Consider the following 54,144-nt stretch of genomic DNA (forward strand, 5'->3'; position numbering starts at 1 on the left):
TGGCTCCCGCGGCAGCAAATAGCGGCGGGTGGCGGGCATCGGCGGCATGGTGCGTCTCTTGGTTTTTGTCATTATTGCGAAGTAGCCTGATATAATGAAACTGGGCAATTTATGATATTTGCTATGGATTTTTATTATGTCTATCGCGTTGGAGGATCTGGAGCTGCTGCTGGAGGCGGCGTCGCTGGGCAGTTTCAGCCAGGCCGCCGCCCGGCGCGGCTGGTCGCAGCCGCAGGTCAGCCAGCGCATCGGGGCGCTGGAGAGGCTGCTGGGAGTGACGCTGTTTCAGCGCCATCGCCGCGGCGCTGAGCCGACTGCCGCTTGCCTGTCTTATTTGCCGGCGGCCAGAGCGGCGTTGGAGATGCTCGCGCATGGACGCGAGTGCCTACAGGGGATGGAAGCACTGCCAACCGTCAGGCTGGCTTGCCTGGCATCGCTGGCGGGCGTGCTGTTCGGACCCTTGCTGCAAGGATTGGCGGATGCTCCGCTGGAAATCCATTGCGATACCGATCATTCGCCGCAGATCATGCAGCGGCTGCTGACCGGCGAGCGGGATATCGGCTTTGTGCTGGAGCGGCCGGCGGTGGCGGGCCTGCGGATGGAGTGGCTGTGCGATTCGCCGATTGCGGCGGTCTGCGCGGCGGGACATCCGCTGGCGGATAAGGCCCAAGTGACGCTGGGCGAGGTCGCGCGCCATCCGCTGGCGCCGCAGTATTGGGGCGCGGAGTGTGACGAATTGCTGCGCCTTCTGCGCCCGCTGCGCGCCGAGGCCAGGCCCATCCACAGGGTGCAGCCTGCTGCAGCGGCGAGGGACCTGGCGCTGCATCACGGTTTTGTCTCCTTCATGCCGGAGCTGGCGGTGCGCGATGAGTTGGAGCTTGGGATGCTCAAGCGGCTGTCGCTGGCCGGCATCGAACTGGGCGGCTGGCGGCTGATGATGGCCTGGCGCGAGGGCAAGCGGCGGGAGCCGGCCAAGCAGCGGGTGCTGGACGCCGCCAGGAAGCTGGCCCAAAGCTGGAGCTGAAACGGGAAAGGCCCGCGCCAGGCGGGCCTGCCGGTTGTGGGACCGGGCGATTACATGCGTTCTATCATCGCAGCGCCGAAGGCGGAGCAGGAGACTTCGGTGGCGCCGTCCATCTGGCGGGCGAAGTCGTAGGTGACCACCTTGTCGGCGATGGCCGCTTCCATCGCCTTGATCACCAGATCGGCGGCTTCCTTCCAGCCCAGATGGCGCAGCATCATTTCGGCCGACAGGATCAGTGAACCCGGGTTCACCTTGTCCTGGCCGGCGTATTTGGGCGCGGTGCCGTGGGTGGCTTCGAAGCAGGCGTACTGGTCGGAGATATTGGCGCCCGGCGCGATGCCGATGCCGCCCACTTGCGCCGCCAGCGCGTCGGAGATGTAGTCGCCGTTCAGATTAGTGGTGGCGATCACGTCGTATTCGGCCGGACGCAGCAGGATCTGCTGCAGGAAGGCGTCGGCGATGGCGTCCTTGATCACGATGCCGTTCGGCAGCTTCAGCCACGGGCCGCCGTCGATCTCCACGCCGCCGAATTCGCGTTTGGCCAGCGCGTAGGCGGCGTCGCGGAAGTTGCCTTCGGTGAACTTCATGATATTGCCCTTGTGGACAATGGTCACCGATTGGCGCCGGTTGTCGATGGCGTAGTTGATGGCGGCGCGCACCAGCCGTTCGCTGCCTTCCACCGAGATCGGCTTGATGCCGATGCCGGAGCTGTCGGGGAAGCGGATCTTCTTCACGCCCATCTCGTCCTGCAGGAACTGGATGACTCTTTTGACCTTGTCCGAGCCTGCCTGCCATTCGATGCCGGCGTAGATGTCCTCGGTGTTCTCGCGGAAGATCACCATGTCGCACAGCTCGGGCTGCTTCAGCGGCGAGGGCACGCCCTTGAAGTAGCGCACCGGGCGCACGCACTGGTACAGGTCCAGCTCCTGGCGCAGCGCCACGTTCAGCGAGCGGATGCCGCCGCCCACCGGCGTGGTCATCGGGCCCTTGATCGATATCGAGAATTCTTTCAGCGCGTCGAAGGTTTCCTTCGGCAGCCATTCGTCCGGACCATACAACCGGGTGGATTTCTCGCCGGCGTAGACCTCCATCCAGTGGATTTTCTTTGCGCCGCCGTAGGCTTTGGCCACCGCCGCGTCCACCACCTTGACCATCACCGGGGTGATGTCCACGCCTATGCCGTCGCCCTCGATGAAGGGGATGATGGGATGGTCGGGAATGGCTTGCCCGGGAATGATCTTCTTGCCGTCTGCCGGAACCTTGATATGAGATGTGCCCATATTTGCTCTCCTGGTTAGCGTGTGCGATGTCATTGGCCGCCGCTTGCCGTCCGATTATCCATCAAACCACCATGAAAATCCCGGGTGCAAAAAAAGCGCCAGGGCCGTGCCCTGGCGCTTTGGCTTGACGGAAGAAGCCTGCTTCCGACTACCGCTCGGCTTAAACGAGCGCGGCGTTGAAGGTGGCGCTTGGGCGCATCACGGTTTCGCACTTCTTGGCGTCGGGCAGGTAGTAGCCGCCGATGTCCACCGGCTTGCCTTGCACCGCCTTCAGCTCGGCCAGGATCTGCTGTTCGTTGCTGGCCAGGTTCTTGGCGATGGCGGCGAAGCGGGCCTGCAGCTCCTTGTCCTCGGACTGTTCGGCCAGCGCCTGCGCCCAATACATCGACAGGTAGAACTGGCTACCGCGGTTATCCAGCTCACCGGTGCGGCGCGAAGGCGACTGGTTGTTGTCCAGAAGCTTGCCGGTGGCGGCGTCCAGCGTCTTGGCCAGGATCTTGGCCTTGCTGTTGCCGGTCTTGATGCCCAGGTCCTCCAGCGACACCGCCAGCGCCAGGAATTCGCCCAGGGAGTCCCAGCGCAGATGGTTTTCCTCCAGCAACTGCTGCACGTGCTTGGGCGCCGAGCCGCCGGCGCCGGTTTCGTACATGCCGCCGCCGGCCATCAGGGGAACGATGGACAGCATCTTGGCGGAGGTGCCCAGTTCCATGATGGGGAACAGGTCGGTCAGGTAGTCGCGCAGGATGTTGCCGGTGACCGAGATGGTGTCCAGGCCGCGGGCCACGCGCTCCAGCGTGAAGCGCATCGCGCGCACCTGCGACATGATGTGGATGTCCAGGCCGCTGGTGTCGTGCTCCTTCAGGTAGGTTTGCACCTTCTTGATCAGCTCGTTCTCGTGCGGGCGGTACGGGTCCAGCCAGAACACCGCCGGCATGCCGGAGTTGCGGGCGCGGGTGACGGCCAGCTTGACCCAGTCGCGGATCGGCGCGTCCTTCACCTGGCACATGCGCCAGATGTCGCCCTGTTCGACGTTCTGGCTCAGCAGCACTTCGCCGGTGGCGAGGTCGACGATGTTGGCGACGCCGTCTTCCTGGATTTCAAAGGTCTTGTCGTGCGAGCCGTATTCCTCGGCTTTCTGCGCCATCAGGCCGACGTTGGGCACGGTGCCCATGGTTTTCGGATCGAAGTTGCCATGCCATTTGCAGAAGTTGATCATCTCCTGGTAAATGCGGGCGAAGGTCGATTCCGGCATCACCGCCTTGGCGTCGTACGGCTTGCCGTCGGCGCCCCACATCTTGCCGCCGGCGCGGATCATCGCCGGCATCGAGGCGTCGACGATGATGTCGTTGGGCGAGTGGAAGTTGGTGATGCCCTTGGCCGAATCCACCATCGCCAGGCGCGGACGGTGCTCCTGGCAGGCGTGCAGGTCGCGGATGATTTCTTCGCGCTTGGACGCCGGCAGGGTTTCGATTTTTTCGTACAGCGTGGCGATGCCGTTGTTGACGTTGATGCCCAGCTCGTCAAACAGCTTGCCGTGCTTCTCGAACGCGTCCTTGTAGTAGATCTTGACGCAATGGCCGAACACGATGGGGTGGGACACCTTCATCATGGTGGCCTTCACGTGCAGGGAGAACAGGATGCCGGCTTCGCGGCAGTCTTCCATCTCGCGCTCGTAGAAGTCGCACAGCGCCTTCTTGCTCATGAACATCGAGTCGATGATTTCGCCGGCCTGCAGCGCGACTTTCGGTTTAAGCACGATGGTCTGGCCGCTCTTGGTCACCAGCTCCATCTTCACGTCGCGCGCCTTGTCCAGCGTGATGGACTTCTCGCCGTGGTAGAAGTCGCCATGGTGCATATGGGAGACGTGGGTCTGCGACCACTGCTTCCATTCGCCCATCGAGTGCGGGTGCTTCTTGGCGTAGTTTTTCACCGCCAGCGGCGCGCGGCGGTCGGAGTTGCCTTCGCGCAGCACCGGGTTGACCGCCGAGCCCAGGCATTTGGAGTAGCGGTCCTTGATGGACTTGTCGGCGTCGTTGGTCGGGTTTTCCGGGAAGTCGGGAATCGCATAGCCCTTGGCTTGCAGTTCCTTGATGCAGGCGATCAACTGTGCCACGGAGGCGCTGATATTGGGCAGCTTGATGATGTTGGTGTCCGGATTCTGCGTCAGCTTGCCCAGCTCGGCCAGCGTGTTCGGCACTTTCTGCGCGTCGGTCAGATACTCGGGAAACTCGGCCAGGACGCGCGAAGCCACCGAGATGTCCGCCGTGGCGATATGGATGCCGGCGGCGCCCGCAAAGGTCCGGACCACAGGCAGGAAGGCGCTGGTCGCCAGTGCCGGGGCTTCGTCGGTAAGGGTGTAAATGATGCTTGGCTGTTCCGAAGGCATTACTCTATCTCCATGTTATCTTGTGACGACAGAACGGTTGCGCGGGGCGGCTGCGGTCGATGGCGGCATCCGCTGCAGGCGCATTGAAAGACCTTGGAAAGACGGGCTCAGGTTCCGGCGGGCGCGGCTTCGCCTCCGCTGGAATGATGCCGGGCGACTCCCGGGCTGCTTTTCAAATGCGAATTATACCTCTCCTCATCCGCTTGGTTCGCAGCGCAACTGAACTTTATATGCTTTATAAGTGGCCGGCGTCGGTTCGGAAGCGAATTATACGGCATATCGGCCACCGCGTTCGACGCGAGGTAAAGGCGGGGCGGAGGCTTTGCGGCGGCGATTTCCGCATCGCCCCCGGGCGAGAAGCGCGGATGGCGCGCAGGCCGGCAGCCAAACCGCGCTTGATCCGCATGCGGCATGCATGTCCGGCGATATCGCCACGACGAGCTCGGCCTGTCCTTGCTATCATCCGCTTAATTGTCCATTGCCTTTGCCCACCACATGTCCCAGCTTATCTTGCTCAACAAGCCGTACGGCGTGATCTGCCAGTTTTCCGAACACCCGCTGCATCCTACGCTGAAGTCCTGCGTCCCGCTGTCCGGCGTGTATCCGGCCGGCCGCTTGGATACCGACAGCGAGGGCTTGCTGCTGCTGACCGGCGAAGGCCCGCTGCAGCACCGCATCAGCGATCCGCGCTGGAAGCTGCCCAAGACCTATTGGGTACAGGTGGAGGGGCAGGCCAGCGACGAGCAGCTGGCGCAATTGCGCGCAGGGGTGGATCTGGGCGATTTCACCACCCAGCCGGCCCAAGCGCGGCGCATCGACGCGCCCGAGCTATGGGAGCGCAAGCCGCCGGTGCGTTTTCGCAAGACCGTGCCGGACTGCTGGCTGGAAATCGTCATCAGCGAAGGCAAAAACCGCCAGGTGCGGCGCATGACAGCCAAAGTGGGCTTGCCCACGTTGCGCCTGGTGCGGGTGGCGATCGGGCCATGGCGGCTGGATGGACTGCTACCGGGAGAGATGCGCAGCCTGGAGGTGAATCTGGAGGATTTGCCGCGGGTGCAGCATGCCGGCCGGGGCGGCAAGCCTGGCGACAGGCCGCAGCAACGCCAGGCGCCGCAGTCGGCCAAGGGCGTGAAAACGCCGGCATTCCGCTTCGCGCGAGGCAAGAAACCTTAAATCCGCTGATGATCTTTATGCGATTTGCATCCGCTGCGCGGATGATGGTTTGGGTGCCGGTTCCGCCCGGTAAACGGGAAGGGAGATTTGTCTGGCCAAATCGCCCTTCACCCTCAAGGCCGTCCTGCAAACCTGGCCTGCGGCTACCCGCCAGGTCCCGTCAGACTCGAGGCGCGGCTGAACTCGCGATTTGCTAACGTCAAATCGCTCAAACAGGCAGCCGCTTAAAACCTCGAGTCTGCCACCCGGTGGCAGGTTTGAAGGGAGGTGGGCGCGTCGAATACGTGGTTTTTCTTGTGCTCGCAGTCTCAGTCGCAGTCGAAGCCTCAAAGGCCATACAGAAGGGTGTTAAACAGGCTTTGAGTCCGTAGATGCGTTTTGTGGTTTCCGAAAGGCAAGCGCATGCAGATACCCGAGTACTACAACCCGGTGGCGCGCGACATCGCCCAGGCGCTGGTGGACGGCTTCGACAAGCACTACCGGTTGTTCCGCGAATGCAACCGCGGCGCCAAGGCATTGTTCGAGGCGGCCGACTGGCAGGGCGTGCAGAGGGCGGTGCAAGGCCGCATCCAGTTCTACGACGAGCGGGTGGCGGAAACGGTGGCGCGGCTGCACGGCGAATTCCACGCCGAACTGCTGGACGACGAGCTGTGGCAGCAGGCCAAGCTGTACTTCGTCGGCCTGCTGGCCAACCACAAGCAGCCGGAGCTGGCCGAAACCTTCTTCAACTCGGTGTTTACCCGCATCCTGCACCGTGACTACTTCAACAACGACTTCATCTTCATCCGCCCGGCCATCTCCACCGAGTACATCGAGTCCGACCCGCCGTCCTACCGCAGCTATTATCCCAGCCGCCATGGCCTGGCAGGCTCCTTGCTGCGCATCTTCAGGGATTTCGGCTGGCGGCGGCCATTCGCCAACCTCAGGCGCGACATCGCGCTGGCGCTGCGCTGCGCCGCCGAGTTTTTGCAGGGGCAGTGGCCGAAGAGAGAGGCCAATTTCCAGATCCAGGTGTTGTCCTCGCCGTTCTACCGCAACAAGGGCGCCTATGTGTTCGGCAAGGTGATCAACGGCGGCGCCGTCTATCCGTTCGCGCTGCCTGTGCTGCACGACGCCGACGGCGGCCTGAGGCTGGACACCGTGCTGCTGGAGCCGTGGCGGATAGGCGTGCTGTTTTCCTTCAGCCGCGCCTACTTCCTGGTGGACATGGAGGTGCCGTCCGGCTACGTGCAGTTTCTGCGCAGCATGCTGCCGACCAAGACCAAGGCCGAGCTCTATACCATGCTGGGCCTGCAGAAGCAGGGCAAGAACACCTTCTACCGCGACTTCATCCAGCACCTGCAGCACTCCAACGACCAGTTCGTCGCCGCGCCCGGCATCCGCGGCCTGGTGATGCTGGTGTTCACGCTGCCGTCCTATCCCTATGTGTTCAAGCTGATCAAGGACGTGTTTGGCAGTCCCAAGGAGGTGGATCATGCCACGGTGATGCGCAAGTACCAGTTGGTGAAGCGCCACGACCGGGTTGGGCGGCTGGCAGATACGCTGGAGTTTTCCAACGTGGCCTTTCCCAGCGCGCGCTTCGCCGACGAACTGCTGCAGGAGCTGCGCCAGCACGCGCCGTCGCAGATCGAGGAGAACAATGGCCGCATCGTGATCCGCCACCTATATATCGAGCGGCGGATGAAGCCGCTCAATCTCTATCTGATGAGCTGCGACGCGGATGAAAAGGCGCGGGTGGTACGCGACTATGGCTTGGCGATCAAGGAGCTGGCGGCAGCCAACATCTTTCCCGGCGACATGCTGTTCAAGAATTTCGGCGTGACGCGCTACGGCCGGGTGATCTTCTACGACTACGACGAGATCGAATACATGACCGACTGCAACTTCCGCGTGATGCCGCCGGCGCCCAATCCGGAGGCGGAGATGTCGGGCGAGCCGTGGTATCCGGTCGCCAGGAATGACGTGTTTCCGGAGGAGTTCGGCACCTTCCTGCTGGGCGACCCGGAGGTGCGGCGGGTGTTCCTGCAACACCACGGCGACCTGTTGCGCGCCGAGTTTTGGCAGCGGCGCCAGCAGCGCATCCGCGATGGCCATCTGGAGGATTTCTATCCCTATCCGGAGGAGATGCGCTTCATCAACCGCTACCCGCAGCGCTTTGGCGCGCGGCCATGAAAAACGGGGAAGACTGGCTTCCCCGTTTGGTGTTGCGCGCTCGGAGGCACGCTATAGTCTGACTCACGGAAGATACCGCTAATGGGAGTGATGGTCCTCGAAATAGGCGATGGGACCGGCGCTGGTCAGGCCGATGTGGAAGTTCGAGTTTTCCGAGAACAACTCGCCGGCGCTTTCCGTGGCGCGGACCAGCTCGAACAGCACTTCGATTTCCTTGAACTTGCGGGCCAGGATCAGGTTGCCGTCCAGCCAGTTATGGATTTCGGCTTGATGCGGATGCTGATTCTCCAATTCCAGCCGACATTGATCATTGCTGACCAGACTGATCGCCGGCGGCATGCTGATGTCGAACTGGTGCAACTCCTGCTGCGCCAGATTGGCGAAGTAGGAGAGTTCCTGGTTGGCCTTTTCCCGAATATCGGAGAGGGCGATGGTTCCGTCGTCCTCGATCTGGCCCAATAGCTGGCTCAGACTGGATACGGCGGAGGCGGTTTCAAACGACATCATATTGCTCCTTTATCAATACTACTATTTAGTAATAATAGATAACGCCCAGCCTGTTAGCTGTTCAATCGGTCAGTTTCTTCAATTCGTACAATATTTCCATTGCTTGGCGTGGACTGAGATTGTCCGGGTTTAGTTCCATCAGTCTGTCCAGCGCCGGATGCGGCTCGGGTTCGGAAGCCGGCGCCGGCGCGGCGAACAGATCCGGCTGCACCCGCGCCGCCGACTGGTTTTCCAGGTCGGCCAGGTGGCGGCGCGCGTCGCGTATCACCTTGCCCGGCACCCCGGCTAGCTGCGCCACGGCCAGGCCGTAGCTCTGGCTGGCCGGGCCGTCTTCCACATGGTGCAGGAATACGATGCGGTCCTTGTGCTCCACCGCCGACAGGTGGACGTTGGCCACCGCCGGATATTCGCCCTCCAGCGTGGTCAGCTCGAAATAGTGAGTGGCGAATAAAGTATAGGCGCGGTTCTTTTCAATCAATGCGCGGGCGATGGCCCAGGCCAACGCCAAGCCATCGAAAGTCGAAGTCCCGCGGCCCACCTCGTCCATCAGCACCAGCGAATGCTCGCTGGCGTTGTTGAGGATGTTGGCGGTTTCGGTCATTTCCACCATGAAGGTGGAACGGCCGCCGGCCAGGTCGTCCGACGCGCCGATGCGGGTGAAGATGCGGTCTATCGGGCCGATGATGGCGGAGTCGGCCGGCACGAAGCTGCCGACATGCGCCAACAGCGTGATCAGCGCGTTCTGCCGCATATAGGTGGATTTACCGCCCATGTTCGGGCCGGTGATCAGTAGCAGCTTGCGCTCGTCTGACAGCCGGGTGTCGTTGGCGATGAAGCGCTCCACCTCGGCCTCCACCACCGGGTGGCGGCCGGCGACGATTTCCAGCCTGGGTTCGGCGACGAACTCGGGCTCGACATAATTGCCGATGCCGGCGCGCTGGGCGAAGGCCGACAGCACGTCCAGCGCCGCCACCGCCTGGGCGATCAGCTTCAGCTCGGCGATGTGCGGCGCCAACTGGTCCAGCAGCGCCTCGTACAGCTGCTTCTCCAGCGCCAGCGAGCGGTCCTGCGCGGTCAGCGCCTTGTCCTCGAATTCCTTCAACTCCGGCGTGATGTAGCGTTCGGCGTTCTTCAGCGTCTGGCGGCGGCGGTAGTCGTCAGGCACCTTGTCCGACTGCGCCTTGGACACTTCGATGTAGAAGCCGTGCACGCGGTTGAATTCCACCTTCAGCGTGCTGATGCCGGTGCGCTCTTTTTCGCGCGCCTCCAGCTTCAGCAGGAAATCTCCGCAGTCGGTCTGGATGGCGCGCAGCTCGTCCAGTTCGGCGTGAAAGCCGTGATTGATCACACCGCCGTCGCGCAGGAAGGTGGACGGCTCGGGCAGGATGGCGGTTTGCAACAGCTCCACCACCGGCGACCGCTCCGGCAATACCGAGGCCAGCTCCTGCAATAGCTTGGCGTCCAGGCCGGCGGCCAGCGCCTTGACGCCGGACAGCGCCGTGAGCGAGTCGCGCAGCGCCGACAGGTCGCGCGGGCGGGCGGAGCGCAGCGCCACGCGGGCGGTGATGCGCTCGATGTCGGACACTTCGGAGAGTTCGGCGTGGATGTCCTGATGGCGCGCCAGCAGCGCGCGCACCGCGCCGTGGCGGCGGGCCAGCTTGGCATGGTTGCGCATCGGGTGGTGCAGCCAGTGGCCCAACAGGCGGCTGCCCATGCTGGTGGCGCAGTGGTCGAGCAGGGAGGCCAGGGTGGGCGAAGCCTCGCCGCGTATGGTTTCGGTCAGCTCCAGATTGCGGCGGGTGGCGGCGTCCATGCGGATCAACTCGCCGGCGTCTTCCACCGACAGCGCCGAGATGTGGGCCGGATTGACTCCCTGGGTGGACTTCACGTATTCCAGCAAGGCGCCTGCCGCGCCCACCGCCACCGGCAGGGTGTCGGCGCCGAAACCGGCCAGGTCGCGGGTGCCGAAGTGGCGGGTCAGCGCCAGCTTGGACGATTCGATATCGAATTGCCACGGCGGCAGCTTCTTCCGGGGGATGGAAATCTGTTCGAACGCCGCCAGGCCGGTGTCGTCCGGTATCACCAGCTCGGCCGGCTTCAGTCGTTCCAGCTCGCTGGCCAGCTCTTCGGCGTCGGCCTGCATGACCTTGAACTCGCCGCTGGCCAGCGACAGCCAGGCCAGGCCCAGCACGCCCTTGACCATGTTCACCGCCAGCACCAGGTTGTCGCGCTTGTCGTCCAGCAGCGCGGCGTCGGTCAGCGTGCCAGGGGTGACGATGCGCACCACCTTGCGCTCCACCGGGCCCTTGGCCAGCGCCGGGTCGCCGATCTGTTCGGCGATGGCCACCGATTCGCCCATCTTCACCAGCCGCGCCAGATAGCCCTCGGCGGCGTGGTAGGGGATGCCGGCCATCTTGATCGGCGTGCCGGCGCTGGCGCCGCGCGCGGTGAGGGTGATGTCCAACAGCCGCGACGCCTTTTCCGCATCCTCGTAGAACAGCTCGTAAAAGTCGCCCATGCGGTAGAACAGCAGCTTGTCGGCGTGGTCGCGTTTCAGGGCTAGATACTGCTGCATCATCGGGGTGTGCTGGGGCGTGCTCATGGGCGGTCGGGCTCTGCTTGGAATGGTGAGTCAATAAACGGCTAACGCCCCGCAGAACCGGGGCGTTGGAATCGCCGCCATTTTAACGCGTGAGAGCAGGGGTGTCAGCCGCGGCGCTCTGCGGCAGAATGGGAACATTGTCGCCGCGGGAGCCGCCATGACTGTCTTGTCCCAGCCGGAGGCGCTGTTGCGCCAATTGTTCGATGCCGCCGTCGCCAGCGCCAGGTCGGAATGCCTGATCGCGCATCTGCCTTCGCCGCCTCGCGGGCGCACCGTGGCGGTGGGGGCGGGCAAGGCCGCCGCGGCGATGGCGCAGGCGCTGGAGCGCGCCTGGCCGGGAGAGCTGTCCGGCGTGGTGGCGACGCGTTACGGCCATGCGCTGCCGACAGAGCGGATCCGGGTGCTGGAGGGCTCCCATCCGGTGCCGGACGAGGCCGGCTGCGACGCCGCGCGGCAAATTCTGGCGGCGGTGCGGGGGCTGAGCGCGGACGATCTGGTGATCTGCTTGCTGTCCGGCGGCGGCTCGGCGCTGCTCACGCTGCCGGCAGAGGGTCTGACGCTGGCCGACAAGCAGGAGATTAGCCGCCAGCTGTTGGCCTGCGGCGCGAGCATCGACGAAATCAACACGGTGCGCAAGCACCTGTCGCGGATCAAGGGCGGGCGGCTGGCGTTGGCCTGCGCGCCGGCGCGGCTGGTGACACTGGCGATATCGGATGTGGTGGGCGACGACGCGGCGGTGATCGCGTCGGGGCCGACGGCGGCCGATCCGAGCACTTACGCCGACGCCCGCGGCGTGGCCGCCAGGTATGGCCTGGCGCTGCCGCCGGCGGCGCGGGCGCTGTTGGAGGCGGAGCCGGACGAAACGCCGAAACCCGGCGACGCGCGGCTGGCGCGCGCCGAATACCGGCTGATCGCCACGCCGCAGCAGGCGCTGGAGGCAGCCGCCGCCCGGGCGCGCCAGGCCGGCCTCAATGTGCTGCTGCTGGGCGACAGCATAGAGGGCGAGGCGCGCGAGGCGGCGAAAGTCCACGCCGGCATCGTCCGCCAGATGGTCCGCCACGGCGGGCTGGCGGCGCGGCCGGCGCTGATCCTGTCCGGCGGCGAAACCACGGTGACGCTGAAAGGCCAGGGCAGGGGCGGGCGCAACAGCGAGTTTCTGCTGGCGCTCGCGCTGGCGCTGGACGGCCTGCCCGGCGTCTACGCCTTGGCGGCCGACACCGACGGCATAGACGGCAGCGAGGACAATGCCGGCGCGCTGCTTGCTCCGGACACGCTGGCGCGCGCCGCCGCGCTGGGCGTGGATGCCCGCGCGCGCTTGGCCGACAACGACGGCTACGGCTTTTTCGCCGCCTTGGACGATTTGCTGGTCACCGGTCCTACCCATACCAACGTCAACGATTTCCGCGCCATCCTGGTGTTGTAGCGTTTCCTCTCCTCATTGCCGGCGGCCATGCGCAGAGATGGCCACTTGCCTTGGCAAGGCAATGTCAAATGGGTATCCGTCAAGCGCACAGATCAGACTTTGTTCGTATTGACCCGGACAATCTTCAGCTATTATGATTCATATCAAAGTTTCAGAAATTACTGAAAATTGAGAAAATCATGAATACACCACCTCTGGTGCAGGCCTTCGTGCTGCACTTCGGCGAGATGGGCAGCCGCTGGGGCATCAACCGCACCGTCGGCCAGATCTACGCCTTGCTGTACGTATCGGAAAAACCGCTGAACGCCGACGAGATCGGCGAGGCGATAGGCTGTTCCCGCTCCAACGTCAGCATGGGGCTGAAGGAGTTGCAGTCGTGGCGCCTGGTCAGGCTGCAGCACTTCCCCGGCGACCGGCGCGAATACTTCTCCACCCCGGAAGACGTGTGGCTGATCTTCAAGACCCTGGCCGAGGAGCGCAAGAAGCGCGAGGTGGAGCCGACGCTGACCATGCTGCGCGGCGCCATCATGGAAAGCCCGGCCAGCGAGGCGGAGCAGCACGCGCAGGCCAGGATGAAGGAGATGTACCAGCTGATCGAATTGGTCACAACCTGGTTCTCCGACATCCAGCACATGGACGTGGAAACGCTGCAGCGGCTGATGAAGTTGGGCTCGCAGGTGCAGAAGGTGCTGCAGTTCACCCAATCGCTGTCCAGGCTGGGCAGCCGTGATCACGACCGGGAGCACATGGAATGATGACCGAAATCGACCCCGTCACGCTGGCGCGCATCCAGTTCGCCACCAATATCAGTTTTCACATCCTGTTTCCCACCATCAATATCGCGATGGCCTGGGTGTTGCTGTTCTTCAAGGTGCGCTTCCGTCAGACCGGCGAGCAGGGCTGGATGGACGCCTACGCCTTCTGGGTGAAGATCTTCGCGCTGTCGTTCGCGCTGGGGGTGGTGTCCGGCGTCACCATGAGCTTCCAGTTCGGCACCAATTGGCCCGGCTATATGCAGACGGTGGGCAATATCGCCGGCCCCTTGCTGGCCTATGAAATCCTGACCGCCTTCTTCCTGGAGGCCGGCTTCCTCGGCATCATGCTGTTCGGCCGCTCGCGGGTGCCGGAGAAGGTGCACACGCTGGCTACGCTGTTGGTGGCGGGCGGCAACACGCTGTCGGCATTCTGGATCATCGCTCTCAATTCCTGGATGCAGACGCCCGCCGGCTTCGTGATGCGCGACGGCCGCGCCCACGTGGTGGACTGGCTGCAGGTGATATTCAACCCGTCCATGCCTTACCGCCTCACCCACATGCTGATCGCGTCCGGGCTGACCGTGGCGTTTTTGATCGCCGGGCTGTCGGCCTACCGCTACCTGAGGGGCGAGCGCGGCCGCGGCGTGATGCTGGCGCTCAAAAGCGGGGTGTTCCTGGCGGCGCTGCTGATTCCGCTGCAGATGTTCGTCGGCGACATGCACGGCCTGAACACCCTCAAGCACCAGCCTGCCAAGCTGGCGGCGATAGAGGGCATCTGGCATACCGAGAAGAACGTGCCGCTGTTGCTGTTCGCGCTGCCCAACGGCGAAACCCGCAGCAACGACTACGCCGTCGCCGTGCCGGAGCTAGGCAGCCTGATCCTCACCCACAAGTGGGGCGGCGAGATCAAGGGCTTGAACGAGTTCGAGCAGCATCCGCCGGTGGCCAAGGTGTTCTGGAGCTTCCGCGTGATGGTGGGCATGGGCATGCTGATGTTGCTGGCTTCGTGGCTGGCGGCCTGGCAGCTGAAGAGGCGCGGCGAATTGGCCAAGCCGCTGGCGTGGCTGCTGGTAGGCATGACCTTCGCCGGCTGGATCGCCACGCTGGCCGGCTGGTTCGTCACCGAGATCGGCCGCCAGCCCTGGCTGGTGACCGGGGTGCTGACCACCGCCCAGGCGGCCGGCAAGGCCACCGCGCCGATGCTGTTCACCTCGCTGGGCACCTATCTCGCGCTGTACGCGCTGCTGCTCTTGGCCTATATCTCGGTATTGTTCCACCTGGCGCGCAAGGCCGGGGAGCATGACGCGGCGGGCGAAACCCAACTGAAGGAGAAACTGGCATGAGCGAGGCATACTACCTGCCGGCGATCTTCGCCGGACTGATGGCGCTGTCCATGCTGGTGTACGTGGTGCTGGACGGTTTCGACCTGGGAGTCGGCATTCTGCTGCCGCTGGCGAAGAACGAAGAGAAAGACTTGATGATCGCGTCGATCGGCCCGTTCTGGGACGCCAACGAAACCTGGCTGGTGCTGGGCGCCGGCCTGTTGTTGGTGGCCTTTCCCATCGCCCACGGCGTGGTGTTCGGCGCGCTTTATCTGCCGGTGCTGGCGATGCTGGTGGGGCTGATTCTGCGCGGCGTGGCCTTCGACTTCCGCGTCAAGGCGCAAGACCCGCACAAGCCGTGGTGGAACGCGGCCTTCGCCGGCGGCTCGCTGCTGGCGGCGCTGGCGCAGGGCGTGATGCTAGGCCGCTATCTCACCGGCTTTGCCGACAGCTCCACCTCCTGGGTGTTCGCGCTGGTGGTAGGCGTCGGCCTGGCGCTGGCCTATGCGCTGCTGGGCGCCTGCTGGCTGGTGATGAAGGCCCATGGCCAATTGCAGGCCAAGGCCATCGTCTGGGCCGAGTACGCGCTGTATGGGGCCGGGCTGGCCGTGCTGGCGGTCTCGGTGGTGACGCCGCTGGCCAATCCAGCCATCGCCGCCAAGTGGTTCGCGCTGCCGCAGTTCCTGCTGCTGCTGCCGCTGCCGCTGGGCTCGCTGGCCCTGTTCGCGCTGCTGGTGATCAGTCTGCCCAGGCTGGCGCGGCGCCAGGCCGCCGGCAACGACAGCTTCTGCTGGCTGCCGTTCGCCGCCAGCGTCGGCATCGTGCTGCTGTCGTTCTGGGGGCTGACTTACAGTGTGTTCCCGGAAGTGGTGCTGGGCAAGATGACCATCTGGCAGGCGGCGGCCGATCCGGAGGCCTTGTGGATAATCCTGTGGGGCGCTGTGGTGGTGCTGCCATGCATCATCGGCTACACCGCCTTCGCCTACCGGGTGTTCTGGGGCAAGGCCGACAAGCTTAGCTATCAATAGTCTGACAATCCGTTTGCCGGAAAATGGCGCGCCTGATGGCGTGCCATTTTTTCATGGCAGCCATGATGATTCGTGCATAAAGACGCTTGCCGTAAATATATTGACATATTAATGTAACGTTCTCGTCATTTCATGCGGCCACAATCCGCCGCTTGATGCCCTGCCGCACCCACGATAAAACGGAGAAACCGATGAGCGTTGCCCTGAGCCGTTCCGCCCGCCGCGCCCAAGCCCTGGCCCCCCTGTTGCTGACGCTGGCGCTGCCGGCCCATGCCCTCACCGAAATCCAGTTCTGGCATTCGATGGACGGCGCGTTGGGCGACCGCGTCAACGCCATCGCCGCCCAGTTCAACGCTTCGCAGAAAGATTACAAGGTGGTGACGGTGTACAAGGGCCAGTACGACGAGTCGCTGGCCGCCGCCATCGCCGCCTACCGCAGCGGCAACGCGCCAGCCATCGTCCAGGTGTTCGAGGTGGGTACCGCCACCATGATTCAGGCGAAAAAGGCGGTCAAGCCGGTATACCAGGTGATGGCCGACGCCGGCGAGAAGCTGGACGAGAAGGCCTTCATTCCGGCGGTGGCCAGCTATTACGCCGACGCCAGGACCGGCCGCCTGTTGTCCTTGCCGTTCAACAGCTCCACGCCGGTGCTGTACTACAACAAGGACGCGTTCAAGAAAGCCGGCCTGCCTGACGCGCCGCCCAAGACCTGGCCGGAGCTGGCCGCCGCCGCCGCCAAGCTCAAGGCTTCCGGCATGCGTTGCGGCTACAGCACCGGCTGGCAGGGATGGGTGCAGCTGGAAAGCTTCAGCGCCTGGCACAGCCTGCCGTTCGCCAGCCTGGACAATGGCTTTGGCGGCAGCAAGGCGACGCTGGAATTCAACAACCCCATCCAGGTCAAGCACATCGAATTCCTGGCCAGGATGGCCAAAGACGGCACTTTCAGCTACGCCGGCCGCAAGGATGAGGCCACGCTGAAGTTCTACAGCGGCGAGTGCGGCATCATGACCGGCAGCTCCGGCTCGCTGGCCAATATCCGCCAGAACGCCAAGTTCGCCTTCGGCATGGGCATGATGCCCTACGACCCGGCGGTGAAGGGCGCGCCGCAGAACGCGCTGATCGGCGGCGCCAGCCTGTGGGTGATGGCAGGCAAGAGCCCGGCGGAATACAAGGGCGTGGCCAGGTTCTTCACGATGCTGACCAGCCCGGCGGTGATGGCCAAGTGGCACCAGGACACCGGCTATCTGCCGGTGGTGACCTCGGCTTACGACCTATCCCGCAAGCAGGGCTTCTACGACAAGAACCCGGGCGCCGACATCGCCACCCGCCAGATGTTGAACAAGCCGCCCAAGTCCTATACCCGCGGCCTGCGCCTGGGCTATATGCCGCAGATCCGCACCGTGATGGACGAGGAGCTGGAAGACGTGTGGACCGGCAAGAAAACCGCCAAGACGGCGCTGGACAACGCGGTGCTGCGCGGCAACGACCTGCTGCGCCGCTTCGAGAAGACGGCCAACTGATTCCGATCCAGAACGGGCGCGCCGCGCAGGCCGCCCGTTGTTCCTGACGAGTCTCGCAGATGCAAAACCGCACCCATTTTCCCCAGCGCTGGCTGGGGCTGGCGCTGATGGCCCCGCAGCTGGCCATCACCGTCGTGTTCTTCCTGTGGCCGGCGCTGGAGGCCTTGTGGCAGTCGGCGCAGCAGCAGGACCCGTTCGGCCTGTCCAGCGAGTTTGTCGGCCTGGCCAATTTCAGCCAGCTGTTCCGCGATCCGCTGTATCTGGGCACTTTTGAAACCACGCTGCTGTTCAGCGCGCTGGTCACCATCATCGGCATGGGCAGCGCGCTGCTGCTGGCGGTGATGGCCAACCAGATCACGCGCGGCCGCCGCGCCTACCAGACCATCCTGATCGCGCCTTACGCCATCGCGCCTTCGGTGGTGGCGGTGCTGTGGCTGTTCCTGTTCAATCCCAGCCTGGGCTGGATCAGCTATCTGCTGCGCGGAGTCGGCTACGAGTGGAACCACGCGCTCAACGGCGGCCAGGCCCTGCTGCTGGTGGTGCTGGCCTCGGCCTGGAAGCAGATCAGCTACAACTTCCTGTTCTTCTACGCCGGCCTGCAGGCGATTCCTGCGTCGCTGATCGAGGCGGCGGCGATAGACGGCGCCGGCCCGGTCCGGCGTTTCCGCGACCTGGTGTTTCCGCTGTTGTCGCCCACCAGCTTCTTCCTGCTGGTGGTCAATCTGGTGTACGCCTTCTTCGACACGTTCGCGGTGATAGACGCGGCCACCGGCGGCGGCCCGGGCAAGTCCACCGAGACCATGATCCTCAAGGTGTATCTGGAAGGCTTCAAGGGCCTGGACCTGGGCAGCTCCGCCGCGCAGTCGGTGGTGCTGATGCTCATCGTCGGCGCGCTGACGCTGGTGCAGTTCCGTTATGTGGAAAGAAAGGTGCAGTACTGATGGTAGAAAACCGCAAGGGGCTGGATCTGTTCTGCCACGCCATGCTGATCGCCGGCGCGCTGGTGGTGGCCTTTCCTTTATATCTGATGCTGATCGCCGCCACCCAGAGCGCCGATCAGGTGACGCAGGTGCCGCTGTCGCTGCTGCCGGGCAGCCGGCTGTGGGAAAACCTGAACACCGTGCTGTGGTCCGGCAGCGGCGGGCTGGCGGTGCCGCTGGCGCGCACGCTGTGGAACAGCCTGTTGATGGCGCTGTTGATCGCGGCGGGCAAGATCTCCATCTCGCTGCTGTCGGCCTACGCCATCGTCTATTTCCGCTTCCCGCTGCGCAGCGTCGGCTTCGCGCTGATCTTCGCCACGCTGATGCTGCCGGTGGAAGTGCGCATCTTCCCGACGGTGGAGGTGGTGACCAAGATGGGGCTGATCAACAGCTACACCGGCCTGACGCTGCCCCTGATCGCTTCCGCCACCGCCACCTTCCTGCTGCGGCAATTTTTCATGACGCTGCCCAAGGAGCTGGTGGAGGCGGCGCGGGTGGACGGCGCTGGACCGATCCGCTTCCTGATCGACATCGTGCTGCCCTTGTCGCGCACCAATATCGCGGCGCTGTTCGTGATCACCTTCATCTACGGCTGGAATCAGTACCTGTGGCCGCTGTTGGTCAGCCACGACCCGGCGATGTCCACCGCGGTGATCGCGATCAAGGGCATGCTGGGCGAGGGCGCCACCCAGTGGCATCTGGTGATGGCGGCGTCCCTGTTGACGCTGCTGCCGCCGCTGGCGGTGGTGATAGGCATGCAGCGCTGGTTCGTCAAGGGCCTGGTGGACAACGAAAAATGAGAGGGGCTGCCAGATGGCGCAATTGAAACTGTCCAATATCCGCAAGCGCTATCCCGGCGCCGACAAGCGGGTGCTGGAGGAGATATCGGTAGACATCGCCGACGGCGAGTTCGTGGTGATAGTCGGTCCGTCCGGCTGCGGCAAGTCCACCTTGCTCAGGATGGTGGCGGGGCTGGAAAGCATAGAAGAAGGCGAGATCCGCATCGGCGCCAAGCTGGTCAACCAACTGGAGCCCAAGGATCGCGACATCGCGATGGTGTTCCAGAACTACGCGCTGTATCCGCATATGACGGTGGCGGAAAACATGGGTTACGCGCTGAAGCTGCGCGGCCTGTCCAAGACCGATATCCTGGAGCGGGTCCGCAAGGTGGCGGCGGTGCTGGAGCTGGAGCAGCTGCTCGCGCGCAAGCCGCGCGAATTGTCCGGCGGCCAGCGCCAGCGCGTGGCGATGGGCCGAGCCATCGTGCGCGAGCCGGCGGTGTTCCTGTTCGACGAGCCGCTGTCCAATCTGGACGCCAAACTGCGCGGCCAGATGCGGCTGGAGATCCAGCGCCTGCACCGGCGCCTGGCCACCACCAGCCTCTACGTCACCCATGACCAGGTGGAGGCGATGACGCTGGCCGACCGGGTGATCGTGCTGAACAAGGGCCATATCGAGCAGATAGGCGCGCCGGACGAGATCTACGACCGGCCGGCGTCGACTTTCGTCGCCAGCTTCATGGGCTCGCCCGGCATGAATCTGTTCGATGGCGAGGTGGATGGGCAGGGCGAGCGGGTCGCGCTGGACGGCGGCGTCAGCCTGACGCTGCCGCAGCCGCGCAGAGACCTCGCTGGCCGCAAGTTGCGCGTCGGCATCCGCCCCGAACACCTGCAGGCCGGCGGCGGCCAGACGCTCAGCCTCAGGGTGGATACGATGGAAATGCTAGGCGCCGACAATTACGTCTACGGTCTGATGGCCGGCCAGAACGTGGTGGCGCGGCTCGCCCATGGCCAGCGCCCCGAGCCGGGCAGCCGGCTGGAGCTATCGGTGCAGGCCGGCGCGCTGCACCTGTTTGACGCCCAAACCCAACGGAGAATTGAACATGCCGCAGCACAAGCAGCCCTGGCCGTATCCTGAAGTCGTCGCCCACCGCGGCGGCGGCACGCTGGCGCCGGAGAACACCATCGCCGGCTTCCGCGAAGGCGTCCGTTACGGCTACCGCGCGGCGGAGTGCGACGTGAAATTGTCGGCGGACAATGTCTGTTTCTTGCTGCACGACGACACTGTGGACCGCACCAGCAACGGCAAGGCCCCGGCCGCCGGCATGTCCATGGCCCAGCTGTCGCAGCTGGATGCCGGCCGGTGGAAGGGCGCGGCCTTCGCTGGCGAGGCGCTGCCGACGCTGAGCAATGTCGCCGGCTACTGCCTGGCGCAGAACATGCTGCTGAATATCGAGATCAAGCCCTGCCCGGGACGATTCGAGGAAACCGGCCGCCTGGTGGCGCTGGAGGCCGCCCGCCTATGGGCAGGCGCGGCGGTGCCGCCCTTGCTGTCGTCGTTTGAAATCGACGCCTTGCGCGCGGCGAAGGCCGCCGCGCCGGCATTGCCGCGCGCCTTCCTGTGTGAGGATATCCCCGGAAACTGGCGCGACATCCTGGCGGAGCTGGACTGCGTTGCGCTGCATTGCGACCACCACGCGCTGACGGCGGAATTGGCGCGCGAGGTCAAGCAGGCCGGCTACCAGCTCTTGTGCTACACGGTGAACGATCCCGCCGACGCCCGGCGCCTGCTGGCCTGGGGCGTGGACAGCCTATGCACCGACCGGCTGGACTTGTTGCCGGCGCGGCGCTGAGCGCCGGCTATTGCGGCCAGCGCTGCAGAATGGCCTGCAGCCCGCCGTTCTGCTGCAGCTTCTTCAGCGCGGCCTCGAACTGCCGCGCGCGCGGATCGCCCTTGGCGAAGGCCACGTAGCGCGGCATCTCCACCAGCGGCTTGGACAGCACCCGCACCTGGTTTGCCGCCTGCAACTGCTGGAGGAAATACAGCAGCTGCACCTTGTCGCCGACGATCACGTCCACTCGGCCGGCCAATAGCATGGTCACCAGCTGGCGCGGCGAGGTGGCGTGCAGATCGCGCGCGAGGTCGGCCTTGTCGAAGTCGGTGTCGTAGCCGTAGCCGTGCACCTGACCGATCAGATAAGGTTTGAGATCGTATAGGCCGCGCCAGTAGCGCAACGAGCTCTGAGCCAGGGTGATGAACACGGTTTGCCCCTTGCGCAGCGGTCCCACCAAATCGTATTGGGCGCGGCGTTCGGCGGTGCCAGTGAAGACGAAGCCGGCGTCGGCGTCTTTCAGCGTCAGCTGCAGCTTCACTCTTTCCCACGGCAGCAGGTTGATGCGGAACGGCACGCCGGTTTCCCGCATCACCGCGCTCACCAGTTCCACGTCCAGCCCCTGCGGCGTGCGGCCGTCCTGGTCCAGATAGCTGTACGGTTCGAAACTGGCGTCGGCCACCAGCCGCCACGACGGTTCGCCCGCCAGGCAGGCCATGCACCACAACGCCGTCATCCAATAGCCGATCGTTTTCATCCGCCTTGTCGCCCCCGTTGCCGATGATGCGTTGGCTCCCAGCTTAGCGCCGGCGCAGTAGCAATTGAATCACTCTGAAGCATAAATGAGGTTTCGCTTTAATTCGCCTGTATTCGACCGTTGTCTTGAAATGGGCGGTGTCGGGGCGAGAAGCGCCGCCGAGAAGAGCGCGTGTTGCGGGATGGTTTCACATTGCCATTCGCATGCCTTGTCCGGCCGGGCCTGGCAAAAGCCAGTCGGCGCCGGTCTTGCGTCGCCTTATATAGCGCTGGCGCCGGGCAATGAATTTTGTTTTTAGCGAGGGAGAGTTTTGATGAATTGCCAGCAATCGCTTTCTTTTGCTAGATTCGACCCAATCGCCGCCGTTTGCGCGGCAGACATTCGGTAGGGGCCCGCACCGAATCCCGTGTTGGTTCTCACGGCATCGTTACCATCCCGGCGTCAGACCGGGACTGTTCCAACCTTCCCATCCCACGTTCCGGCGGCAAGCGCCGCCGGCGGGGGATGCTTTCGCTCAGACGTCCAAGGAGAACCATGGAGTTGTTTCATTCTTTGATCAATGCGGTCAACGACGTGCTGTGGGGCAAGATCCTGATTGCCCTGCTGCTGCTGGTCGGCCTGTATTTCACGCTGCGTTCCGGCCTGTTGCAGCTGCGGCTGTTTTCCCGCGGCTGGCAGGAGATGGTGGGCGGCCGCGGCGGCCACCGCAGCCGGGACGACATCTCGCCGTTCCAGGCCTTCGCCACCGGCCTCGCCAGTCGGGTGGGCACCGGCAATATCGCCGGGGTGGCCATCGCCATCGCCGCCGGCGGTCCCGGCGCGGTCTTCTGGATGTGGCTGACCGCCTTGCTCGGCATGTCCAGCGCCTTCGTCGAATCGACGCTGGCGCAGCTGTTCAAGACCAGCCACCACGACAGCACCTTCCGCGGCGGCCCGGCTTACTACATCCAGAAAGGCCTGGGCCAGCGCTGGTTGGGCGTGTTGTTCGCCCTCTGTCTGATCCTGGCCTTCGGCCTGGTGTTCAACGCGGTGCAAGCCAACTCCATCGTCGCTGCCACCCAGGGCGCCTGGGGCTGGCAGCCGTGGGCGGTGGGCCTGGCGCTGGTGGCGTTGACCGCGCCGGTGATCTTCGGTGGCGTGCGCGCCGTGGCGCGGGTGGCGGAATGGCTGGTGCCGGTGATGGCGCTGATCTACCTGCTGATGGCCCTCTACGTGCTGGCCATCCACGCGGCCGAGCTGCCTGGCTTGTTCATGCTGATCGTCAAGAGCGCGCTGGGCCTGGAGCAGGCGGCAGGCGGCGTGGCCGGCTACGCGGTGAGCCAGGCGATGATGCTGGGCATCAAGCGCGGCCTGTTCTCCAACGAGGCCGGCATGGGGTCGGCGCCCAATGCCGCCGCCACCGCCACTTCGCGTCATCCGGCCAGCCAGGGCGCGATCCAGATGTTCGGTGTGTTCATCGACACCATGGTGATCTGCACCGCCACCGCCGCCATCATCCTGCTGACCGGCGTGCACGACCAGGGGCTGAGCGGGGTGGCGCTGACGCAGAAGGCGATAGAGTCGCAGTTCGGGCCGATAGGCGTTTCCTTTCTGGCGGTGGCGATGTTCCTGTTCGCCTTCTCCTCCATCCTGGGCAACTACGCCTACGCCGAGGGCAATGTCGAATTCATCCGCAACAGCAAGAAGGCGCTGTTGGCCTTCCGGCTGGTGGTGCTGGCGATGGTGCTGTTCGGCGCGCTGGCCAGCCTGCCGCTGGTGTGGGACATGGCCGACCTGGCGATGGGTATGATGGCGCTGATCAACTTGGCGGCCATCCTGTTGTTGTCGCGCTTCTTCTTCGTGGTGCTGGGCGATTATCAGCGCCAGCTGAAGGCGGGCGTGGCGGCGCCGGAATTCAAGGTGGAGGGGTATCCCGAGCTGGCGGCCAAGGTGGAGAAGGGGATTTGGTAGCCAGGGGGTGCTTGTTGGCTTGTAGACACCCATGAATATTGTTCACTGAGCGTGTGGGCAACTGAGCTTGGTTTGGTCGCCATCCTCTTCCCCTTCGGCGCGTGCCGATAAAATAGCCTGGAGCCAGGGGATATAAGCCGCCGCATGTTCGACGCCGAAGGCTAGTTCGGCGGCTACTGGCTCCAGGCTGTTTTGTCGGGGTTTCCCGCGCCGCAGCGGCCGCCTAGGGTTGCAAGGAAACTGGCGGCGCAGTTCCCTTGCCCGTCCGGCGGGCGGAACCGTCATCAAAACAATCTTCCGCGTAGCGGAATCCACTGCTTTTCCCGCGTTGGGTGAGCCATGCCGTCGGCTTCGTTTTACGTGAGCGGCATGGCCTTTAGGCTTTCCTTTACACCGTAAACCGGCTCGCCAGCCCCATCAGCCGCTGTGAAATCGCCTGCAACTCGCCTGCGGTCTGGGCGCTGGCCTTGACCTCGCTGGCGTTCTGCTCCGACATCCGCGACACCTGCTCCACATTCTGCGCCAGCACCTGGCTGGCGCTGCTCTGCTCTTGCAAGGACACCATGATCTGGTTGATGCTGCCCAGCACATCGTCCACGCAATGGCGTATCCCCGCCATGCTGGAGCCGGCGTCGCGGCTGCGCTGCAGGCCGTCCATGATGGCCTGCATGCCCACCTGCATGCTCTCGCTGCCTTTTTGCGCGGTGCTCTGGATCCTGGCGACGATATTGCTGATCTCGGTGGTGGACAGCGCGGTGCGTTCGGCCAGCTTGCGCACCTCGTCGGCCACCACCGCGAAGCCGCGGCCCATCTCGCCGGCGCGCGCCGCCTCTATCGCCGCGTTGAGCGCCAGCAGATTGGTCTGGTCGGCCACGTCGCGGATCACGTCGACGATGCTGACGATAGACTCCGACTGCCGGCTCAGATCGCTGATGGTTTCCGATACCGAGGATACGTCGCGCACGATGCCGTCCATGCTGGTGGTGGTGGCGCTGATCACCTTGTCGCCGGCGGTGGATTGCACCACCGCGGTGCGCGACAGTTGATTGGCGTGTTCGGACTGCTCGGCGCTCACCGTCAGGCTGGCGCTCAGTTGCTCGATGGCGGCGGCCATGCTGAAGGCGGCCTCGTTCTGCAGGGTGCTGCTGGTGGTGATGCTGCGCGCGCTTTGCGCCATCTGGGCCGCCGCGTTGTTCACCTCGTTGGAGGTATCCAGCAGTTGGGCGACGGTTTCGCGCAACTGGTCGCGCATCTGGCGTATCGATGCCAGCAGGCTCTGACTATCCTGCCTGCGCAGCTGGATTTGAGTGTCCAGCCGGCCGGCGGCCAGTTGTTCCACCACTTGCTGCACGTAGAACGGCTCTCCGCCCAGTTGCAGGGTGATGGACAGATAGAGTTGCTGGAACAGGAAGATGGCCAGCAGCATGGCGGCGATGCCTATGCCGATGTAGGTGTTGCGCTGCCAAGCGGTGCGGTCTATCCGCGCTTGCAGCAGCTGATCCAGTTGCTTGAGTTCCAGCGCGATGTAGTCGGCGATGGCGGGGGCGTTTTCCGCGGTGTGGCCGGCCACTTTCAGGCCGCCGGCGCCGCTTTTGCCGGCGACGGCGTCGAACAGCGCGGCGCTCTGGCTTTTCAGGATGGCGGCAAGCTTGTCGGCCTGGGCGCTGAGGCCGGTTTTCAGGCTGGCGTTGTAGGCGATGGCCTTGCCGACGTCGCTGCCCAAGCCGTCGCCGGCCTCCGCGATCAGCGGGCGCAATTCCACCAGGCGGTCGCGCTGCGCCGGCGTCAGCGCCTGGTTGGCTTCGGCCAGCGCGGCGATGGCGTTGGCTTCGCCCAGATGGATGAGCACGCTGGTCAGCTTGGTGGTGGCGGCGTCCATCAGATAGTAGGTGTCGATGTCCGGGTCCAGCGTCAGGTTGGAGTTGTCGCTGATCACGCCGATCAGATTGTTCAGCTGGTCGTTGAGCGCGCCGTAGCCGGCGATCAGTTGCGCCGGCGTGGCCGATCCCAGCGCCTGCAGCTTGTCCCAGCTCGCCGCGGCGCCCTTCCAGGCATCGCCGCTGGCCAGGTCGGCGCCCAGTTGTTCATTGACGGTTTTCAGCGCCTGCCACCGCGCCTGCAACTGCGATGCGCCGGCGGCCAGCGCGTTCTTGGCCTGTCCGTCGCCGAGCGCCGCGTGCACCGCCAAGTCCTGCTGCTGCTGGACCGCGGCCAGAAGGCCGGCCAGCGGCTGCATGTAAACCACGCCCACTCTTTCCTTGGTGGTGGAGTCGATATTGTCCTGGTTGCTGTGATACAGGCCGTACACCAGATAGAGCAGGGCCGCGGCGAAAACCAGGCCTATCAGGGCGAAGCGCTGGGGATAGCTCAGGCGTTGCATCAGCCTGACGATGGGGGTGGACATGCAACGGCTCCTTCGAATCAACCATGACTACAACGTTCTGGTTCCAGACATGCGAACGGGGGTTTCTCGCTGTTCACTGTATAAGTGAATTTGCTTAGCGCAAAGCGGAATTCTTGCAGTTTGCGTTAAGCCGTCTTGTGCGAGTGGAGTGTATGCGGTGGAGCGGGGCAAGACGCCGCCGCCGGCAATTCGGGCGGCGGCAATGGTCAGATGGTTTGCGAATAGCGGGCGTGGGTCTTGCGCTCGCGCAGGTGGCGGTCGAAGACCATGGCGATGTTGCGGATCAGGAAGCGCCCTTTGGGCTCCACCATCAGGAAGTCGCCGTCGAAGGACAACAGGCCCTGTTGCTGGAAATCGCGGATCTGTGGCATTTCCGCCGCAAAATACTGGGCGAAATCGATGCCGTGGATCTCTTCGATCGCTTCGACAGACAACGAAAAGCGGCACATCAGCCCCTGGATGATGGTGCGGCGCAGCACGTCGTCGTTGTCCAGCGTCAGTCCGCGCACCACCGGCAGCCGCCTCTGGTCCAGCGCGGCGTAATAACCCTCCAGTGTCTTGTCGTTCTGGCTGTAACAGGAGCCGACCTTGCCGATGGACGATACGCCGAAGCCCAGCATGTCGCAGTCGGCATGGGTGGAGTAACCCTGGAAGTTGCGTTGCAGCCGGCCCTGGCGCAGCGCCACCGCCAGTTCGTCGTCCGGTTTGGCGAAGTGGTCCATGCCGATGAAGACGTAGCCGGCGTCGCTCAGCATCTGCACCGCGTTCTGCAGGATGTCCAGCTTGGCGCCAGCGCTGGGCAGATCGGCCTCATGGATGCGCCGCTGCGGCATGAACACCGTCGGCAGGTGGGCGTAGTTGTACAGCGCAAGCCGGTCCGGATCGAGGGCGATGGCCTTTTCCAGCGTGCGCAGCATGGAGCCGCGGCTTTGCAGCGGCAGGCCGTAGATCAGGTCCAGGCTGACCGATTTCATACCGGCCTCGCGCCCGGCCTCGATCACCTCCCGGGTTTCCTGCTCGCTTTGCACGCGGTTGACCGCCAGCTGCACGGCCGGGTCGAAATCCTGCACGCCGACGCTGATCCGGTTGAAGCCATATTCTGCCAAACTGAACATGGTTTCTCGTTTTACCTTGCGCGGATCGATCTCGATGGAATATTCTCCGTCGCTCAGAAACTCGAAGTGCTCGCCTAGCATGGCCATCAGCCGTTTCAGCTGCGGGTCGGACAGGAAGGTGGGCGTGCCGCCGCCAAAGTGCAGCTGTATCACTTTTTCCCGACAGCCCAGTTGTTCCGCCACCAAGCGGATCTCCTTCTCCAGGTAGTCTAGGTACTGGTCGGCCTTGCCCTTGTTTTTGGTGATGATCTTGTTACAGGCGCAGTAATAACAAACTGTGTTGCAAAATGGTATATGAGCGTACAATGATAAAGGTTTGCGGTTGGCGCCAATCCGGCGCTGCTGCAGCCTGTGCTGGTAGTCATGTGCTGAGAAGCCCGGCGTAAAGCGATCCGCAGTCGGGTATGACGTGTATCTTGGACCCGATCCATCCAGGCGTTCGATCAGTGCTCTGTCGAACTCGAAATGGGCGGGGGAAAACGGATGGGTGGTTTTCATGTCGTATTCGGATGGTAAAACTTCTGGTGGACTGGTAAATTTGCGCAAAACCTGCGAATTCCGCATTGACGAGGGTCAAGCTTCACCAGCTTGCAGCAAACACAGCATGTCTGAACAAAACCATACAGCTCTACACACACTGAAAATATCCTGCTCCAGCTGCAGCCTGCGCGAGCTGTGCCTGCCGGTCGGACTCAACCGCGAGGAGATGAGCCAGCTGGATACGGTGATCCGCCAGAGCCGCCGCCTGAAGCGCGGCGAATACTTGTTCCGCAGCGGCGAGGGCTTCAAGTCGCTGTACGCGGTGCGCACCGGTTTCTTCAAGACCTGCGTCGCCAGCCAGGACGGCCGTGAGCAGGTGACCGGCTTTTTGATGTCGGGCGAGTTGATGGGGCTGGACGGCATCTCCACCAACAACCACAGCTGCGACGCCATCGCGCTGGAGGACAGCGAGGTGTGCGAGCTGCCGTTCGGCCGCATGGAGTCGCTGAGCCGCGACATCCCCAGCCTGCAGCACCATTTCTACCGGCTGATGAGCCGCGAGATCGTGCGCGACCAGAACGTGATGCTGCTGCTGGGCAATATGAAGGCGGAAGAGCGCATCGCCGCCTTCCTGCTGAATCTGTCGCAGCGGCTGTCGACCCGCGGCTTCGCCGCCAACGATTTCATCCTGCGCATGAGCCGCGAGGAAATCGGCAGCTTCCTGGGGCTGAAGCTGGAAACGGTCAGCCGCACGCTGTCCAAGTTCCAGCAGCAGGGCTGGATCACCGTCGACCACAAGCATATCCAGCTGGTGAAGGTGGAGGATCTGAAAAACCTGATCGCCGGCTGCATTCACGCCAGCGGCCACTGAGCCGGGCGTATCACCGCAATGAAAAGGCAGGCCATCAGGCCTGCCTTTTTTCATGGCTGCGGCAGATTGCTTTGCAGCTCCGCCAGCCGCGCGGGGTCGGGCCAGCCGTCGGGGGTGACGAAGCCGCGCGCCACTTCCTGCCACAAGCCGCCGGCGGCGGGCTGCAGCTCCGCCACCAGCTGCGGCGCCTGGCTGGCCTGCAGCCGCGCACGAAGGGCCGCCTGCTGCTGGATGTCGCCTTCGTCCAGCAGCGCCGGCGCCAGCCAGGACAGGCGCGGCAGCCAGGCCCAGCGCGAGCCTGGCTGCGCTTGCGGCCAATCCTGTTCCAGCGGCGCGTACCAGCCGCGCAATTGCCCGCGGGCCAGCAGGGGTGGTAGCGGCCGGCCGGCGGCGTAAAAGAACCAGCCGGTCAGGCGCGCGCCTATCCGGCAGTCGGCGAAACCATCGGGCAATAGCGCTGCGGCGGCTGGATGGCGGCTCAGTTGCAGCTGTGTGGCGAGTTTGGTCGCCTTCAGCCGCCAGGCATCGCGCAGGCTGGGGCCGATCAGCGAAGCGGGATCGTCGTCCAGCTGCAGATAGAATTTGCTGGTGGTTTCCAGATGCCAGGGCTCGCCGTCCAGCCACAGCAGGAAGTCGAACTCGCCCAGCGTGCGGCGCGTGCTGTTGATGACGTTGAGGTTTTCAGCGGCAATCCGTATGTGTGGCGACCATCTGAACCAGAAAGAAAATAGTCTTTCTGCATATTTTCCCAGCTTGTTGCCGCGGGCGAAGGCCAGCCAGGCCAGCAAGGGCGCCGGCTGCTGGTCCAGTTGGCGCAGCAGCGCGCCGCCGTCCGGACCCAGCAGCCGTTCCGGCGGCAGATCGGCGCCGCACAGCCAGGGGGAGGGGGAGGTCAGCAAAAAGGCGAGATCGCGCACCGCCGGGTGCGCGTAGGGCAGGAAGAAATCCGGCTCAGTCTTCATCCCGTTTCAGGCTGCCGTCGGCAGCGCGCTGCACCTGCTTGAAGAAGCCGCGCAGGATGTCGATTTCGTCGCGCAGCAGCCCCGAGCGGTTGAACAGGGTGCGCATGCGGCGCATCAGCCGCTCGCTGTTGCGGCGGCGGAAATAGCCGATCTCCTCCATCGCCTGCTCCAGGTGGCCGCACAGGCCCTCCACTTCGCCCTGGGTGGCGGCTTCACCGTCGGCGCGCAGGTATTCCACGCCGACGCCGGTATGGCTGAACAGCTCGTAGGTCATCACCTGAACCGCCATCGCCAGGTTCAGCGAGAAGTAGTCCGGATTGCCAGGGATGGTGACCAGGCGGTTGCACTGCTCCACTTCCTCTATCGATAGGCCGAAGGTTTCGTTGCCGAACACCAGCGCCACCAGCTCGCCGTCGCGCGCGCGCGCCACCAGTTCCGGCGTGGTTTCGCGCGGGGTGGACAGCGGGGTGGTCAGCTCGCGGCGGCGGCTGGTCAGCGCGCAGGCCACGGTGACGTCGGACAGCGCCTCAGACAGCGAGGACACCACGGTGGCGCGCTCCAGCACATCCACCGCGCCGGAGGCCAGCGCGTTGGCTTCGTCGCTGGGAAACACCTTGGGTTCCACCAGATAGAGGCGGGTCAGCCCCATGGTTTTCATCGCGCGCGCGGCCGAGCCGATGTTGCCCGGATGGCTGGGCCTGGCCAGCACGATGCGGATGTTTTTCAGAAAATCAGGTACTTGGGGTTTATTCATTGGCGGTTTCACATTAAAATAGCGGGCATATATCAAAAGCCCGCGCCCAGGCGTCGGGTTTTTTTGTTCCTTAACCCAGATTGTTACCAGCAGGCGTCGCGTGATCGAACGCCGCGCCTGCCTATTGTTCAAGTGTAGAGGCCGTCAATGCATCCGATGCTCAATGTCGCGGTAAAAGCCGCTCGCCGTGCTGGCAGTGTTATCCAGCGCGCGTCGCTCAACCTCGATACCATTCGCGTAGAGAAGAAGAAACACAACGACTTCGTTACCGAGGTGGACCGCGCAGCCGAAGAGGCTATCATCCACACCATCCTCGAGGCCTACCCGAAACACGCGATTCTAGCAGAAGAGTCGGGCGCCAAAGGCGTCGGTTCCTCCGAATACGAGTGGATCATCGACCCCATCGACGGCACCACCAACTTCCTGCACGGCCACCAGCAGTACGCGATCTCCATCGCGCTGGCGCACAGGGGCCAGGTGCAGCAGGCGGTAGTCTACGATCCAAGCCGCAACGATCTGTTCACCGCCTCGCGCGGCGTGGGTTCCTTCCTCAACGACCGCCGCATCCGCGTTTCCAAGCGCTTCATGATGAACGAGTGCGTGATCTCCACCGGCTTCCCGGTGTCCGACCAGAGCTATCTCGATCAATACATGGGCATGCTGAAGGACGTGATCGCCAAGACCGCCGGCGTGCGCCGCGAAGGCGCCGCGGCGCTGGACCTGTGCAATGTGGCCTGCGGCCGCGTTGAGGGCTTCTTCGAACTGAACCTGAAGCCGTGGGACATCGCTGCCGGCAGCCTGATCGTGCAGGAGGCGGGCGGCATCGTCACCGACTTCACCGGCGAGCAAGGCTGGCTGGAATCCGGCGACATCGTCGCCGCCAGCCCGAAAGTGCTGGCCCAGCTGTTGCACATCCTGACCCCGCACGTCGCCAAGTAATCGCAAGCAATCAAGCCTTTCATCAGAAAAACGGCAAGCTCAGGCTTGCCGTTTTTTCATTGGCGCGCGGAACCGTTGCCAGCGGCCGCGCTCTAGGCTTCAATATACCTGTGTGGGGTATCTATGGAGTCTGAGATGCAACGTCGTCAAGTGATGCAATGGGGGGCTGCGCTGGCCCTGACTTCCTGGCTGGGCCGGCCGGCGCTGGCCGCGTCCTCCGATGCCGGACACGGTGGGTCGCAACTGGCCGGCGGCATGCCCGATCCGGCCGGCCTGGGTTTGGGACGCGGTGCATCCCTGCCGGCCTTGAGGCGGCTGCCGCTGGAGCTGAAGAACGGCGCGCTGCAAGGCTGCCTGACCGCCGCGCCGCTGAACCTGCCTTTGCTGCCCGGCAAGGCCGCCACCGCTTTCTGGGCCTACAACGACAGCGTGCCGGGGCCGGCGATCGAGCTGTACGAGGGCGAGTCGCTCAGCCTGCGTTTCGACAACCGCCTGCCGCAAGCGACCACTGTGCATTGGCACGGCCTGCCGATTCCGGCCGACCAGGACGGCAATCCGCACGACGCGGTGCCCGCCGGCCAGGGCCGCGACTACCATTTCACTTTGCCGCCTGATTCCGCCGGCAGCTACTGGTATCACCCGCACCCGCATGGCCACACCGCCGAGCAGGTGTATCGCGGCCTGGCCGGAGTGTTCGTGGTGCGGCGCCGCGATGATCCGCTGGCCCATCTGCCCGAGCAGTGGCTGCTGCTGTCTGACCTGAAGCTGGACGATGGCGGGCAGATCGCCGGTAGCAGCGACGCCGACCTTATGGACGGCAGGGAGGGGCAGTTCGTGCTGGTCAATGGCGCTTGGCGGCCGAAATTGACCCTGGGTATGGGCGAGCGCCAGCGCTGGCGCGTCTGGAACGCCACCAGCGCTCGGGTGCTGCGGTTGGCGCTGCCGGCGCATGAGGTGCATCTTGTCGGAACCGATGGCGGTTTGATCGCCAGCCCGCGCCCGCTGGACAGCCTGTTGCTGCCGCCGGGCGCGCGCGCCGAACTGGTGGTGACCGGACGCTTCGCGGTCGGCAAGCCGGCCGGCCTGCTGGCCTTGCCTTATGCGCGCGGCAAGATGATGGGGCTGGAGCAGGAGAGCGCCTTGCCGCTGTTGGCGCTGGAGCGCGGGGCGGATGCCGTCGCCGCGCCCTTGCCAGCCAGGCTGCGCCGCATCGAGGCGCTGGGGTTGCCGCAGGTGAAGCGCCGGGTGGTGTTCAGCGAGGACATGGCCAATCCGGCGGCGATGTTCCTGATCAACGGCAAGATTTTCGATATGGACCGGGTGGACTTCGTCGGCAAGGCCGGGCAGGTGGAGGAATGGGAAGTGGACAACCAGGCCGATATGGACCACCCCTTCCACCTGCACGGCACCCAGTTCCAGGTGGTGGCGCGCCACGACGGTAGGGGCTGGCGGGACGAGCCCTATCTCGCCTGGCGCGACGTGGTCAATGTGCCGCCGGAACAGAAGGTGAGGCTGCGTTTCCGCCAGGAGATGGCGGGGGCGCGCATGTTCCACTGCCACATCCTGGAACACGAGGACGCCGGCATGATGGGCGTGTTGGATGTCAGAGCCTAGTCCGGGCACGCTGCCGCCGGATGCGCGATAATGCCGATATTGATAATCCAGGACAAGCCATGACCGATACCCGCCACCCACACGATGATTGCTGTCACGAGCCGCCGGCCGGCGAGCGCACGGTGGTGCAGCCGGGCAAGGCGGCGCTGCTCAAACGGCTGGCGCGCATAGAGGGCCAGGTGCGCGGCATCAGCGGCATGATAGATTCCGACCGCTATTGCGTCGACGTGCTGACCCAGGTGGCGGCGGTGAAGTCGGCGATGGACGCGGTGGCGCTGCAATTGCTGGAAAATCATATGAAGGGCTGCGTGGCGCGCGCGTTGCAGCAGGGCGACGCCACCGGCATGGTGACCGAGCTGATAGACGTGGTGAAGAAGGTGCGCTAAAGAGTAGGCTATGCCGGCTTGGCAGCGTGTCGAATATCGTCAATTGAATGCGCGGCAGCAGGAAAACTACAATTTTCAGAAGTTGGCGGCTGTGCTAGCTGATTATGGCTTCAACTGCCTGCGCCTGACGGATGACTGGCAAGGAGCCGACTTCATCGCCTGCCATGTCGATGGCCGCACTGTCCTCAAAGTGCAACTGAAGGGGCGTATGGCTTTCGATCGCAAGTATTGTGGCAAGAGCATCCATATTGCTTTCCGAGACCAAGAGCGGTTCTATCTTTATCCACACGATCAGCTGTCGGTTGAGTTGCAGGATGCGGGCATATTGCAGGCACCGATTCTTGGGAGAGAAAAGGGCGATATCACTTCCCTTTTTTGTCCAAGGATATTCGCAGTAGGCTGGAAAAGTTTCGCATCTGACCATGCATTAGGTTCAGGAGAAAGCGAATGACCACGCGATTCGTTGTATTGATCTTGTTGCTAGTGGCCGGCGTCGCACACGCCGAACCGATCCCGTTTGAAACCTTCATCAAGCTGCACAATGGCATGCTGGAGGCGGAGCTGGTGTCCACCGCCGGCAGGCCCGACTATGGCAGCGACAGCAATCAGGGCGGCGTGGCCAGCGGCATCGCCACCGTTTCCACCACTCGCCAGCTGTCCTGGCTGGCGAACGGCAATATTCCCTACACCACCATCGTCACGCTGCGTGACGGCGTGGTGGTGAACATCAAGCGCAGCAAGAAGTTGTAAAATCGCCGCGTTTTGCCGGCTCGGCGCGGCGAAGTCGCTGAAAAATCGCGCTTAAAGTTTGCCTGGCCGCGGCAAAGTGCGTAGAATGCTGCGGTTTACTACCTTGCCTTTTGCAATCGCATGGCAAAAGGCTACGAATAGCCAAAAGGAGTTCACATGCGCCATTACGAAATCGTGTTCATCGTGCACCCGGACCAGTCCGAACAGGTCCCGGCCATGATCGAACGCTACAAGGGTATGGTTCTGGCCGCTGAAGGCAAGATCCATCGTCTGGAAGATTGGGGCCGTCGTCAACTGGCTTACCCGATCCAGAAGCTGCACAAGGCTCACTACGTTCTGATGAACGTCGAGTGCCAGCCGGAAGCCCTGGCCGAGATCGAGCACGCCTTCAAGTTCAACGACGCTGTTCTGCGTCACCTCACCATCAAGATGGACCGCGCTATCAGCGATGCATCCCCGATGATGAAGGACGAAAAGGCCAAAAACCTGCTGGATTCCCAGCAGCCGGCAGCCGAGGCCGAAGCTTCTGCCTAATCGGCAGAGGTAGCGGACTTGCAGAACCGTCTGGTACTGACCGTCACGGTTGAGCGCGAGGATGCTTTGAGGTACACGCCCGCCGGCTTGCCGGTAGTGGAAATGTGGCTCAAGCATCAGTCTAGACAGACAGCTGGCGGATTCGAACGCGATGTGGCCTGCGATATACAGGCCGTGTGGATAGGCGACGACGCCCGGAAACATTCCGGGAAACTGGCGGGACAGGTGATCAACGTCACCGGATTTCTCGGTCAGCGCAGTCTGCGCAATCCACGGTTGGTACTCAATATCGAATATGTTGAATTTGTAAAAGGTTAGTCAAAATGGCTCGTCAACTCTTCAAGCGCAAGAAGTTCTGCCGCTTCACGGCGGAAGGCATCAAGGAAATCGACTACAAATCCGTTGATCTCCTGAAAGATTTCATCGCCGAAAACGGCAAAATCATCCCGGCTCGTATCACCGGTACCAAGGCTCGCTACCAGCGTCAGCTGACCACCGCTATCAAGCGTGCTCGCTTCCTGGCTTTCCTGCCGTACACCGACCAGCACTAAGACCGGGAAAGGAACTTAGAGATGCAAATCATTCTGCTCGAAAAAGTTGCCAACCTGGGTCAACTGGGTGATGTGGTCAACGTGAAGAACGGCTTTGCCCGTAACTTCCTGATCCCGCAAGGCAAAGCCAAGCGCGCAACCGAAAACAACCTGAAAGAGTTCGAAGCTCGCCGCGCCGACCTCGAAGCCAAGCAAGCAGAGATCCTGGCCGATGCCAAGGTCCGCGCTGAAAAGCTGGTTGACGCTGTTATCACCATCGCTCAAAAAGCAGGTGTTGACGGCCGCCTGTTCGGCTCGGTGACCAATGTGGACGTGGCTGAAGCCGTGACCGCGTTCGGCGTGGCCATCAAGCGTTTCGAAGTCCGCCTGCCGAACGGCCCGTTCAAGGCCATCGGCGAATACGACATCGAAATCGCTCTGCACCATGACGTGGTCAGCGCGATCAAGGTTGTTGTAGTTGCCGAAGCCTAATTCCTGATTCAGGAAGGCTTCAAGAAAAGCCCGCTTTCGAGCGGGCTTTTTCACGTTCGGCGTCCAGCGGGTTGGGTGGGGCAACTACGGCGTGCGCGAGCTGAGGAGGATGTATTTCGGCCCGGCTTTGCGCCGGACGCCGCTTGGACGGAAGGCTGTCGCGCCAGGAGCCGACGGCTGGGCGCCGCTATCTGGGAATCGCGGCGGCCTTGGAGCGATACCGGCCACGGCGGCTGGGAAGTTGGCATGCAGCCGGCGGATTGCGGTTCCGGCTGATCTGGGACAATCTGTCTGCGTTGCGATATTGCGACAATAAGGCCTGCAATCCACAACGAGCCGTCTCATGGTTTATCTGCAACTTCTGGTGGTGCTGGGCGCGATTTTCATCGGCGTGCGCATGGGCGGGATCGGCCTGGGCGTCACCGGCGGCGCGGGTCTGTTCATCCTCACCTTCGGCTTCGGCCTCAAGCCCGGCCATGCCCCGATAGACGTGATCCTGATCATCATCTCGGTGATCACCGCCTCCGCCGCGCTGCAGTCGGCCAGGGGGTTGGACTACATGGTGGCGCTGGCTGCGCGTTTCCTCCGACGCAGTCCGCGCCACATCGTGCTGTTGGCGCCGCTGGTGGGTTGGTTGTCCACCTTTCTGGCCGGCACCGGCTTCATCGCTTTGGCCTTGATGCCGATCGTGGTGGAGGTGGCGGAGAAAACCGGCATCCGGCCGGAGCGGCCGCTGGCCGGCCTGACCGTGGCTTCGCAGAACGCTATCGTCGCCTGTCCGGTATCGGCCGCCACGGTCGCGCTGGCCGCCGTGCTGGCGCCGCACGGCGTCGCGCTCACCGACATCATCATGATCAGCATTCCGGCCACTTTGCTCGGCACCTTGGCTGGCGGCCTGACGATGCTGCGCTATGGCCGCGAACTGGCCGACGACCCGGTTTACCGGCAGCGGCTTGCGGACGGCCTCGCGCGGCCGGATCCGACTGCGGACGCGCAGGGGTTGCCGAGAACCGCCGCCTGGTCGGTGTATGGTTTTCTCGCCACGGTGGCGCTGATTGTGTTGCTGGCGGCGCTGCCGCAGTTGCGGCCAGCCTGGCCCGGGGCGCATGGCATGGAGCCGGTGGCAATGGTGGACGTGATCCAGATGTGCATGCTGGGCTACGCCGCGCTGGCGGTGATGGTGTGCAAGGCCGATCTGCATGCCATGGCGGCCGGCGGCATGTTCCGATCCGGCGCGGTGGCGGCGGTGACCATCCTGGGCGCGGCCTGGATGAGCGATGCCTTCATCCAGGCCAATCTGCCGCTGTTCCAGCACAATATCGTCAGCATTGTCCATGCCGCGCCGTGGCTGTTCGCCTGCGCGGTGTTCACCATGGCGGTGATCCTGTTCAGCCAGGGGGCGACCACCAAGGTAATGATGCCGTTGGGGGTGTCGTTGGGACTGGCGCCGCCGCTGTTGATCGCAATCTATCCGGCGGTGGTGGGGGTGTATGTGCTGCCAAGCTACCCCAGCATCATCGCGGCGGTGGAGATGGACTACACCGGCACCACCCGCATCGGCCGCTGGGTGTTCAACCACAGCTTCATCCTGCCGGGCCTGGTGACCACCACGGTGTCGATCGCGGCCGGTTTCGCGCTGCAGGCGCTGCGCTGAGCGGAATCAGCTTTCGCTGGCCAGCACCACGCGCGCGCGCAGGCCGGGGGCGTTGTCTTCGGCGATGGCCAGCAGGCGGTCGATATTGGGATGGCTGCCCGGCGCCGCGCGGGCGGCGGCGGTGTGTTCGGCGAACAGTTCCAGCCCTTCGCGGGCGGCCTTGCGGTCGATATGGCCATGGCGCTTCACCAGCGCGTGGTAGACGCGCAGCGAGCCGGCGGTGCCCGGCTGGTTTTCCAGCCGGTGCACGGCTTCGCCTGCCGGGTTCAGCAGCACGATGGCGGCGATGTCGTCGGTGGCGGGCAGGGTGGACAGCTGTTCCTGGAAGGTGGCCATGGTCATTCTCCTTGTTATGTTTGCGACTGCAGTGGATGAGAATAAGGGCGAAACATGACAGTTCTAGTACGTAGTTGCCATTTGTGTGACAGTAAATGTTAATTTATGTTTCAGTTTGGTGCCGGCCGGCATTGTCTTGCACTAATTTGGTGCGATTTTGACCGGCTGACCTTGAATATCTCCGTTTGAAACGGTCTTTTCAAGCGCTTTGCGGCTGGCACGGTGTTTGCTGAGTAGAAGGCATGCAAGCGAGCGGGGCCGCAAGGTCCACAGCGCCAGTCTGCAAAGGGGAGGATGAGAGCGGCTCAGCCGCCATTGGAACGGGGTTGTCGAAGAGGTAAGCTTCGACAACCCCGCTTCATTTCCGGCCCGCCGGCTAAGGCTGCTCGCCCATCAGGTAGCGTTGGCTCATCTGTTTGAAATGATCGCCGCCTGACTGGCGCAGCAGTTCGAACAACACCATCTCGCGGCTGACTATCGCCGCTCCGGCCGCGCGCATCCGCGCCAGCGCCAGCTCGACGTCGGAAGCCTTGCGGCTGGATACCGCGTCCGCCGCCACGAATACCTGCTTGCCGGTCTCCAGCAGCTCCAGCGCCGTCTGCAGCACGCAAACGTGCGCCTCCATGCCGCAGATTATGATCTGGCGTTTAGCCAGCAACTGGGGCGGCAGGCAGCCGGCTGCCACGCAGGAGAAGTGCAGCTTGTCCACCACCGGCGCTTGCGGCGCGGCCTCGCGCAGTGCCGCCACCGTGCCGCCCAGGCCGCGCGGGTATTGCTCGGAAAACACAATGGGCAGTTCGTGGTCGCGCGCCGCTTGCACCAGCCAGCGGCTGCGTTGCAGCAGGCCGTCGGCGTCGTACACCGCCGGCAGCAACTTTTCCTGGATGTCGACCACCAGCAGGGCGGCGTCCTGTTTTTGCATCAGCATGATCAGCTCCGGTTGAGTCAAGCCGCCAGCTTAGCGCCATTGTCGGCTGGCGGCATCCTTATCGCGGACGGGATATGCTCATGTGTTGCTTGCCTGGTCGGCCAGATAGCGCTCGGTCATCTCGCCCAGCAGCGTGCGGCCGGGATTGTCGCCGCGTATCCACTCCTCCGCCGGGAACAGCTGGAACAAGCCCACCTTGATCAGCGTGGGAATAGCCAGCTGCAGCTGGCGCTCCACCTCGCCGCGCTCGCCCTGATTGTAGGCGGCGATATTGACCAGCATGGCGGCGACGGTGCCGGTCTGCACCGTGCTGCCGTCGCGCAGCTTCACCGCGGGCAGGGTTTCGCCGTCGGCGATGACCTTGCTGTTGATGGCGGCGAGCTCGCCGGTATGGTCGATGGTTTGGGCGTTTTGGCTCATGGTCTGGCTCCTTGTCTGGGGAGTAGCCAGTATCGCGCTGGCGCCATCGGCACGCTTTATATAGAGTGCCAATATATATTGAAAAAGGGCCAGTGATGGAACAGAGCCATCCGATGGTGGGAGTCCGATTGACGGTTCTCAAACGGCGAGCCGGCGATCACACCGCCATGCACACGCATGCTGGCGGCCAGCTGGCTTTGGTCTGCCGCGGGGCGCTGGAGCTGACGGCGGCGGACCGGCGCATGTTGATGCCGATGGGGTGCCTGGGCTGGATTCCGCCCCGCCTGCCGCATGGCGCGCATTACCATGGCGATTTGCATGGCTGGAGCCTGGAGCTGGACAGCGGCTTGTCGGCGGCGCTGCCAGCACAGCTGCAGGCATGGGGCGGCACGCCGCTGCTGGAGGGGATATTCCGGCGTCTGGCCGCCTGGCCCGAGCAGGCCGACGAGGCCGCTGCGGCGCGGCTATTGCAGGTGCTGGGCGATGAGCTGGCTTGGGCGGAACCGTATCCATCCAGCCTGCCGTGGCCGCGGCATCCGGCCTTGCGTCAGCTGGCGCAGGCCTTGCAGGCGGAACCGGCGCGGGATTGGTATCTGCAGCGCTGGGCCGAGCATATCGGCATGTCGCGCCGCAGCCTGATCCGCCATTTTCGCGCGGAAACCGGCCTGGGAGTGGGCGAATGGCGCGAGCGGCTGCGCATGATGCGGGCGCAGGCGCTGTTGGCTGAAGGGCGTTCGGTGAGTTTCTGCGCGCTGGAATTGGGATATTGCGACTGCAGCGCCTTCATCGTCGCCTTCCGCCGTTGCTTCGGCGGCACGCCGGGGCGGTTTTTGTCGGACTGAAAATTATATTGCTATGCACAATAATTATTTGGCATGATGGTCTGCCGGGCCTCGCGGCGATCCCGCCGGCGCCCACCAACTCTGGGAGACCATCATGTCCCAAGCCCAAGCTTATCTGATCCGTTCGATCGAGCCGTCCGACGCCGCCGCGCTGCACCGCATCAAGACCGCGCCCGGCGTATTTCCCAATACTTTGCAGCTGCCTTATCAATCGCTGGCGGTCACTGAAAAGCAGTTGCAGGAGAAGCCGGCCAATATCCACAGCCTGGTGGCCTGTGCCGCCGACGGCGAAGTGGCGGGCAATGGCGGATTGATCGTCAATGACAGGCCACGCATCCGCCACAGCGCCAGCCTGTTCCTGGTGGTGCATGACGACTGGCAGGGCAAGGGTGTGGGATCGGCCTTGATGCGGGTGATCACCGACATGGCCGACAACTGGCTGGGCTTGATCCGCATCGAGCTGAAGGTGATACACGACAACGCCCGCGCCATCGCGCTGTACGAGAAATTCGGCTTCGAATACGAGGGCAGGATGCGCCAGGAGCAGCTGCGCGCCGGCAAGCTGGAGGACGTGCTGGTGATGGCCAGGCTCAACTGGCCAGCGAGAGCGGCATCATGAACGCTTACTCCATTCGCCATCTGGCGCCGTCCGACGCCGGGGCCGTTCACGAGATGATGAGCGATGCCGCCACTTTCGGCACCATGCTGGGCCTGCCTTATCCATCGCTGCATGAGCGCAAGGAGAGGATGCTCGCGCAGGATGGAGCCGCGCAACAACTGGTGGCGCTGAGCGGGGACGGCGGGCTTGTGGGGACCGCGACGCTGATTCCGGCCGAGCGCGAACGCTTGCTGAGCACAGCGGAGCTGGGCATCGGCGTGCACCGCGACTGGCAAGGCCGCGGCGTGGGCAGCGCCTTGCTGGCGGCCTTGCTCGATTTGGCCGACCATTGGGTCGGCATTCGCCGGGTGGAACTGACGGTATTCGCCGACAATCGGCGCGCCCAGGCTTTGTACCGCAAGTTCAGCTTCGTAGAGGAGGCGCATCTGCGCGCCTACGCGCTGCGCGATGGCGAGTATCACGACGTTTTGGCGATGGCGCGCCTGCGCGGCGCGCAAGGGGAAAGGCCATGAGCGATTACCGCATCCGCCATCTGGAGGCGGCCGATGCCGCCGCGCTGAGCGAGTTGATGAGGGATGACAGTGTCTATGGCAACACCTTGCAGCTCCCTCATCTGTCGCAGCAAAGCCTGGAGCGCAATATCCATCATCTGCTGCGGCCCGGGCGCTGGCAGTTGATCTGCGAATCCGCATCCGGCGAGGTGCTCGGTCATGCCGGCTTGTGGCGGCTGGATGAGCCGCGTTTGGGCCATATCGCCGGGTTGGGCATCATCGTGGGCCGCAACTGGCAGGGCAGGGGCGTCGGCAGCGCGCTGATGGCGGCCTTGATGGATCTGGCCGACAACTGGCTGGGCCTCGCGCGCATCGAACTGACGGTGTACGCCGACAATCTGCAGGCGCAGGCCTTGTACCGCAAGTTCGGTTTTGTCGAGGAAGTGCGGATGAAGGCCCATTCCTTGCGCAACGGCGTTTACGAGGACAGCGTGCTGATGGGGCGCCTGCGTCCAGGTGGCCTGGCGGGAAACTGACAGGCCGGACGCAAAACAGCGCCGTGAGCCTGCTGGCTCACGGCGCTGTTCTTTTACCGGCGGGAGGCGGCGCTTATTTTTGCGTCGGGGCTTGGGCCGGGGCTTGCTGGGTCTGCTCGGCGGCCATGCGGTCGCGCATTGCCTTCATATTGGCGTAGCCGTCGCTGCCGGCCATGGCGGCGCCGGACAACAGGATCAGGGACAGGGCGGCAAGGGTGGTTTGTTTCAGCATGGCGGTTTCCTTTATCGGTGTGTGCTTCCAGCAAATGGTTATGCATCAAAAATATTGATGGCTGCTTTGGGCTTTTTGCTGGTGTCTTGCTACGGATGCCATTCTATTCCTAGAAAGGGCGCGATAAAATCGGAAAGAACCGAACAAAGTATTCAAAAAAATTAAATAAGGACGCGTAGTGAAACTGACTTTGGAAGCTTTGCAGGTGCTGGACGCCATTGAACAGCACGGCAGTTTCGCGGCTGCGGCGGAGGCGCTGTTCAAGGTGCCGTCGGCCTTGACCTATACCATCCAGAAGCTGGAGCAGGGGCTGGGCGTGGCGATCTACGACCGCAGCGGCCACCGCGCCAGGCTGACGCCTGCCGGCGAGAGGCTGCTGCGCGACGGCCGCCACTTGCTGGATGCGGCCCGCCAGCTGGAGCTTAGGGTAAGCAAGCAGGCTCAGGGCTGGGAAGACAAGCTGCGGATCGTAGTTGGGGATCTGGTCGGTTTCGAGCAATTGCTGCCGTCCATCGCCGATTTCGACCGCTTGCAGTCCGATACCCGGCTGCATTTCATCCGCGAAAGCTTCGGCGGCATCTGGGACGCCTTGTACGACGACCGCGCTGATCTGGTGATAGGCGCGCCCAACCAGCCGCCGCCGGGGGACTATTTCACCCGCAATATCGGCGATTACAATTTCGCGCTGGTGGTGGCTGCCGGGCATCCGCTGGCCGATGCGCCCAATCCCTTGCCGCCGCATGCGCTGCGCCGCCACCGCGCGGTGGCGGTGGGAGACACTTCGCGCCGCTTGCCGGCGCGCACCGGCGGCCTGCTGGAGGGACAGCAGGTGCTGACCGTGCACAGCAGCCAGGCCAAGCTCAAGGCCATTCTGGCCGGGCTGGGCAGCGGCCATCTGCCGCGCTCGCATGTACAGCCCTGGTTGGACAGCGGCCAGCTGGTGGAAAAGGAGGAAGAGGAAAACGGCAGCTTTCCGCCGATGTGCTTCGCCTGGCGGCTGGAGCAGCCGGGCCGGGCCTTGCAGTGGTTTATCCAGCGGCTGGAGCGGGCGGTGGCGGAGCGGGAGCTGACCATCTGATCCGGCAGGCATGAAAACGCCTGCCGCGGTTTGGCGGCAGGCGGCGTGCGCAATGCGGGGACTCAGCGGTCTGAGGGGATGGAGTTGAACTGCGGCACCGTGGGCGCCGGCTGGTTGTGCAATTGGGCGTCCATCCGTCCGCGCATCGCCCACATCACCGACAGGCCGTCGCTGCCGGCCAGCGCCGATGCGGAAAGTAGCAGAAGGGACAGGGAACTGGCGATTATGGTCTTCAACATGGCTTTATCCTTATCGCTAACTTGGAATTAGGCCGCGTCAAGCCGCTGTGGGCAGATGAAGCTAGGTTGGGCAGCAGTTTGGCTCCGGTCATCGGCGCCGCAGCCTCGGGGCTGAGGCGCTGATTGCAGTGTAGACAGTGTCAGAGGTTTTGACATGTGTGCAATTGCAAACATCTTTTTAGAATCATCGTCTTGCAAGCATGCTGGCTTTATGACAATGCGGCGGCTCCATGGGCGGTAGCCGCCGCCGTGCTAGATGTCCTGGCCTTCGACGATGCCGTCGTGGCTGGCGGCGCGGCGCGGCAGGATCAGATTGAGGCCTATGGCCAGCAAGGAGCACAGGCCGACGCCGGCCAGCGCGAAATCGCCCAGCTTCAGCGTCAGGCCGCCGATGCCGGCGGTGAGCACCACCGAAATGATCACCAGATTGCGTGGCTCCATCAGATCCACCTTGGCTTCAATCAGGGTCTTCAGGCCGATGGAGGCGATGGTGCCGAACAGCAGCACCATGATGCCGCCCATCACCGGCATCGGGATGGACTGCAAAAGCGCGTTGAATTTGCCGAAGAAGGCCATCGCGATGGCGAAGACCGCCGCCCAGGTCATGGTCACCGGGTTGAAGTTGCGGGTGATCATCACCGCGCCGGTTACTTCGGCGTAGGTGGTCACCGGCGGGCCGCCGATCAGGCCGGCCACGCACACGCCCAGGCCGTCGCCGGCCAGCGTGCGGTGCAGGCCGGGGCTCTTGGTGTAGTCCTTGCCGGTGACGCCGCCTATCGCCATCACGCCGCCGATGTGCTCGATGGCCGGGGCGATGGCCACCGGCAGCATGAAAGCCGCCGCCGCCCAGTTGACTTCCGGGCTGTGGAAGGCGGGCAGCGCCAGCCAGGGCGCGTCGGCCAGCTTGGCGAAATCCACTGCGCCCATGAACGCGGCGGCGATGTAGCCGACGATCACGCCGGCCAGGATGGGCACCAGCTTGAACATGCCGCGGGCGTAGATGGAGACGATGATGGTGGTGGCCAGCGAGATGGCCGCCAGCAGCAGCGAAGTTTCATACGGCAGCAGCTGTTTGCCGCCGGCCTGGCCCATCGCCATGCCGGAGGCGGCGGTGGCGACGCTCAGGCCGATGATCATGATCACCGGGCCGATCACCACCGGCGGCAGCAGCGTGTTCACCAGCGCCATGCCGCGCCAGCGCACGATGGCGGCGAAGACGAAATACATGAAGCCGGCGGCGAACAGGCCGAACATGGTGGCGCCCTGGCCCCAGGTGTGGATGGAATAGATGATGGGGCCGATAAAAGCGAACGAGGAGCCGAGGAAAATCGGCACCTGGCGCCCGGTGCAGACCTGGAACAGCAGGGTGCCGATGCCGGCGCCCAGCAGTGCCATCGCCGGGTTCAGGCCGGTGAGCAGCGGCACCAGCACCAGCGCGCCGAAGGCGACGAACAGGATCTGGGCGCCGGACACCGCCAGCTTCAGTTGTTGCATCATGATTGGTGTTTCCTTGTGGTGAGTCTCTTGTTCAAAGCTTTTGGGCTTACACGGTGCAATACATCACCGCTTGCGCCAGCGTGTTGTCGACATCGGCTGCCACGCCGCTGCGCCGTTTGAAATCCAGCACCATCTGCCGCACCGCCTGATAGCACTCGAAGCCGGGCGTGGCCTGGTAATGGATGTCCACCCCCAGCCGCGCCGCCACCTTCTTGACCGTCGTCGGCTTGACGCAAACGTGGAACTGCGGATCGAAGCAGGCCAGGAGGCAGCTGACGATAGGCCATTTGCCGGCGTTGGCCTTGGGGTCGTTGCGCGCCAGGCGCAGCGTTTCGACGTAGGCGGCGAAACTGTCCGGGCCGAAGTCGTGCAGCGCGCCGCGCAGCGACTCGACGAAGGGCAGGTTCAGATCGCGATAGTCCATGTAGTTGCGGAAGGCGATTTTCTCGAAAGTGCTGACCGTGGTGGCCAGCGAGATGATCTGGCGACAGGCCTGGGTGACTTCCGCCAGCTTGCCGCTGGCCAGCGCCGCATCCAGCTTGTCGCGGCTCAATTCGCGCTGGCACAGCGCCTCGGCCTTGGCGTAGCTTTTATGCTTGCGCGCGAGCGCCAGCCAGTCCGGGTCTTGGAAGCCGCCAGGGAAGCGGGCGAGAAAATCGGCGTCGATCTGGGCGTAGCGGTCCATCATTCTGCGGCTCCTTCGCGGGAGAAGAGAGGCGTGCTGAGAATTTGCGACTGCGCGGCCATGCCGTGGCGGGCATAGAAGCCTTGCGCGGCCTGGTTGAACTGCATCACTTCCAGCCGGATTTCGTCCGCCTGGCTGGCGCGCGCCCAGTCCTTGGCGGCGCGCAGCAGCGCCGAGCCGACGCCAGCGCGGCGGCGCGCCTCGTCCACCACCAGGGTGTTCAGCTTGCAGATGCGGCGCGGCAGCAGGAAGGGCAGGGATGGAGTCAGCAGCTGCAGCGTGGCGAAGCCTGCCGGCAGGCCGTCGATTTCGGCCAGCAGCATGGTCCTGCCATCGCCGTCCAGGGCTTCGGTCCAGAAAGCCCGGTCGGCCGCGGCATCCGCCTCGGCCCGGAACAGCGCGGGCAGCGCCAGGTGATGCTGGCGGTTGATCTGCGCGGCCAGCCGGCAGACGGCGTCGATATCCCGCGGTTCAGCCTGGCGTATCAGCATGGTGTCGGCGTCCGTGGCGCTTGCAAAAACGCCGCCGGTCGCAAAAGCAACGGGCGGCGTGTCGGGGGGCATCGGAGATCAGACCTGCTTGGTGCCGAAAATCTTGTCGCCGGCGTCGCCCAGGCCCGGGATGATGTAGCCGTGCTCGTTCAGGTGGCTGTCCAGCGAGGCGGCGTAGATCTGCACGTCCGGGTGGGCGTCGTTGACGATCTGCACGCCTTCCGGCGCGGCCACCATCACCACCGCCTTGATGGTCTTGCAGCCGTTGCGCTTGAGCAGGTCTATGGTGGCGACCAGCGAGCCTCCGGTGGCCAGCATCGGGTCGATGATGATGGCGATGCGCTCGTCCAGATTGCCGACGAACTTCTCGAAGTAGGATACCGGTGCCAGCGTTTCTTCGTTGCGGGCCAGACCCACCACGCTGATCTTGGCCGACGGCACCAGGTCCAGCACGCCGTCCAGCATGCCGATGCCGGCGCGCAGGATGGGCACCACGGTGACTTTCTTGCCCTTGATCTGCTTGACATCTATCTTGCCGCACCAGCCGTCGATGGTGACGCTTTCCAATTCGAAATCGCGGGTGGCCTCGTAGGCGAGCAGGCGCGCCAATTCCTGGGTCAGCTGGCGGAACTTCATGGTGCTGGTGTCCGCTTCGCGCAACAGGCCCAGCTTGTGCTGTACCAGCGGGTGATCGACGATGGTGATGTTCAATTCTGGCTCCCTACCTTGGCAAAAAGCTGCTTGCCGCGGGGTTTCGCATGGCAAACAGCTTTCGAATACATATGACAGCGGCAGCCGCAGGGCTGCCGTGGGGGTATGGGCAGATATTCTAACGCTTCTTGCCGCCTGAAATCCACTGGGAAAATCCGGGGGCGGACGATGGGACGGCGTTGTCGTCGCCAAGAAACGACCCACCCGGCCTGGGCCGGTGGGTGTGGCAGGCTGCGGATCTGTGCTTACAGGTCTTTGAGCAGCTCCTGCAGTTCGCCGTTTTGGAACATCTCGTACATGATGTCCGAGCCGCCGACGAACTCGCCCTTCACGTACAGCTGCGGAATGGTCGGCCAGTTGGAGAAGTCCTTGATGCCCTGGCGGATGTCCGGATCGCGCAGCACGTCCACGGTCAGGAAGTCTTCCACGCCACAGGCCTTGAGGATCTGCACCGCGCGCGAGGAGAAGCCGCATTGCGGGAACTGGGCGGAACCCTTCATGAACAGCACCACGGTGTTGGCGGTGAGCGTCTGTTGAATATCTTGTTGAATCGACATGTTTGCAATCCTTAGCGTTGTGCCGGCGGCTGAGCGGGCCGGCAAATACCCGATCTTTTCAATAGGTTATTCTACGTGCGAGCATCGGACTGGTCAATTTGCCTAACCTTTGCCTGCCACTGCGGCAGGAACAACCGCACCTGGCCCTCGTACAGCGCGCGCCGGGTGATCAGGCGCGACACGGTGGCGGCCACCAGCGCCGTGGCCATCAGCGGGATGATCATCGCCGAGGTGTCGGTCATTTCCATCACGATCACGAAGCCGGTCATCGGCGCGCGGGTCATGCCGGCAAAGAAGCCTACCATGCCCAGCAGCACCACCATGGTTTGCGGCAGGAAGGGCAGCAGCTGCGACATATTGAGGCCGAAGCCGGCGCCCACCGCCAGCGAGGGGGCGAACATGCCGCCCGGCACCGCGCTGATGTGGCTGACGAACATGGTGATCAGCTTGAGCACGCCGTAGTCGTGCAAGGCTGCGCCGTGGCCCTCTATGATGTCGCGGGCGCGGAAGTATCCGGTGCCGAAGGTGCTGCCGTCGCTGGCGATGCCGATCACCGCCAATACCAGGCCGCAGCCGGCGGCGAAGCGGATCGGATGGCTGGCGCGCCAGCCGTGCAGCGGGCCGGGCAGCCGCTGCGACAGCGCCAGCATCACCCGGCAGGCCAGGCCGCCGATCAGGCCGCCTATCGCGCCGCATACCGGGATGGCCAGCCAGGTCTGGCTGTTGTCCATCGCCACTTGCACCACGCCGAAATAGTTGTAATTGCCGTGGATGGCGAAAGTGGTGAGGCCGGCCACGATCACCGACAGCAAAATGGTGGAGCTGGCGCGCATGTCGAAAGTGCGGCCCATATCCTCGATGGCGAACACGATGCCGGCCAGCGGCGCGTTGAAGGCGGCGGCCACCCCGGCGGCGGCGCCGGCCAGGATGAAGCTGCGCGCGGCGCCTTCGTGGCGCAGCGCGGCCTTGCGGTTGAGCGAGTACTTGATGGCGGCGCCGACCTGCACGATGGGGCCTTCATAGCCGAAGGTGGCGCCGGAGCTGATGCCTATCAGCGTCAGCAGCACCTTGCCGAAGGCGGCGCGCAGCGTGAAACAGTATTCGCGCAGCTTTTCCATGCCGGGCTCCAGCGCGGCGATGGATTGCGGGATGCCGCCGCCGGTCGAGCCGGGAAAGAAGCGGTGCATGATCCAGATGGCCAGCGCCAGCCCGGCCGGGGTGATCAGCAGGCTCCAGTAGGGCGAACAGGCATAGGCCTGGTAGAACAGATCGTGCGACAGATGGCTGCCCAGCGCGAAGATGTAGGCCACCGCGCCGATCAGGATGGCGGCGATCCATACCGGCACCTGGCGCCGCCACTGTGCGGCGGATAGATAGAGATAGCGCAGCTGGCGGTTCATTTTCTGCCGTTTGGTGCGGCGGCTGAGGAAATCCTGCATCGGCTTAGGGACCCGGGGGGAGTGGCGTCGCCGCGCGGCGACTTTTATCACAAACCGCTAATGTACAATAAATGCCAGCCCGATACGAGCACAGCCCGCATGCTGGAAGCTGGCGGGCTGTGTCCGGATGCTGCTTGTCGCTTAGCTGGCGCTGCGTTCCAGCACCGCGGCGAAGAAACCGTCGGTGTTATGCCGATGAGGTTTCAGTTCCAGGTAGTCGCCGCATTGCAGCGGGATTTTCTGCTCGGCCAGCACTTCGTCGATCTTCACCAGGCGGAAATCGGCATGCTCGGCCAGGAAGGCTTCGACGATGCCCTGGTTTTCCTGCGGCAGCAGGCTGCAGGTGGCGTACACCAGGCGGCCGCCCTGTTTCACCAGCCGCGCGGCGGAGGCGAGAATGGAGGTTTGCTTGGCGTTGAGCTCGGCCACGCTTTCCGGGCTCTGGCGGAATTTCAGGTCCGGATTGCGGCGCAAGGTCCCGAGGCCCGAGCAGGGCGCGTCCACCAGCACGCGGTCGGCCTTGCCGGCCAGGCGCTTCACCTTGGCGTCGTTCTCGTGCGACAGCAGCTGCGGATGAACGTTGGACAGGCCGGAGCGGGCCTGGCGCGGCTTGAAGTTGGCCAAGCGCTTTTCCGACACGTCGAAGGCGTACAGGCGGCCGCTGGAGGCCATCTGCGCGCCCAGGAGCAGCGTTTTGCCGCCGGCGCCGGCGCAGAAGTCCACCACCATTTCGCCGCGGCGCGCGCCGGTGATCAGGCCCAAGAGCTGGCTGCCTTCGTCTTGCACTTCAAACACGCCGGCCTTGAACAGCTCGTGTTTGGACAGAGCCGGCTTTTCCTTCAGGCGGATGCCGATCGGCGAATAGGGGGTGGCTTCGCAGAGGATGCCTTCGGCGTTTAGGCGGTCCAGCAGCTCTTCGCGCTTCATCTTCAGCGTGTTGACGCGCAGGTCCAGCGGCGCCATCGACATCAGGCCCTGGCCCAGCGCTTCCACCGCCGCCGGCTCTTGTTCGCCCAGGCGCTCGATCACCCATTGCGGCAGTTCGGCGCGGATTTCCAGGCTGTCCTCCAGCGCCTTGCCCTTGATGCCGCCGAGCCACTCGCGCTCGCCGGCGCTGGTGGCCTCGGTCAATTCCTTGACGTTAAGCTTGTTGAACTTCATCAGCGCCACCAGCGCCAGCCGGCGCGGCGTGGCTTTTTCCGGCGCGATCAGCGCGCGCAGCTGGATCAGGCGGCGCAGCGCGCCGAAGGCGGTTTCGGCGATCAGGTGACGGTCGGCGCCGCCCAGCTTGTTGTGCTCGCGGAAATAGGCGGACAGCACCGCGTCGGCCGGGCGGTCGAAGCGGGTCATCTGGCCGATGACGGTTTCCAGGTGTTTCAGTTGGCTGTGGCTAATGTGCATTCTTGTTCCGTATTGTCGGTTGCGGCGGCAGTTCCCACTGCAGCGCGCCATTTATTTCTATGCGGATCGCGCGTAGTTCGATCCGCTTCTTGTCGTCGATGCGTGTGATGCGCACCGGCAGGTTGGCGAAATCTGGCGCCAGCCAGAATTCGGTGATGTCGCCGCCTCCCTTGGCCTGGAATACCACCACGCGCATCTTGCCGGCGTTGGTGTCGTAGTCGAAGGTGCCGGTGGAGGCCATCGGGTAGTCGTAAACTTTTTTGGCGGTGGTGATCTGCAGCGGCTTATCTCCTAACTGCCCACCTTTCAGTCCCAGTTGGAAAGCCAGGCTGTAAATGTCTTGCGCGCCGGGCTGGAGCGGGAGCTGTTGCTCCCCGCGCAGACCGTAATGCAACAAACCGGCGGCGTAGTCGAAGCGGGCTTCTTCTTTCGCTTGCTCGCCCTCGAAGGACTGCATGCTGTCCGGCCGCAGTCCGCTGTTGCCTATCTGTCCCTCCACCCGGTAACTGTAACCCTTGGTAAACAGGCGGAGGGCGAATTTCGGTGTCGCGACAGTTTCCAGCCGGTAGCGTCCATTGCCTTGTTGCCAGTTTAGAACCCCGGTCCCCACGTTTCCGCTATTCAAGTAAAGATCATAGGTCAGCTTGGCGGCGCCGGGGAACTTGCGCAGCGGATGTGGTGGCTGGATAAAACCTTCCGCCGCGGCTGTCGGTCCGCTCGGCGGAGGCGTTTCCTTGTCTTCCGGCTTGATCTTGGCCGTGCTTGCGGCCTCGTGCGAGGGCGAGCTGGACTGGGCGTGCGCGTCCTTGTGATGGCCGGAGCGCTCCTCCGCCTGAGGCAAAGTATTTTCCGCGACGGCTTCCGGGCTCGCGGCGACCATTATCGGCGGCGCGGCGGGCGCTTCCGCCGGAGCCGACGCCGATTGCTTGTCCGCCACGGCTTGCGAGGCGGCCTGCTTGCGTTTCGGCCTCGGTTTGGCCGCCGTTTTTTTGGCTGCGCGGCGCGCTGCCGGCGCCAGGCTGACGCCGGAGCTGACCGGCGGCGGCTTATGCTCCGGTTGGTCCAGCCGCAGCGCTTGCATCTTGACGTCTATTTTTTCCAGCTTGGGCGTTTCCGCCGGCTGTAGGCTGATTTCCGGCAGCAGATCGGATCCCAGCAACAGCAGGTGCAGGGCGAACGACAGGACGAGAGCGATCAGCAGCAGGCGGCGACGGGTCATTTATGCATGTGAGAGTGGTTCGGGCGCCAGCAGGCTGGCGGCGGCGGCGGGTCCGCCGGTCACCTTGCCGCCGACGATGGCGATTTCTCCGGCGGCGAAGCGGCGCACCGCCTCCGGATACAGCCGGTGTTCCAGCTTCAGCACCCGGGCAGCCAGGCTGTCCGGCGTGTCGTCGTCCAGCACGTTCACCGCGCCCTGGGCGACGATGGGACCATGGTCCAGCTCGGCGGTGACGAAGTGTACCGTGCATCCGGCCAGTTTGCAGCCCATTTCCAGCGCGCGCTCGTGGGTGTGCAGGCCAGGGAAGGCCGGCAGTAGCGACGGATGGATGTTGAGCATGCGGCCTTCGTAGCGGCGGGTGAAGCCGGCGGTGAGGATGCGCATGAAGCCGGCCAGCACCACCAGGTCGGGGCTGTGCGCGTCTATCGCGGCGGCCAGCGCGGCGTCGAAATCCTCGCGGCTGGCGTAGGCCTTGTGGTCCAGCGCCACCGCGGCGATGCCGCGCTCGGCCGCCCAGGCGAGGCCGGCCGCGTCCGGACGGTTGGATATCACCGCGGCGATGCGCGCGCCGGGAAGCTTGGCTTCGACGATGGCCTGCATATTGGAGCCGCGGCCGGAAATCAGGATGACGATGTTTTTCATGGTGCCGGTTTCGTATCGATGTTCAGCGGGGTTTGCGCCAAATGACAAGCGCCGCCGGCAAGGCCAGCGGCGCCAATGGCATGCGGAGTCGGGCTTTACGCGATCTGGGTCTGGTGCTCGCCGCCGACGCGGGTGCGCACCGCGCCGATGCGGTAGACGGTTTCTCCGGCTTCGCGCAGCACGCTCATCGCCTGCTCGGCGTGTTCCGCCGCCACCACCACCACCATGCCGATGCCGCAGTTGAAGGTGCGGTACATCTCCTGGATGTCCACATTGCCTTCCTTCTGCAGCCACTGGAACAGCTTGGGCAGCGGCCAGCTGGCGGCGTCGATCTGCGCCACGGTGCCTTCCGGCAATACGCGCGGGGTGTTTTCGGTGATGCCGCCGCCGGTGATATGGGCCATGCCCTTGACCGGCAGGGTTTCCATCAGCTTGAGCAGAGGCTTCACGTAGATGCGGGTGGGGGCGATGATGGCGTCGCGCAGCGTCTTGCCGTCATCGAAGGCCGCGTCCAGTTCCGGTTGCGCGCGGTCTATGATCTTGCGCACCAGCGAGTAGCCGTTGGAATGCACGCCGTTGGACTTCAGGCCCAGCACCGCGTCGCCCGGCTGGATGTCGCGGCCGGAAATCACCTTGCTTTTCTCCACCACGCCTACGGCGAAACCGGCCAGGTCGTACTCGCCGGCCGGGTACATGCCAGGCATTTCGGCGGTTTCGCCGCCGGTCAGCGCGCAGCCGGCCATTTCGCAACCGGCGGCGATGCCCTTGATCACCAGGGTGGCCTGCGCCACGTCCAGTTTGCCGCAGGCGAAGTAGTCGAGGAAGAACAGCGGCTCGGCGCCCTGCACCAGGATGTCGTTGACGCTCATCGCCACCAGGTCGATGCCGACGGTGTCATGGCGGTTCCAGTCAAAGGCCAGTTTCAGCTTGGTGCCGACGCCGTCGGTGCCGGATACCAGCACCGGTTCCTGGTACTTCTTGGAAATCTCCACCAGTGCGCCGAAACCGCCGATGCCGCCGAGTACCTCCGGGCGCATGGTGCGCTTGGCAAAAGGCTTGATGTTTTCGACCAGCGCGTCGCCGGCGTCGATGTCTACGCCGGCATCACGGTAACTGAGGGACGTGGTATTCAAGATAAACTCGCTTTCTGCAAACTTGAAATATTTTTACATCAAGCTTTCGCCGGTGCGAAAGCACTGTATTTTAACTGAAAACTGGCGAAAAGGCTGGCAAAAGCGGCAGGCGTTTTTTAGCGGCGGGCCATGGTGCCGTCGTCATGGACGCCGCCGCGGCAAAAGGCGGTTCCACCCGGGGGCCGTATCGGCGTAAAATCGGATCATTGATGTCAAAACACAGCGCAGCACCGTAAATTGGACCAGCTAGTACTCGATCTCACGCCTACGCCGCTGCCGGCCTTCGACAATTTCCTGGCCGAGCGCAACCGCGAAGTGATCACCGCCCTGACCGCCACCGAAGGCGAACGCTTCCTCTATCTGTGGGGCGAGCCTGGTTGCGGCAAGACCCATCTGCTGCAAGCCTGGATCGCCCACGCCGAGCGGTTGGGCCGCGCCGCCATCTACCTGGACGGCAAGGACGGCCACCTGCCGGATTTCGCCCGCGAGGCCAGCTTCATCGCGGTGGATCATGTCGACGACTTGGCGCCGGACGACCAGATCACGCTGTTCTCCTTCTACAACTCGCTGAAGGAGAGCGGGGAGTCGCGGCTGCTGATGGCCGGGCGCAATCCGCCGATGGCGCTGTCGGTGCGCGACGATCTGCGCACCCGCATGGGCTGGGGGCTGGTGCTGGAAGTGAAGGCGCTGTCCGACGACGACAAGCTCGCCGCGCTGCGCAGCCATGCCGCCAACCGCCAGCTGTCGATTCCCGACGATGTGTACCGCTACCTGCTCACCCACTGGCGGCGCGACCTCTCCAGCCTGATCGGCATGATAGACATGCTGGACCGCTACTCGCTGGCGATGCGGCGGCCGATCACTGTGCCGCTGGTGAAAAACGTTTTGCAAACCGCCACTCCGGAATCATGACGACAGCCACCCCCACCAAACGCAATCTCGCCCTGTTCGACCTGGACCACACGCTGCTGGCCGGCGATTCCGACTTCGAATGGCCGCGCTTTTTGATCAAGCGCGGCATTCTCGACGCCGCCCAGTACGATGAGCGCAACAGCTACTTCTACCGCCAGTACCAGAACGGCACGCTGGACATGCAGGAATACCTGGCCTTCATCCTGGCGCCGTTGACCCGCTTCAGCCGCCATCAGCTGGATGAGCTGCACGCCGACTACCTGGAAAACCACATCAAGCCGCTGATCCTGGCCAAGGCGCGGCAGCGCCTGGCGGCGCATGCGGCCGAGGGCGACCAGATCGTCATCATCACCGCCACCAACCGCTTCATCACCGGCCCCATCGCCCGCGATCTGGGTGTGGAGCACCTGATCGCCATCGAGCTGGAAGAAGACGCCGACGGCAATTTCACCGGCCGTCCCACCGGAGTGCTGAGCTTCAAGGAAGGCAAAATCACCCGCATCGAGCAGTGGCTGGCCGAGCGCGGCGAAAGCTGGGACAGCTATGCCGCCAGCTATTTCTACAGCGATTCGCACAACGACCTGCCGCTGATGAAGCTAGTGGACAAGCCGGTGGCGGTGGACCCGGACGACAAGCTGCGCGCCTACGCCGAGGAACATGGCTGGCCGGTGATCTCCCTGCGCGATTAATCGCGTCGGACCAAGCATTCGATGCTGCGTTGCGCCGCCTTGCCGTACGATTTGTACTGTCTGCGGCTGCGG

The 54,144-nt window shown here is 64.0% G+C and carries 55 protein-coding genes; 31 read left to right on the plus strand and 24 right to left on the minus strand.

What is annotated here, in order from left to right; translation table 11 throughout:
• Positions 1-136: 136 nt before the first annotated feature.
• Positions 137-1,024: a LysR family transcriptional regulator gene (locus BI347_RS05340; protein ID WP_071113636.1), complete on the plus strand. Its 888-nt coding sequence runs from the start codon at positions 137-139 to the stop codon at positions 1,022-1,024.
• Between the two features lie 50 nt (positions 1,025-1,074).
• On the opposite strand, the gene icd is transcribed toward BI347_RS05340, so the two are convergent.
• Together icd and BI347_RS05350 are read right to left on the minus strand one after the other, a co-directional pair.
• Entirely contained in the window at positions 1,075-2,304 is a 1,230-nt protein-coding gene (gene icd / locus BI347_RS05345) for an NADP-dependent isocitrate dehydrogenase (RefSeq protein ID WP_071113637.1), read from the minus strand.
• 160 nt (positions 2,305-2,464) lie between these two features.
• On the minus strand, positions 2,465-4,690 hold the full coding sequence (locus tag BI347_RS05350) for an NADP-dependent isocitrate dehydrogenase (RefSeq protein WP_071115456.1): 2,226 nt from the start codon (positions 4,688-4,690) through the stop codon (positions 2,465-2,467).
• Positions 4,691-5,185: 495 nt separating this feature from the next.
• Between BI347_RS05350 and BI347_RS05355 the strand changes: the two genes are divergently transcribed.
• Positions 5,186-5,863, plus strand: a complete 678-nt coding sequence (locus tag BI347_RS05355) for a pseudouridine synthase (protein ID WP_071113639.1) — start codon at positions 5,186-5,188, stop codon at positions 5,861-5,863.
• Positions 5,864-6,265: 402 nt separating this feature from the next.
• Complete coding sequence (aceK, locus tag BI347_RS05360; protein ID WP_071115457.1) at positions 6,266-8,035, plus strand: bifunctional isocitrate dehydrogenase kinase/phosphatase; 1,770 nt, start codon at positions 6,266-6,268, stop codon at positions 8,033-8,035.
• 78 nt (positions 8,036-8,113) lie between these two features.
• Here aceK and BI347_RS05365 read toward each other — a convergent pair whose 3' ends face one another.
• Entirely contained in the window at positions 8,114-8,539 is a 426-nt protein-coding gene (locus tag BI347_RS05365) for a hypothetical protein (RefSeq protein WP_071113754.1), read from the minus strand.
• 64 nt (positions 8,540-8,603) lie between these two features.
• Positions 8,604-11,144: a DNA mismatch repair protein MutS gene (gene mutS / locus BI347_RS05370; protein ID WP_071115458.1), complete on the minus strand. Its 2,541-nt coding sequence runs from the start codon at positions 11,142-11,144 to the stop codon at positions 8,604-8,606.
• A gap of 157 nt (positions 11,145-11,301) precedes the next feature.
• Here mutS and BI347_RS05375 point away from each other — a divergent pair, with 157 nt between their 5' ends.
• From BI347_RS05375 to ugpQ, 9 genes are all read left to right on the plus strand, one after another.
• The gene (locus BI347_RS05375) at positions 11,302-12,567 is read left to right on the plus strand and encodes a glycerate kinase type-2 family protein (protein WP_071115459.1); all 1,266 of its coding nucleotides are present in this window, start codon (positions 11,302-11,304) and stop codon (positions 12,565-12,567) included.
• Between the two features lie 179 nt (positions 12,568-12,746).
• Positions 12,747-13,322: a GbsR/MarR family transcriptional regulator gene (locus BI347_RS05380; protein WP_071113643.1), complete on the plus strand. Its 576-nt coding sequence runs from the start codon at positions 12,747-12,749 to the stop codon at positions 13,320-13,322.
• Entirely contained in the window at positions 13,319-14,665 is a 1,347-nt protein-coding gene (locus BI347_RS05385; RefSeq protein ID WP_071115460.1) for a cytochrome ubiquinol oxidase subunit I, read from the plus strand. The genes BI347_RS05380 and BI347_RS05385 overlap by 4 nt, the downstream gene beginning before the upstream one ends.
• On the plus strand, positions 14,662-15,672 hold the full coding sequence (locus BI347_RS05390) for a cytochrome d ubiquinol oxidase subunit II (RefSeq protein ID WP_071115461.1): 1,011 nt from the start codon (positions 14,662-14,664) through the stop codon (positions 15,670-15,672). The genes BI347_RS05385 and BI347_RS05390 overlap by 4 nt, the downstream gene beginning before the upstream one ends.
• Positions 15,673-15,863: 191 nt before the next feature.
• The gene (gene ugpB / locus BI347_RS05395) at positions 15,864-17,192 is read left to right on the plus strand and encodes a sn-glycerol-3-phosphate ABC transporter substrate-binding protein UgpB (RefSeq protein ID WP_083338711.1); all 1,329 of its coding nucleotides are present in this window, start codon (positions 15,864-15,866) and stop codon (positions 17,190-17,192) included.
• A gap of 59 nt (positions 17,193-17,251) precedes the next feature.
• Positions 17,252-18,133: a sn-glycerol-3-phosphate ABC transporter permease UgpA gene (gene ugpA, locus BI347_RS05400; RefSeq protein WP_071113646.1), complete on the plus strand. Its 882-nt coding sequence runs from the start codon at positions 17,252-17,254 to the stop codon at positions 18,131-18,133.
• Positions 18,133-18,972, plus strand: a complete 840-nt coding sequence (gene ugpE / locus BI347_RS05405) for a sn-glycerol-3-phosphate ABC transporter permease UgpE (RefSeq protein ID WP_071115462.1) — start codon at positions 18,133-18,135, stop codon at positions 18,970-18,972. The genes ugpA and ugpE overlap by 1 nt, the downstream gene beginning before the upstream one ends.
• Positions 18,973-18,985: 13 nt before the next feature.
• Positions 18,986-20,089: a sn-glycerol-3-phosphate import ATP-binding protein UgpC gene (locus BI347_RS05410; protein WP_071113648.1), complete on the plus strand. Its 1,104-nt coding sequence runs from the start codon at positions 18,986-18,988 to the stop codon at positions 20,087-20,089.
• Positions 20,055-20,804 carry a glycerophosphodiester phosphodiesterase gene (gene ugpQ / locus BI347_RS05415; RefSeq protein ID WP_071113649.1) on the plus strand — a complete coding sequence of 250 codons (750 nt, stop codon included), beginning with the start codon at positions 20,055-20,057 and terminating at the stop codon, positions 20,802-20,804. Before BI347_RS05410 ends, ugpQ begins: the two co-directional genes overlap by 35 nt.
• 7 nt (positions 20,805-20,811) lie before the next feature.
• On the opposite strand, the gene BI347_RS05420 is transcribed toward ugpQ, so the two are convergent.
• A complete protein-coding gene (locus BI347_RS05420) occupies positions 20,812-21,540 on the minus strand; it encodes a substrate-binding periplasmic protein (RefSeq protein WP_083338712.1) in 729 nt (242 codons plus the stop codon).
• Between the two features lie 534 nt (positions 21,541-22,074).
• Between BI347_RS05420 and BI347_RS05425 the strand changes: the two genes are divergently transcribed.
• On the plus strand, positions 22,075-23,490 hold the full coding sequence (locus BI347_RS05425) for an alanine/glycine:cation symporter family protein (RefSeq protein WP_071113650.1): 1,416 nt from the start codon (positions 22,075-22,077) through the stop codon (positions 23,488-23,490).
• A gap of 388 nt (positions 23,491-23,878) precedes the next feature.
• Here the strand turns inward: BI347_RS05425 and BI347_RS05430 are convergent, their stop codons facing one another.
• Positions 23,879-25,894 (minus strand): methyl-accepting chemotaxis protein, encoded by a 2,016-nt coding sequence (locus BI347_RS05430; RefSeq protein ID WP_071113651.1) that lies wholly within the window; start codon positions 25,892-25,894, stop codon positions 23,879-23,881.
• Between the two features lie 206 nt (positions 25,895-26,100).
• The gene (hemN, locus tag BI347_RS05435; protein ID WP_071115463.1) at positions 26,101-27,507 is read right to left on the minus strand and encodes an oxygen-independent coproporphyrinogen III oxidase; all 1,407 of its coding nucleotides are present in this window, start codon (positions 27,505-27,507) and stop codon (positions 26,101-26,103) included.
• Positions 27,508-27,613: 106 nt separating this feature from the next.
• Here hemN and fnr point away from each other — a divergent pair, with 106 nt between their 5' ends.
• Positions 27,614-28,360 carry a fumarate/nitrate reduction transcriptional regulator Fnr gene (gene fnr / locus BI347_RS05440; RefSeq protein ID WP_071113653.1) on the plus strand — a complete coding sequence of 249 codons (747 nt, stop codon included), beginning with the start codon at positions 27,614-27,616 and terminating at the stop codon, positions 28,358-28,360.
• A 50-nt stretch (positions 28,361-28,410) separates the two neighbouring features.
• On the opposite strand, the gene BI347_RS05445 is transcribed toward fnr, so the two are convergent.
• Both BI347_RS05445 and BI347_RS05450 read right to left on the minus strand, forming a co-directional pair.
• Complete coding sequence (locus tag BI347_RS05445) at positions 28,411-29,322, minus strand: DUF1853 family protein (protein ID WP_083338713.1); 912 nt, start codon at positions 29,320-29,322, stop codon at positions 28,411-28,413.
• Positions 29,312-30,076: an RNA methyltransferase gene (locus BI347_RS05450; protein WP_071115464.1), complete on the minus strand. Its 765-nt coding sequence runs from the start codon at positions 30,074-30,076 to the stop codon at positions 29,312-29,314. Before BI347_RS05450 ends, BI347_RS05445 begins: the two co-directional genes overlap by 11 nt.
• A gap of 147 nt (positions 30,077-30,223) precedes the next feature.
• On the opposite strand from BI347_RS05450, the gene BI347_RS05455 reads away from it, so the two are divergent.
• From BI347_RS05455 to BI347_RS05500, 10 genes are all read left to right on the plus strand, one after another.
• A complete protein-coding gene (locus BI347_RS05455; RefSeq protein WP_071113655.1) occupies positions 30,224-31,015 on the plus strand; it encodes an inositol monophosphatase family protein in 792 nt (263 codons plus the stop codon).
• A gap of 135 nt (positions 31,016-31,150) precedes the next feature.
• Positions 31,151-32,629: a multicopper oxidase family protein gene (locus BI347_RS05460; protein WP_071115465.1), complete on the plus strand. Its 1,479-nt coding sequence runs from the start codon at positions 31,151-31,153 to the stop codon at positions 32,627-32,629.
• A 59-nt stretch (positions 32,630-32,688) separates the two neighbouring features.
• Positions 32,689-33,015 (plus strand): metal-sensitive transcriptional regulator, encoded by a 327-nt coding sequence (locus BI347_RS05465; RefSeq protein ID WP_071113657.1) that lies wholly within the window; start codon positions 32,689-32,691, stop codon positions 33,013-33,015.
• 10 nt (positions 33,016-33,025) lie between these two features.
• Positions 33,026-33,466 (plus strand): hypothetical protein, encoded by a 441-nt coding sequence (locus BI347_RS23465; RefSeq protein WP_139167178.1) that lies wholly within the window; start codon positions 33,026-33,028, stop codon positions 33,464-33,466.
• A complete protein-coding gene (locus tag BI347_RS05475; RefSeq protein WP_071115467.1) occupies positions 33,463-33,765 on the plus strand; it encodes a hypothetical protein in 303 nt (100 codons plus the stop codon). The genes BI347_RS23465 and BI347_RS05475 overlap by 4 nt, the downstream gene beginning before the upstream one ends.
• Positions 33,766-33,921: 156 nt before the next feature.
• Positions 33,922-34,299, plus strand: a complete 378-nt coding sequence (gene rpsF / locus BI347_RS05480; RefSeq protein ID WP_071113660.1) for a 30S ribosomal protein S6 — start codon at positions 33,922-33,924, stop codon at positions 34,297-34,299.
• A gap of 18 nt (positions 34,300-34,317) precedes the next feature.
• A complete protein-coding gene (gene priB, locus BI347_RS05485; RefSeq protein ID WP_021476674.1) occupies positions 34,318-34,617 on the plus strand; it encodes a primosomal replication protein N in 300 nt (99 codons plus the stop codon).
• A gap of 5 nt (positions 34,618-34,622) precedes the next feature.
• Positions 34,623-34,850 (plus strand): 30S ribosomal protein S18, encoded by a 228-nt coding sequence (gene rpsR / locus BI347_RS05490; RefSeq protein ID WP_011137185.1) that lies wholly within the window; start codon positions 34,623-34,625, stop codon positions 34,848-34,850.
• Positions 34,851-34,871: 21 nt separating this feature from the next.
• Positions 34,872-35,321, plus strand: a complete 450-nt coding sequence (gene rplI, locus BI347_RS05495; RefSeq protein WP_071115468.1) for a 50S ribosomal protein L9 — start codon at positions 34,872-34,874, stop codon at positions 35,319-35,321.
• A 343-nt stretch (positions 35,322-35,664) separates the two neighbouring features.
• Positions 35,665-36,975: an anaerobic C4-dicarboxylate transporter family protein gene (locus tag BI347_RS05500; RefSeq protein WP_071115469.1), complete on the plus strand. Its 1,311-nt coding sequence runs from the start codon at positions 35,665-35,667 to the stop codon at positions 36,973-36,975.
• A 6-nt stretch (positions 36,976-36,981) separates the two neighbouring features.
• On the opposite strand, the gene BI347_RS05505 is transcribed toward BI347_RS05500, so the two are convergent.
• From BI347_RS05505 to BI347_RS05515, 3 genes are all read right to left on the minus strand, one after another.
• A complete protein-coding gene (locus BI347_RS05505) occupies positions 36,982-37,311 on the minus strand; it encodes a DUF2322 family protein (protein WP_083338715.1) in 330 nt (109 codons plus the stop codon).
• A gap of 376 nt (positions 37,312-37,687) precedes the next feature.
• Positions 37,688-38,239 (minus strand): hydrolase, encoded by a 552-nt coding sequence (locus tag BI347_RS05510; RefSeq protein WP_071113758.1) that lies wholly within the window; start codon positions 38,237-38,239, stop codon positions 37,688-37,690.
• Positions 38,240-38,317: 78 nt separating this feature from the next.
• Complete coding sequence (locus tag BI347_RS05515) at positions 38,318-38,659, minus strand: DUF7709 family protein (protein WP_071113664.1); 342 nt, start codon at positions 38,657-38,659, stop codon at positions 38,318-38,320.
• 113 nt (positions 38,660-38,772) lie between these two features.
• On the opposite strand from BI347_RS05515, the gene BI347_RS05520 reads away from it, so the two are divergent.
• The 4 genes from BI347_RS05520 to BI347_RS05535 all read left to right on the plus strand — a co-directional run bounded on the left by BI347_RS05520 (position 38,773) and on the right by BI347_RS05535 (position 41,147).
• The gene (locus BI347_RS05520; RefSeq protein WP_071116346.1) at positions 38,773-39,501 is read left to right on the plus strand and encodes an AraC family transcriptional regulator; all 729 of its coding nucleotides are present in this window, start codon (positions 38,773-38,775) and stop codon (positions 39,499-39,501) included.
• Positions 39,502-39,595: 94 nt separating this feature from the next.
• The gene (locus tag BI347_RS05525) at positions 39,596-40,120 is read left to right on the plus strand and encodes a GNAT family N-acetyltransferase (RefSeq protein ID WP_071115471.1); all 525 of its coding nucleotides are present in this window, start codon (positions 39,596-39,598) and stop codon (positions 40,118-40,120) included.
• Positions 40,117-40,632, plus strand: coding sequence for a GNAT family N-acetyltransferase (locus BI347_RS05530; protein ID WP_071115472.1), 516 nt, complete (start codon positions 40,117-40,119; stop codon positions 40,630-40,632). The genes BI347_RS05525 and BI347_RS05530 overlap by 4 nt, the downstream gene beginning before the upstream one ends.
• Positions 40,629-41,147, plus strand: a complete 519-nt coding sequence (locus tag BI347_RS05535; protein ID WP_071113667.1) for a GNAT family N-acetyltransferase — start codon at positions 40,629-40,631, stop codon at positions 41,145-41,147. The genes BI347_RS05530 and BI347_RS05535 overlap by 4 nt, the downstream gene beginning before the upstream one ends.
• A gap of 73 nt (positions 41,148-41,220) precedes the next feature.
• Here BI347_RS05535 and BI347_RS24120 read toward each other — a convergent pair whose 3' ends face one another.
• Positions 41,221-41,379 carry a hypothetical protein gene (locus tag BI347_RS24120; RefSeq protein WP_167359401.1) on the minus strand — a complete coding sequence of 53 codons (159 nt, stop codon included), beginning with the start codon at positions 41,377-41,379 and terminating at the stop codon, positions 41,221-41,223.
• A 178-nt stretch (positions 41,380-41,557) separates the two neighbouring features.
• On the opposite strand from BI347_RS24120, the gene BI347_RS05540 reads away from it, so the two are divergent.
• Entirely contained in the window at positions 41,558-42,457 is a 900-nt protein-coding gene (locus BI347_RS05540; protein ID WP_071113668.1) for a LysR family transcriptional regulator, read from the plus strand.
• Positions 42,458-42,519: 62 nt separating this feature from the next.
• Here the strand turns inward: BI347_RS05540 and BI347_RS24125 are convergent, their stop codons facing one another.
• The 11 genes from BI347_RS24125 to purM form a co-directional block, all read right to left on the minus strand.
• A complete protein-coding gene (locus BI347_RS24125; protein WP_167359402.1) occupies positions 42,520-42,696 on the minus strand; it encodes a hypothetical protein in 177 nt (58 codons plus the stop codon).
• 252 nt (positions 42,697-42,948) lie between these two features.
• Entirely contained in the window at positions 42,949-44,190 is a 1,242-nt protein-coding gene (locus BI347_RS05545) for a uracil-xanthine permease family protein (RefSeq protein ID WP_095210836.1), read from the minus strand.
• A gap of 49 nt (positions 44,191-44,239) precedes the next feature.
• Positions 44,240-44,881 carry a hypothetical protein gene (locus tag BI347_RS05550; protein WP_083338717.1) on the minus strand — a complete coding sequence of 214 codons (642 nt, stop codon included), beginning with the start codon at positions 44,879-44,881 and terminating at the stop codon, positions 44,240-44,242.
• Positions 44,878-45,369, minus strand: a complete 492-nt coding sequence (locus tag BI347_RS05555; protein WP_071116348.1) for a GNAT family N-acetyltransferase — start codon at positions 45,367-45,369, stop codon at positions 44,878-44,880. The genes BI347_RS05550 and BI347_RS05555 overlap by 4 nt, the downstream gene beginning before the upstream one ends.
• Before the next feature lie 78 nt (positions 45,370-45,447).
• The gene (upp, locus tag BI347_RS05560; protein WP_071113670.1) at positions 45,448-46,080 is read right to left on the minus strand and encodes a uracil phosphoribosyltransferase; all 633 of its coding nucleotides are present in this window, start codon (positions 46,078-46,080) and stop codon (positions 45,448-45,450) included.
• A gap of 245 nt (positions 46,081-46,325) precedes the next feature.
• Positions 46,326-46,637, minus strand: a complete 312-nt coding sequence (grxD, locus tag BI347_RS05565) for a Grx4 family monothiol glutaredoxin (protein WP_071113671.1) — start codon at positions 46,635-46,637, stop codon at positions 46,326-46,328.
• Between the two features lie 71 nt (positions 46,638-46,708).
• The gene (locus BI347_RS05570) at positions 46,709-48,076 is read right to left on the minus strand and encodes a chloride channel protein (RefSeq protein ID WP_071115473.1); all 1,368 of its coding nucleotides are present in this window, start codon (positions 48,074-48,076) and stop codon (positions 46,709-46,711) included.
• A gap of 141 nt (positions 48,077-48,217) precedes the next feature.
• The gene (locus BI347_RS05575) at positions 48,218-49,471 is read right to left on the minus strand and encodes an RsmB/NOP family class I SAM-dependent RNA methyltransferase (RefSeq protein WP_204378064.1); all 1,254 of its coding nucleotides are present in this window, start codon (positions 49,469-49,471) and stop codon (positions 48,218-48,220) included.
• On the minus strand, positions 49,467-50,696 hold the full coding sequence (locus tag BI347_RS05580; RefSeq protein WP_071115475.1) for a DUF3108 domain-containing protein: 1,230 nt from the start codon (positions 50,694-50,696) through the stop codon (positions 49,467-49,469). The genes BI347_RS05575 and BI347_RS05580 overlap by 5 nt, the downstream gene beginning before the upstream one ends.
• Positions 50,697-51,338 (minus strand): phosphoribosylglycinamide formyltransferase, encoded by a 642-nt coding sequence (gene purN, locus BI347_RS05585; protein ID WP_071115476.1) that lies wholly within the window; start codon positions 51,336-51,338, stop codon positions 50,697-50,699.
• A 95-nt stretch (positions 51,339-51,433) separates the two neighbouring features.
• On the minus strand, positions 51,434-52,471 hold the full coding sequence (purM, locus tag BI347_RS05590; RefSeq protein ID WP_071113676.1) for a phosphoribosylformylglycinamidine cyclo-ligase: 1,038 nt from the start codon (positions 52,469-52,471) through the stop codon (positions 51,434-51,436).
• Positions 52,472-52,708: 237 nt separating this feature from the next.
• Here purM and hda point away from each other — a divergent pair, with 237 nt between their 5' ends.
• Complete coding sequence (hda, locus tag BI347_RS05595; RefSeq protein WP_071113677.1) at positions 52,709-53,383, plus strand: DnaA regulatory inactivator Hda; 675 nt, start codon at positions 52,709-52,711, stop codon at positions 53,381-53,383.
• Complete coding sequence (locus BI347_RS05600) at positions 53,380-54,072, plus strand: histidinol-phosphatase (RefSeq protein WP_071115477.1); 693 nt, start codon at positions 53,380-53,382, stop codon at positions 54,070-54,072. The genes hda and BI347_RS05600 overlap by 4 nt, the downstream gene beginning before the upstream one ends.
• Positions 54,073-54,144 lie beyond the last annotated feature (72 nt).

This window comes from Chromobacterium sphagni, from assembly GCF_001855575.1.
Lineage (GTDB): Bacteria > Pseudomonadota > Gammaproteobacteria > Burkholderiales > Chromobacteriaceae > Chromobacterium > Chromobacterium sphagni.

What these genes read in the sequence shown, in the direction of transcription:
- BI347_RS05410 (WP_071113648.1), top strand. Translation starts at nt 18,986, where the DNA reads ATGGCGCAATTGAAACTGTCCAATATCCGCAAGCGCTATCCCGGCGCC.
- BI347_RS05520 (WP_071116346.1), top strand. Translation starts at nt 38,773, where the DNA reads ATGGTGGGAGTCCGATTGACGGTTCTCAAACGGCGAGCCGGCGATCAC.
- BI347_RS05390 (WP_071115461.1), top strand. Translation starts at nt 14,662, where the DNA reads ATGAGCGAGGCATACTACCTGCCGGCGATCTTCGCCGGACTGATGGCG.
- mutS (WP_071115458.1), bottom strand. Translation starts at nt 11,144, where the DNA reads ATGAGCACGCCCCAGCACACCCCGATGATGCAGCAGTATCTAGCCCTG.
- grxD (WP_071113671.1), bottom strand. Translation starts at nt 46,637, where the DNA reads ATGTCGATTCAACAAGATATTCAACAGACGCTCACCGCCAACACCGTG.
- BI347_RS05340 (WP_071113636.1), top strand. Translation starts at nt 137, where the DNA reads ATGTCTATCGCGTTGGAGGATCTGGAGCTGCTGCTGGAGGCGGCGTCG.
- BI347_RS05600 (WP_071115477.1), top strand. Translation starts at nt 53,380, where the DNA reads ATGACGACAGCCACCCCCACCAAACGCAATCTCGCCCTGTTCGACCTG.
- hemN (WP_071115463.1), bottom strand. Translation starts at nt 27,507, where the DNA reads ATGAAAACCACCCATCCGTTTTCCCCCGCCCATTTCGAGTTCGACAGA.
- purN (WP_071115476.1), bottom strand. Translation starts at nt 51,338, where the DNA reads ATGAAAAACATCGTCATCCTGATTTCCGGCCGCGGCTCCAATATGCAG.
- ugpB (WP_083338711.1), top strand. Translation starts at nt 15,864, where the DNA reads ATGAGCGTTGCCCTGAGCCGTTCCGCCCGCCGCGCCCAAGCCCTGGCC.
- BI347_RS05500 (WP_071115469.1), top strand. Translation starts at nt 35,665, where the DNA reads ATGGTTTATCTGCAACTTCTGGTGGTGCTGGGCGCGATTTTCATCGGC.
- BI347_RS05545 (WP_095210836.1), bottom strand. Translation starts at nt 44,190, where the DNA reads ATGCAACAACTGAAGCTGGCGGTGTCCGGCGCCCAGATCCTGTTCGTC.
- BI347_RS05580 (WP_071115475.1), bottom strand. Translation starts at nt 50,696, where the DNA reads ATGACCCGTCGCCGCCTGCTGCTGATCGCTCTCGTCCTGTCGTTCGCC.
- ugpE (WP_071115462.1), top strand. Translation starts at nt 18,133, where the DNA reads ATGGTAGAAAACCGCAAGGGGCTGGATCTGTTCTGCCACGCCATGCTG.
- icd (WP_071113637.1), bottom strand. Translation starts at nt 2,304, where the DNA reads ATGGGCACATCTCATATCAAGGTTCCGGCAGACGGCAAGAAGATCATT.
- BI347_RS23465 (WP_139167178.1), top strand. Translation starts at nt 33,026, where the DNA reads ATGCCGGCTTGGCAGCGTGTCGAATATCGTCAATTGAATGCGCGGCAG.
- BI347_RS05445 (WP_083338713.1), bottom strand. Translation starts at nt 29,322, where the DNA reads ATGAAGACTGAGCCGGATTTCTTCCTGCCCTACGCGCACCCGGCGGTG.
- BI347_RS05475 (WP_071115467.1), top strand. Translation starts at nt 33,463, where the DNA reads ATGACCACGCGATTCGTTGTATTGATCTTGTTGCTAGTGGCCGGCGTC.
- BI347_RS05450 (WP_071115464.1), bottom strand. Translation starts at nt 30,076, where the DNA reads ATGAATAAACCCCAAGTACCTGATTTTCTGAAAAACATCCGCATCGTG.
- BI347_RS05510 (WP_071113758.1), bottom strand. Translation starts at nt 38,239, where the DNA reads ATGCTGATGCAAAAACAGGACGCCGCCCTGCTGGTGGTCGACATCCAG.
- BI347_RS05530 (WP_071115472.1), top strand. Translation starts at nt 40,117, where the DNA reads ATGAACGCTTACTCCATTCGCCATCTGGCGCCGTCCGACGCCGGGGCC.
- BI347_RS05350 (WP_071115456.1), bottom strand. Translation starts at nt 4,690, where the DNA reads ATGCCTTCGGAACAGCCAAGCATCATTTACACCCTTACCGACGAAGCC.
- BI347_RS05355 (WP_071113639.1), top strand. Translation starts at nt 5,186, where the DNA reads ATGTCCCAGCTTATCTTGCTCAACAAGCCGTACGGCGTGATCTGCCAG.
- rpsR (WP_011137185.1), top strand. Translation starts at nt 34,623, where the DNA reads ATGGCTCGTCAACTCTTCAAGCGCAAGAAGTTCTGCCGCTTCACGGCG.
- BI347_RS05365 (WP_071113754.1), bottom strand. Translation starts at nt 8,539, where the DNA reads ATGTCGTTTGAAACCGCCTCCGCCGTATCCAGTCTGAGCCAGCTATTG.
- aceK (WP_071115457.1), top strand. Translation starts at nt 6,266, where the DNA reads ATGCAGATACCCGAGTACTACAACCCGGTGGCGCGCGACATCGCCCAG.
- BI347_RS05375 (WP_071115459.1), top strand. Translation starts at nt 11,302, where the DNA reads ATGACTGTCTTGTCCCAGCCGGAGGCGCTGTTGCGCCAATTGTTCGAT.
- BI347_RS05420 (WP_083338712.1), bottom strand. Translation starts at nt 21,540, where the DNA reads ATGAAAACGATCGGCTATTGGATGACGGCGTTGTGGTGCATGGCCTGC.
- BI347_RS05385 (WP_071115460.1), top strand. Translation starts at nt 13,319, where the DNA reads ATGATGACCGAAATCGACCCCGTCACGCTGGCGCGCATCCAGTTCGCC.
- rpsF (WP_071113660.1), top strand. Translation starts at nt 33,922, where the DNA reads ATGCGCCATTACGAAATCGTGTTCATCGTGCACCCGGACCAGTCCGAA.
- BI347_RS05430 (WP_071113651.1), bottom strand. Translation starts at nt 25,894, where the DNA reads ATGTCCACCCCCATCGTCAGGCTGATGCAACGCCTGAGCTATCCCCAG.
- BI347_RS05550 (WP_083338717.1), bottom strand. Translation starts at nt 44,881, where the DNA reads ATGATGGACCGCTACGCCCAGATCGACGCCGATTTTCTCGCCCGCTTC.
- BI347_RS05425 (WP_071113650.1), top strand. Translation starts at nt 22,075, where the DNA reads ATGGAGTTGTTTCATTCTTTGATCAATGCGGTCAACGACGTGCTGTGG.
- BI347_RS05570 (WP_071115473.1), bottom strand. Translation starts at nt 48,076, where the DNA reads ATGCAGGATTTCCTCAGCCGCCGCACCAAACGGCAGAAAATGAACCGC.
- ugpQ (WP_071113649.1), top strand. Translation starts at nt 20,055, where the DNA reads ATGCCGCAGCACAAGCAGCCCTGGCCGTATCCTGAAGTCGTCGCCCAC.
- BI347_RS24120 (WP_167359401.1), bottom strand. Translation starts at nt 41,379, where the DNA reads ATGCTGAAACAAACCACCCTTGCCGCCCTGTCCCTGATCCTGTTGTCC.
- fnr (WP_071113653.1), top strand. Translation starts at nt 27,614, where the DNA reads ATGTCTGAACAAAACCATACAGCTCTACACACACTGAAAATATCCTGC.
- BI347_RS24125 (WP_167359402.1), bottom strand. Translation starts at nt 42,696, where the DNA reads ATGTTGAAGACCATAATCGCCAGTTCCCTGTCCCTTCTGCTACTTTCC.
- BI347_RS05505 (WP_083338715.1), bottom strand. Translation starts at nt 37,311, where the DNA reads ATGGCCACCTTCCAGGAACAGCTGTCCACCCTGCCCGCCACCGACGAC.
- BI347_RS05515 (WP_071113664.1), bottom strand. Translation starts at nt 38,659, where the DNA reads ATGAGCCAAAACGCCCAAACCATCGACCATACCGGCGAGCTCGCCGCC.
- BI347_RS05525 (WP_071115471.1), top strand. Translation starts at nt 39,596, where the DNA reads ATGTCCCAAGCCCAAGCTTATCTGATCCGTTCGATCGAGCCGTCCGAC.
- BI347_RS05460 (WP_071115465.1), top strand. Translation starts at nt 31,151, where the DNA reads ATGCAACGTCGTCAAGTGATGCAATGGGGGGCTGCGCTGGCCCTGACT.
- BI347_RS05380 (WP_071113643.1), top strand. Translation starts at nt 12,747, where the DNA reads ATGAATACACCACCTCTGGTGCAGGCCTTCGTGCTGCACTTCGGCGAG.
- rplI (WP_071115468.1), top strand. Translation starts at nt 34,872, where the DNA reads ATGCAAATCATTCTGCTCGAAAAAGTTGCCAACCTGGGTCAACTGGGT.
- BI347_RS05465 (WP_071113657.1), top strand. Translation starts at nt 32,689, where the DNA reads ATGACCGATACCCGCCACCCACACGATGATTGCTGTCACGAGCCGCCG.
- BI347_RS05455 (WP_071113655.1), top strand. Translation starts at nt 30,224, where the DNA reads ATGCATCCGATGCTCAATGTCGCGGTAAAAGCCGCTCGCCGTGCTGGC.
- BI347_RS05535 (WP_071113667.1), top strand. Translation starts at nt 40,629, where the DNA reads ATGAGCGATTACCGCATCCGCCATCTGGAGGCGGCCGATGCCGCCGCG.
- ugpA (WP_071113646.1), top strand. Translation starts at nt 17,252, where the DNA reads ATGCAAAACCGCACCCATTTTCCCCAGCGCTGGCTGGGGCTGGCGCTG.
- BI347_RS05555 (WP_071116348.1), bottom strand. Translation starts at nt 45,369, where the DNA reads ATGCTGATACGCCAGGCTGAACCGCGGGATATCGACGCCGTCTGCCGG.